Origin of the sequence: Collinsella sp. CLA-AA-H167 (assembly GCF_040095305.1) — a bacterium.
Taxonomy (GTDB): domain Bacteria; phylum Actinomycetota; class Coriobacteriia; order Coriobacteriales; family Coriobacteriaceae; genus Collinsella.
In genome coordinates this window covers 57,007-114,677 of the sequence record NZ_JBBNGA010000006.1, presented here as the reverse complement: position 1 = coordinate 114,677, position 57,671 = coordinate 57,007, and the positions used below count along the sequence as shown (strand labels likewise).

50 protein-coding genes (2 of these 50 only partly in view) are annotated in these 57,671 nt (G+C 60.1%); 23 read left to right on the top strand and 27 right to left on the bottom strand.

Features of this window, described 5'->3' with window-relative positions; all coding sequences use genetic code 11:
• The 3 genes from AAAT03_RS05605 to AAAT03_RS05595 all read right to left on the bottom strand — a co-directional run.
• Positions 1–301: the beginning of a 2-keto-3-deoxygluconate permease gene (locus AAAT03_RS05605; protein WP_349102807.1), read on the bottom strand. It extends 722 nt beyond the left edge of the window; the window shows 301 of its 1,023 coding nt (coding positions 1–301); its start codon is at positions 299–301; its stop codon lies beyond the left edge, outside the window.
• Positions 302–451: 150 nt separating this feature from the next.
• Positions 452–775 carry an AzlD domain-containing protein gene (locus AAAT03_RS05600; protein WP_349102806.1) on the bottom strand — a complete coding sequence of 108 codons (324 nt, stop codon included), beginning with the start codon at positions 773–775 and terminating at the stop codon, positions 452–454.
• Positions 765–1,421 (bottom strand): AzlC family ABC transporter permease, encoded by a 657-nt coding sequence (locus AAAT03_RS05595; RefSeq protein WP_349102818.1) that lies wholly within the window; start codon positions 1,419–1,421, stop codon positions 765–767. Before AAAT03_RS05595 ends, AAAT03_RS05600 begins: the two co-directional genes overlap by 11 nt.
• A 162-nt stretch (positions 1,422–1,583) precedes the next feature.
• Between AAAT03_RS05595 and AAAT03_RS05590 the strand changes: the two genes are divergently transcribed.
• Positions 1,584–2,396 carry an HD domain-containing protein gene (locus tag AAAT03_RS05590; protein ID WP_349102805.1) on the top strand — a complete coding sequence of 271 codons (813 nt, stop codon included), beginning with the start codon at positions 1,584–1,586 and terminating at the stop codon, positions 2,394–2,396.
• On the opposite strand, the gene AAAT03_RS05585 is transcribed toward AAAT03_RS05590, so the two are convergent.
• Genes AAAT03_RS05585 through AAAT03_RS05575 form a run of 3 tightly spaced genes read right to left on the bottom strand, consistent with a single transcriptional unit; the run spans position 2,393 to position 6,018 of the window.
• Positions 2,393–3,598, bottom strand: coding sequence for an electron transfer flavoprotein subunit alpha (locus AAAT03_RS05585; protein ID WP_117640553.1), 1,206 nt, complete (start codon positions 3,596–3,598; stop codon positions 2,393–2,395). The genes AAAT03_RS05590 and AAAT03_RS05585 overlap by 4 nt on opposite strands.
• Positions 3,599–4,414 (bottom strand): electron transfer flavoprotein subunit beta/FixA family protein, encoded by an 816-nt coding sequence (locus AAAT03_RS05580; protein ID WP_117848252.1) that lies wholly within the window; start codon positions 4,412–4,414, stop codon positions 3,599–3,601.
• A 2-nt stretch (positions 4,415–4,416) separates the two neighbouring features.
• Complete coding sequence (locus AAAT03_RS05575) at positions 4,417–6,018, bottom strand: FAD-binding oxidoreductase (RefSeq protein WP_117640552.1); 1,602 nt, start codon at positions 6,016–6,018, stop codon at positions 4,417–4,419.
• A gap of 344 nt (positions 6,019–6,362) precedes the next feature.
• On the opposite strand from AAAT03_RS05575, the gene AAAT03_RS05570 reads away from it, so the two are divergent.
• From AAAT03_RS05570 to AAAT03_RS05530, 9 genes are all read left to right on the top strand, one after another.
• A complete protein-coding gene (locus AAAT03_RS05570; protein WP_089573322.1) occupies positions 6,363–6,659 on the top strand; it encodes a hypothetical protein in 297 nt (98 codons plus the stop codon).
• Positions 6,656–7,165 (top strand): hypothetical protein, encoded by a 510-nt coding sequence (locus AAAT03_RS05565; protein ID WP_117582898.1) that lies wholly within the window; start codon positions 6,656–6,658, stop codon positions 7,163–7,165. Before AAAT03_RS05570 ends, AAAT03_RS05565 begins: the two co-directional genes overlap by 4 nt.
• A gap of 90 nt (positions 7,166–7,255) precedes the next feature.
• Positions 7,256–7,855, top strand: a complete 600-nt coding sequence (locus AAAT03_RS05560) for a hypothetical protein (RefSeq protein WP_118448725.1) — start codon at positions 7,256–7,258, stop codon at positions 7,853–7,855.
• A gap of 49 nt (positions 7,856–7,904) precedes the next feature.
• On the top strand, positions 7,905–8,120 hold the full coding sequence (locus tag AAAT03_RS05555; RefSeq protein ID WP_143759223.1) for a hypothetical protein: 216 nt from the start codon (positions 7,905–7,907) through the stop codon (positions 8,118–8,120).
• Between the two features lie 18 nt (positions 8,121–8,138).
• Positions 8,139–9,569, top strand: a complete 1,431-nt coding sequence (locus AAAT03_RS05550; RefSeq protein WP_349102804.1) for a hypothetical protein — start codon at positions 8,139–8,141, stop codon at positions 9,567–9,569.
• Between the two features lie 61 nt (positions 9,570–9,630).
• Entirely contained in the window at positions 9,631–10,404 is a 774-nt protein-coding gene (locus AAAT03_RS05545; RefSeq protein WP_349102803.1) for a DUF554 domain-containing protein, read from the top strand.
• 88 nt (positions 10,405–10,492) lie between these two features.
• Positions 10,493–12,253, top strand: a complete 1,761-nt coding sequence (locus tag AAAT03_RS05540; protein WP_349102802.1) for a TerB N-terminal domain-containing protein — start codon at positions 10,493–10,495, stop codon at positions 12,251–12,253.
• Complete coding sequence (locus tag AAAT03_RS05535) at positions 12,246–13,550, top strand: ATP-binding protein (RefSeq protein ID WP_349102801.1); 1,305 nt, start codon at positions 12,246–12,248, stop codon at positions 13,548–13,550. Before AAAT03_RS05540 ends, AAAT03_RS05535 begins: the two co-directional genes overlap by 8 nt.
• A gap of 116 nt (positions 13,551–13,666) precedes the next feature.
• Positions 13,667–16,111, top strand: coding sequence for a DEAD/DEAH box helicase (locus AAAT03_RS05530; protein ID WP_349102800.1), 2,445 nt, complete (start codon positions 13,667–13,669; stop codon positions 16,109–16,111).
• A gap of 100 nt (positions 16,112–16,211) precedes the next feature.
• On the opposite strand, the gene AAAT03_RS05525 is transcribed toward AAAT03_RS05530, so the two are convergent.
• The 4 genes from AAAT03_RS05525 to AAAT03_RS05510 form a co-directional block, all read right to left on the bottom strand.
• A complete protein-coding gene (locus AAAT03_RS05525; protein WP_349102799.1) occupies positions 16,212–17,087 on the bottom strand; it encodes a fused MFS/spermidine synthase in 876 nt (291 codons plus the stop codon).
• Positions 17,088–18,992: a tRNA uridine(34) 5-carboxymethylaminomethyl modification radical SAM/GNAT enzyme Elp3 gene (locus AAAT03_RS05520; RefSeq protein ID WP_349102798.1), complete on the bottom strand. Its 1,905-nt coding sequence runs from the start codon at positions 18,990–18,992 to the stop codon at positions 17,088–17,090.
• Positions 18,993–19,095: 103 nt separating this feature from the next.
• Positions 19,096–19,992, bottom strand: coding sequence for a DUF4097 family beta strand repeat-containing protein (locus AAAT03_RS05515; RefSeq protein ID WP_349102797.1), 897 nt, complete (start codon positions 19,990–19,992; stop codon positions 19,096–19,098).
• Complete coding sequence (locus AAAT03_RS05510; RefSeq protein ID WP_118094218.1) at positions 19,992–20,714, bottom strand: helix-turn-helix transcriptional regulator; 723 nt, start codon at positions 20,712–20,714, stop codon at positions 19,992–19,994. Before AAAT03_RS05510 ends, AAAT03_RS05515 begins: the two co-directional genes overlap by 1 nt.
• A 267-nt stretch (positions 20,715–20,981) precedes the next feature.
• On the opposite strand from AAAT03_RS05510, the gene AAAT03_RS05505 reads away from it, so the two are divergent.
• The 3 genes from AAAT03_RS05505 to AAAT03_RS05495 all read left to right on the top strand — a co-directional run bounded on the left by AAAT03_RS05505 (position 20,982) and on the right by AAAT03_RS05495 (position 25,803).
• Positions 20,982–21,854, top strand: coding sequence for a hypothetical protein (locus AAAT03_RS05505; RefSeq protein WP_147351007.1), 873 nt, complete (start codon positions 20,982–20,984; stop codon positions 21,852–21,854).
• Between the two features lie 118 nt (positions 21,855–21,972).
• Positions 21,973–22,812, top strand: coding sequence for a methyltransferase domain-containing protein (locus AAAT03_RS05500; RefSeq protein ID WP_349102796.1), 840 nt, complete (start codon positions 21,973–21,975; stop codon positions 22,810–22,812).
• A 309-nt stretch (positions 22,813–23,121) separates the two neighbouring features.
• Positions 23,122–25,803, top strand: coding sequence for a DUF3516 domain-containing protein (locus AAAT03_RS05495; RefSeq protein WP_349102795.1), 2,682 nt, complete (start codon positions 23,122–23,124; stop codon positions 25,801–25,803).
• Between the two features lie 80 nt (positions 25,804–25,883).
• Here the strand turns inward: AAAT03_RS05495 and AAAT03_RS05490 are convergent, their stop codons facing one another.
• The 7 genes from AAAT03_RS05490 to AAAT03_RS05460 all read right to left on the bottom strand — a co-directional run bounded on the left by AAAT03_RS05490 (position 25,884) and on the right by AAAT03_RS05460 (position 32,778).
• Entirely contained in the window at positions 25,884–27,641 is a 1,758-nt protein-coding gene (locus AAAT03_RS05490; protein ID WP_349102794.1) for a DUF2130 domain-containing protein, read from the bottom strand.
• 139 nt (positions 27,642–27,780) lie between these two features.
• Positions 27,781–28,545, bottom strand: coding sequence for a ChbG/HpnK family deacetylase (locus AAAT03_RS05485; protein WP_349102793.1), 765 nt, complete (start codon positions 28,543–28,545; stop codon positions 27,781–27,783).
• A 64-nt stretch (positions 28,546–28,609) separates the two neighbouring features.
• Entirely contained in the window at positions 28,610–29,170 is a 561-nt protein-coding gene (locus AAAT03_RS05480; RefSeq protein ID WP_349102792.1) for a metallophosphoesterase, read from the bottom strand.
• Between the two features lie 51 nt (positions 29,171–29,221).
• Positions 29,222–29,401: a hypothetical protein gene (locus AAAT03_RS05475; protein ID WP_349099764.1), complete on the bottom strand. Its 180-nt coding sequence runs from the start codon at positions 29,399–29,401 to the stop codon at positions 29,222–29,224.
• Positions 29,402–29,419: 18 nt separating this feature from the next.
• Positions 29,420–29,746, bottom strand: coding sequence for an HIRAN domain-containing protein (locus AAAT03_RS05470; RefSeq protein ID WP_349102791.1), 327 nt, complete (start codon positions 29,744–29,746; stop codon positions 29,420–29,422).
• Between the two features lie 423 nt (positions 29,747–30,169).
• Positions 30,170–31,549, bottom strand: coding sequence for an aldehyde dehydrogenase (locus AAAT03_RS05465; protein WP_349102790.1), 1,380 nt, complete (start codon positions 31,547–31,549; stop codon positions 30,170–30,172).
• Positions 31,550–31,557: 8 nt separating this feature from the next.
• On the bottom strand, positions 31,558–32,778 hold the full coding sequence (locus AAAT03_RS05460; RefSeq protein ID WP_349102789.1) for an iron-containing alcohol dehydrogenase: 1,221 nt from the start codon (positions 32,776–32,778) through the stop codon (positions 31,558–31,560).
• A gap of 253 nt (positions 32,779–33,031) precedes the next feature.
• On the opposite strand from AAAT03_RS05460, the gene AAAT03_RS05455 reads away from it, so the two are divergent.
• Positions 33,032–33,595 carry a ferritin family protein gene (locus AAAT03_RS05455; protein WP_070097113.1) on the top strand — a complete coding sequence of 188 codons (564 nt, stop codon included), beginning with the start codon at positions 33,032–33,034 and terminating at the stop codon, positions 33,593–33,595.
• Between the two features lie 242 nt (positions 33,596–33,837).
• On the opposite strand, the gene AAAT03_RS05450 is transcribed toward AAAT03_RS05455, so the two are convergent.
• Positions 33,838–34,695 (bottom strand): hypothetical protein, encoded by an 858-nt coding sequence (locus tag AAAT03_RS05450; protein WP_124786405.1) that lies wholly within the window; start codon positions 34,693–34,695, stop codon positions 33,838–33,840.
• A gap of 569 nt (positions 34,696–35,264) precedes the next feature.
• Positions 35,265–36,698 carry a PLP-dependent aminotransferase family protein gene (locus AAAT03_RS05445; protein ID WP_349102788.1) on the bottom strand — a complete coding sequence of 478 codons (1,434 nt, stop codon included), beginning with the start codon at positions 36,696–36,698 and terminating at the stop codon, positions 35,265–35,267.
• A 145-nt stretch (positions 36,699–36,843) separates the two neighbouring features.
• Between AAAT03_RS05445 and pdxS the strand changes: the two genes are divergently transcribed.
• Positions 36,844–37,734, top strand: a complete 891-nt coding sequence (gene pdxS / locus AAAT03_RS05440; RefSeq protein WP_346971700.1) for a pyridoxal 5'-phosphate synthase lyase subunit PdxS — start codon at positions 36,844–36,846, stop codon at positions 37,732–37,734.
• A 20-nt stretch (positions 37,735–37,754) separates the two neighbouring features.
• Positions 37,755–38,342 carry a pyridoxal 5'-phosphate synthase glutaminase subunit PdxT gene (pdxT, locus tag AAAT03_RS05435; protein WP_346971701.1) on the top strand — a complete coding sequence of 196 codons (588 nt, stop codon included), beginning with the start codon at positions 37,755–37,757 and terminating at the stop codon, positions 38,340–38,342.
• Positions 38,343–38,765: 423 nt separating this feature from the next.
• On the opposite strand, the gene AAAT03_RS05430 is transcribed toward pdxT, so the two are convergent.
• A complete protein-coding gene (locus AAAT03_RS05430; protein ID WP_349102787.1) occupies positions 38,766–39,674 on the bottom strand; it encodes a hypothetical protein in 909 nt (302 codons plus the stop codon).
• 152 nt (positions 39,675–39,826) lie between these two features.
• Positions 39,827–41,242 carry an MFS transporter gene (locus tag AAAT03_RS05425; RefSeq protein WP_117840575.1) on the bottom strand — a complete coding sequence of 472 codons (1,416 nt, stop codon included), beginning with the start codon at positions 41,240–41,242 and terminating at the stop codon, positions 39,827–39,829.
• A 204-nt stretch (positions 41,243–41,446) separates the two neighbouring features.
• Between AAAT03_RS05425 and AAAT03_RS05420 the strand changes: the two genes are divergently transcribed.
• Entirely contained in the window at positions 41,447–41,857 is a 411-nt protein-coding gene (locus AAAT03_RS05420) for a peptide deformylase (protein WP_117840577.1), read from the top strand.
• A gap of 183 nt (positions 41,858–42,040) precedes the next feature.
• On the opposite strand, the gene AAAT03_RS05415 is transcribed toward AAAT03_RS05420, so the two are convergent.
• Together AAAT03_RS05415 and AAAT03_RS05410 are read right to left on the bottom strand one after the other, a co-directional pair.
• Positions 42,041–43,522: an aminotransferase class I/II-fold pyridoxal phosphate-dependent enzyme gene (locus AAAT03_RS05415; protein ID WP_082435486.1), complete on the bottom strand. Its 1,482-nt coding sequence runs from the start codon at positions 43,520–43,522 to the stop codon at positions 42,041–42,043.
• Between the two features lie 201 nt (positions 43,523–43,723).
• Positions 43,724–44,581 carry a LysR family transcriptional regulator gene (locus tag AAAT03_RS05410; protein WP_349102786.1) on the bottom strand — a complete coding sequence of 286 codons (858 nt, stop codon included), beginning with the start codon at positions 44,579–44,581 and terminating at the stop codon, positions 43,724–43,726.
• A gap of 118 nt (positions 44,582–44,699) precedes the next feature.
• On the opposite strand from AAAT03_RS05410, the gene AAAT03_RS05405 reads away from it, so the two are divergent.
• Both AAAT03_RS05405 and AAAT03_RS05400 read left to right on the top strand, forming a co-directional pair.
• On the top strand, positions 44,700–45,611 hold the full coding sequence (locus tag AAAT03_RS05405) for a DMT family transporter (protein ID WP_349102785.1): 912 nt from the start codon (positions 44,700–44,702) through the stop codon (positions 45,609–45,611).
• Between the two features lie 210 nt (positions 45,612–45,821).
• Entirely contained in the window at positions 45,822–48,068 is a 2,247-nt protein-coding gene (locus AAAT03_RS05400; protein WP_349102784.1) for a KUP/HAK/KT family potassium transporter, read from the top strand.
• 81 nt (positions 48,069–48,149) lie between these two features.
• Here AAAT03_RS05400 and bsh read toward each other — a convergent pair whose 3' ends face one another.
• Together bsh and AAAT03_RS05390 are read right to left on the bottom strand one after the other, a co-directional pair.
• Entirely contained in the window at positions 48,150–49,115 is a 966-nt protein-coding gene (gene bsh / locus AAAT03_RS05395) for a choloylglycine hydrolase (RefSeq protein ID WP_089573355.1), read from the bottom strand.
• 131 nt (positions 49,116–49,246) lie between these two features.
• Positions 49,247–49,666: a peptide deformylase gene (locus tag AAAT03_RS05390; protein WP_260699036.1), complete on the bottom strand. Its 420-nt coding sequence runs from the start codon at positions 49,664–49,666 to the stop codon at positions 49,247–49,249.
• Between the two features lie 193 nt (positions 49,667–49,859).
• Here AAAT03_RS05390 and AAAT03_RS05385 point away from each other — a divergent pair, with 193 nt between their 5' ends.
• The 4 genes from AAAT03_RS05385 to AAAT03_RS05370 all read left to right on the top strand — a co-directional run bounded on the left by AAAT03_RS05385 (position 49,860) and on the right by AAAT03_RS05370 (position 56,080).
• The gene (locus tag AAAT03_RS05385) at positions 49,860–51,173 is read left to right on the top strand and encodes an NCS2 family permease (protein ID WP_349102783.1); all 1,314 of its coding nucleotides are present in this window, start codon (positions 49,860–49,862) and stop codon (positions 51,171–51,173) included.
• Between the two features lie 207 nt (positions 51,174–51,380).
• Positions 51,381–53,153 (top strand): hypothetical protein, encoded by a 1,773-nt coding sequence (locus AAAT03_RS05380; protein ID WP_349102782.1) that lies wholly within the window; start codon positions 51,381–51,383, stop codon positions 53,151–53,153.
• A gap of 272 nt (positions 53,154–53,425) precedes the next feature.
• Positions 53,426–55,207: a hypothetical protein gene (locus AAAT03_RS05375; protein ID WP_349102781.1), complete on the top strand. Its 1,782-nt coding sequence runs from the start codon at positions 53,426–53,428 to the stop codon at positions 55,205–55,207.
• Positions 55,208–55,414: 207 nt separating this feature from the next.
• A complete protein-coding gene (locus AAAT03_RS05370) occupies positions 55,415–56,080 on the top strand; it encodes an alpha/beta hydrolase-fold protein (RefSeq protein WP_117716506.1) in 666 nt (221 codons plus the stop codon).
• Positions 56,081–56,141: 61 nt separating this feature from the next.
• On the opposite strand, the gene AAAT03_RS05365 is transcribed toward AAAT03_RS05370, so the two are convergent.
• Entirely contained in the window at positions 56,142–57,476 is a 1,335-nt protein-coding gene (locus tag AAAT03_RS05365; protein ID WP_349102780.1) for a uracil-xanthine permease family protein, read from the bottom strand.
• A gap of 122 nt (positions 57,477–57,598) precedes the next feature.
• Positions 57,599–57,671 carry the final stretch of a 5-methyltetrahydropteroyltriglutamate--homocysteine S-methyltransferase gene (locus AAAT03_RS05360; protein WP_349102779.1) on the bottom strand. 1,061 nt of this gene lie beyond the right edge of the window, so only the last 73 of its 1,134 coding nucleotides appear in the window; its start codon lies off the right edge, out of view; the stop codon is at positions 57,599–57,601.

The following is a 57,671-nucleotide window of genomic DNA, read 5'->3' as shown; positions in this document are numbered from 1 at the left end:
CCACGCCCAGGCCGAGAGCCGCTGCGACGACCAGCTTGGGGATCAGCACGACGATACCGGTCTTGATGGCACCCGGCGTGGACTTAAAGCTGATGCCGGCGCCCACAAACAGCAGGATCGCGGCGACGATGGTATTGGAGCCACCGCGGCAGGCAGCCGTAAAGAAGCCGCCGATCTCAAAAACCTGCGGGCAGAAGGTGTTGAGCAAAAGACCGACGATCATCGGATAGATCATGATGTCGCCCGGGATGCGCGGGACCTTGAATTTCTTTTGCTCGTTGGCGGTTGCTTCCTGTGCCATGAAACCCCCATTTCCGCTGACGGGGTACAAAAGCCCACGTCACGCTTTGCTACAGTAAAGTTTTACCATGGTACCAGAAGAAATAGACCAGCTCGGTGAAAAATCCGACGAGTTGGGATGGAACGAGATTCGGCGCCCGCGACGCCACCCCTATATAAGGCTCAAGACAATATAGAGTACGATGCCCGAGACGCAGCACCACAGCATCGATTTTGTCTTGACCGCCACGACCACGACGCCGGCGGCCGCAATCCAGGGAACCAAGGCAGGCCAGAGTCCCGCGTCGAACGCGCCGGGGCTCACCAAGTCGTTGGCGACCAGCGCGGCAAAGGCGGCGGGCGGGATATAGCCCAGGGCCTCGGTAATGCGGGGCGACAGGGTCCGCCCGCGCAAGGCGAACGCCGGCGCGATGCGAAAGAACGCGATAGCAGCCCACGACGACAGCCACAGAACCAAGAACTCGTTAACGGACATCGCGGGCACCTCTTCCGTCAAATACAGCATCGCACGCCAACGCAATGGCCATGCCGGCCACGACGCTTGCCGGCACGGCAATATTCGTGAGGCCCAAGAACTTGCATACGGCGACGGACACCGCGCCCGAAACCGCCGCGACAACGTTGCCGCGCGACAGCCGCTGCGAAAAGAGCAGGCAGATAAAGAGCGAGGTGCAGACAAAGGCTGCAATGGCGGTGGGAACATCGACAACGGCGCCGACGATGGCGCCCATCGTACACGAAACGCCCCATGTTGCGATGAGAATCACGTTGAGCACAAAGGACTCGCGCGGGCCCCAATCCTCCCCTTCAACCAACTTGGCAAGCGAGATGCCATATGCCTCCTCGGTAAGTGTCGCGGCAACAGCCAGCGTCTGACGCTTCGAGGCACCCGTCAGATGCGGCGCGATCGATGCCGAGTAAAGCGCAAAGCGCGAGGAGATGGCAGCAACGCTCGCGACGATCGATGCTGCAGGCACGCCCGCCAGCCACAGGTTGCAGATCATAAACTGGCCGCTGCCCGTCACAAACGTGCTGCTCAGGGCAAAGACCATCCAGGGTTCCATTCCCGTCTGCCCCATGATCATTCCGCACGGCGCGCCTATTGCAACATAGGTAAGCATCACCGGCCAGACGGTTTTAAAGATCCTAAGGACCATGCCACTCCCATTCTGGTAAGTCGTCTGCAGCGCACCTCGCAACGCAGCAGAAATATCAACCGGTGGCAATAAAGTTCGCCTACAATTGCCACCGGATCGAAAGACACATCTTTTTAGGAAGTCATTATGACAGCTATCGATCGAGACCGGGCGCGCGCAGCCTTCAAAAGCTACACCGATGCCTACGACGCCACCAACCCACGCATCGCGCTCAAAATCGAGCATACGTACCACGTGGCCGAGGCATGCGATGCCGTAGCGCGCGAGCAGGGCTGGTCGTCAGATGATATTGACTTGGCATGGCTTTGCGGCCTGCTGCACGATATAGGCCGCTTTGAGCAGCTGCGACGCTGGGACACCTTTAAGGACGCCGAGAGCATGGGCCATGCAGCGCTGGGCATCGAGGTCCTCTTTGGCGAGAATCCCGCCGATGCACCCGCCGTGACGAGCGTCCGCGACTTTATCGATGACCCGGCAGAAGATGAGCTCATCCGAGCGAGCATTGCCTATCACAGCGATTTCCGTCTACCCGCGCAGCTCGACGAGCGCACGCGGCGCTTCTGCGATATCGTGCGCGATGGCGACAAGATCGACATTATGCGCACCATCGCCGACAGCACCGTCGACACCATCCTCAAGGTGGATGAGGACACGTTTCTCGCCAGCCACTTCTCGACACCGGCGCTTACCGCCTTTGACGAGCATCGCTGCGTCGCGCGTGACGAGCGCAACGAGCCGGCGGACTACCTGGTGGGGCTCATCTGCTTTATGTTTGAGCTCGTCCATCCGGCAAGCCGTGCACTGGCGCGCGAGCAAGGCGATATCTATCGCCTGCTCGACGCGCCCTTTGGCATTACGCGACCCTTTACCGACCCCGCCGCGCAGGCAACCTGGAGCCGCCTTAAGGACGAGCTGCGCCGCTGGCTGACGCGCGCTTAGCGCTCAAGCTGAGCCAGCAGCTCCTCAACGATCTCAACGGCATCGCCGACGACCTTGTACTGGGCGGCACCAAAGATGGGGGCATCCGGGTCCTCATTGATGGCGACAATGCACTCCGCCCCACCGATGCCGGCGAGATGCTGGATAGCGCCCGAGACACCGATGCTCACGAGGAGCTTGGGCGAGACCGATACACCCGTCTGGCCAATTTGGTGGCGATACTCCAACCAGCCTGCCTCCACAATGGGACGCGTGCAACCAAGCTCGGCACCCAGGGCATCGGCGAGCTTTCGCATCAGGGGCAGATTCTTCTTGGAGCCGATGCCGCGGCCCACCACGACCAGACGCTCGGCATCGGCAATTGAGGCCTGCTGTCCCCACTCCTCGGCGGGAATCGAGATCTCGACGCGGGCCTTAACGTCATCCGCAAGCACTACCTGGGCAATCGTGCCGGAGCGGCTATAGTCAAACTCGGGCGCCTTAAAGATGCCGGGGCGCACCGTTGCCATCTGAGGACGGTGGTTGGGGCAGATAATGGTGGCCATCAGGTTGCCGCCAAACGCCGGGCGCGTCTGCTGCAGCAGACCCGTCTCCGTATCCATCGAAAGCACCGTGCAATCGGCCGTAAGGCCCGTCTGCAAGCGCACGGCCACACCAGGCGCCAGCTCGCGACCAAAGGCGGTCGCACCGTACAGAATGGCCTCGGGCTTGCGCTCGGCTACCAAATCGCAGATCAAGCGGGCGTAGACCTCTGCGTCGTTCTGACGCAGGCGCTCGTCACGACAGACCAGAACTTCGTCCGCACCGGCGCAAATCAGATGCTCCAGGTCCCCGAGTGAGCCCTCGGGGCTCATGCCGACCAGTGCCACCAGACGGCAGCCGCGGGCATCGGCAAGCTCGCGCCCCTTGCCCATGAGCTCGAAGGCCACGGATGCAACGGCATCGTGCTCGTCAGTCTGCACGAAGATCCAGATGTCTCGATATGCGTCAAGGTCTGCCGCGCCGGCGGCCTCGTCGCGCTCAATCGAGATGGCGTTGACGGGGCAGGCGTCGACGCACCCACCGCACAGGATACAGCCGTCGGTTACGCGGGCACAGCGATTGGGGCGCTCACCCTCCACCACAATGCCGCCCGAGGCGCAGGCGCGAACGCAGCGACCGCAGCCGATACAGGCTTCGCTATCGATAATCAGCCCGCTCATCTATGCCATCCCCTCAATAATCTTGGCAAGTTTTACCGCCTGCTCGGACGCCGTTCCCTCAACGGCCTCGCACGTTTGGTCACGGTCGGGCACAAACGAGCGCACGACCTGCGTCGGTGATCCGGCAAGACCGCAACGCGCGGGGTCGGCGTTCACGTCGGCGGCACTGACCACGCGCACGTCCGCCTCCTCCGCCGCGCGAATACCGGCAATACTCGGCATACGCAACTGGCCAATCTCCTTGGCAGTCGTCATCGCGCACGGCATCTCAAGACACACCGTCTCCTCGCCGGCATCGCATCCGTGAACGAGCGCCAGCGAGCCACACGTCGTAAAGCCCGCGCTTTGCACGCAACTCACGTCGGTCACGCAGGGAATCTCAAAGGCACCGGCAAGCTCGGGACCAATCTGGGCCGTATCGCCATCCACCGCCATCTTGCCGCAGATGAGCAGGTCGAAGTCCTCGTCGAGTGCCTCGATGCCGCATTTGAGAGCATAGGTGGTCGCCAGGGTATCGGCACCTGCAAAGGCGCGATCGGTCAGCAGCAGCGCGTCGTCGGCGCCTCGAGCGATGCAGTCGCGCAGCAGCGACTCGGTCGCGGGGATGCCCATCGACACCACCGTCACGCGCACATCCATGCCAAAGCCGATAAAGTCGTCCTTCAGCGCCAGCGCGCATTCCAAAGCGCTCGCATCAAAGGGATTAATGACCGCCTGCTTGCCATCGCGCACGATGGTATTGGTCTTGGGGTCCATCTTGACCTCGGTGCTGCCCGGCACGGCCTTGACGCACACCACCATATGGAAATCGCTCATCTTCACGCGCCCCCTTTCTGGACGAGCTCATCCAAGAGCTTCTCCGAAAACAGGTTGCCGCGACCCAGCTGCCCGTCGGGATCGAGCTGGAGCTTGAGCCGCGCCGACTCGACCATGGCCTCGTGACCGTACATCGTCTCTAAGAAGCCCGCCTTGATCTTGCCGACGCCGTGCTCGGCAGAAACGGCACCGCCCATAGCCGTTACCTCCGCAGCCCACTGGGCAAACAGCTCGCCACCGCGACGGTAGTCTTGCGCATCGCGCGGCAGGATGTTCACATGCAGATGGTTATTCCCGATGTGTCCCCAGGCAGCAGACTCAAGCCCGCTTTCGGCCAGCGTGCGGCGATAGAGGGCCATGACATCGGCAAGGCGTGCATTGGGCACCGACATATCCGATCCCAGCTTGGTAATGGTGGGGTCGATGCGGCGACGCTCGTCAATGAGCATATTGACGCTCTCGGGGACCGCGTGGCGGAAGAACCGCTGGCACTCGCGATCGACTTCGGTGCGGGCGACCCATGTCGCATCGTCGCGGCCGCCCGCAAGCTCCAGCACCCATCCCAGGTGGCACAGCCCCTCGGTCGCCTGCGCCTCGTCATCGCAGTCGAGCTCCACGTAGACACAGACCTTTGCCTCGTCGTCGAGCGCCGGCAGCGAGGCAAACGCTGTCGACTGCTCGCGCTGGCGACGCAGGATATCCAGGGCGCCAGCATCGAAATACTCAATAGCGGCGGCATGGGACAGCACGGGACGCACGGAATCGGTAAAGGACACGGCCTTGTCTTCGCTATCGAAAAAGCAACTCACACCCCATACGACCGAAGGTGCCGCCTGCAGGGCGATCTCGAGCTCGGTAATGACGCCGAGCGTGCCGCACGCACCGATAAAAAGATCGATGGCGTCCATATCGTCCGCAACGAAATAGCCTGAGGCATTTTTTGTCTCGGGCATGGTATAGCTGGGAAGATCGAGCTCGAGCGTACGGCCCTCTGCCGTCACGAGCGACAGGTGGCGGCCCTGGGCAAAAGCCTCGCCGCGCTGAAGCTCAAGCAAATCGCCATCAGCCAGCGCGACGTGGAGTCCCGTGATATGCGGGCGCATGGGACCGTAAGCGTAGCTGCGGGCGCCGGAGGCATTGCATGCCGCCATGCCGCCCAGACAGGCAGATGCCTCGGTGGGATCGGTGGGAAAGAACTGCTCGGGGGACTCTTGGAACTCCTCGTAGGCCTCAAGCGATGCCTGGTCCCAACCAGCGGTCGGCAGTACCTTCTTGCTCAGCTGCTTACGCAGCTCCGAGAGCACAACGCCCGGCTCCACGCGCAGCAGAAATTGGCCTTGTTCATCGCGGCGAAGGCCCAAGTAGCGATTCATACGGGAAGTATTGAGGATATGCCCACCGTGGGGCACGGCACCGGCGGCAAGGCCGGTTCGGGCGCCCTGAACCGTTACCGGGACACGCTCGGCATGGAGCGTTTCCAAAATGGCACGGACCTCGTCTTCCGTTGTCGGAAACGAGATGCTCGATGCTTCGCCCGATGCGCGAGATTCATCGCGGCCATACTCCTCGAACTCGTCGGTGAAGGGTTTAATGGTTGCAGACACGCGAACTCCCCCTTTAGCTAACTACAGTGTTTGCAGGGAGATGTTACCGCATCGTTTCGTCGACGTGTTCGAGACCGTCTCCATAATTGGCGTTTTTACGTTCGTGCAATTCGGCGAACGGCAAGGCTTCCTCGGCAGACGATGCTTTTGACACATATCGCCCCGCCGTCGCCGACCGCTCGATTGTCGCTCGAAAAAAGTTGAAGTAATTTTTTCCACCTTTTACCTGCGGAGATGTCAATCCGTCAAGCATTTGGTCAGAAATTGGTCAAGTAGCGGCTGATACGGTCGGCATCGACAGCCAAAACCGATAGAAGTTTGGCCCCAGAAGCAGGGAGGTTCCCATGGCATATTACTGGCCCCAGTACGGCGTCGCCATCGAGGTCGACGACGATCCCTATCTCCTGCCTTTCGACGAAGAGGCGTTCCCCGATACGGCGGTCTACCACGTCACCACCGATGTTATCTGCGACCCCGAGTCGTTCTCGGCGCTCGCCCACCACATCGCGCGTATCCACGACATCGAGCTCCCTCACGACTTTGACGAGCTCATCTACTCGCGCCGCCTGATGCTTCACATGCTCTTTGGAGCGGACCCGTCCACGTTCGCACGTGTCTACACCACCAAGGACGCCGCATGAGTGCGAAGAAGCCGCCCCGCCTCGCAGGACTGGGGCGTCGCAAGAAACTCGTCGTTGTCTGTCTGGCTATCGTCTGCGCCCTCATCGCCGTAGGGCTATACGCCTGGCAGTCGCAGCCCGTGCCCGAAGCGGGTGCCTCAGTCACGACGGCAGAGGGTAAATCGCGACAAGAAATCCAAGATGAGCTCGATGCCATCGTCCGCGACAACATGATGACGATTTCGGTCGCGCCGGTCGCTCAGCTACAGGAGGACGGCAAGCTGCGCGTCAACGTGCAAAACGTCCAAGACAATAAATTTCCCCAGCGATTCCGCGTCATCCAAAACGACGAGACCATGTACGAATCCGGTGTGGTCGAGACCGGCAAGACAATCGAGACGTGCCCCGCCGGCGACATCAAGGAAGGCGAGGCGTACATCGAGATCCAGGCACTCGATGCCAAGACCCTCGACAGCCACGGCAATCCGACACGTGTCAAGGTGCGGGTTGAGCAAACCGAGAACTAGCTTTTCCGGCCGACGCGGCACCGCACGCAATTCACCAGCATTCGTCCAATCATCGCGGGGACGGCCCGCGGCGAATAGAAAGGAACGACCATGGACATCACCAGGAACATGAGCGGAGCCAGAGCGCTCGTCGTGGGCGCAGGGCTCGCGCTCGCGCTCGCAATGGGCGCCGCCCCGACGCCAGCTATGGCAGCCGGGCGCGTTGGAACCACGAAGGTAATGGTCAGGACCGAGATCGACAACGTTGAGTTCAAAGTTCCGACGGTTATTCCCTTCGTCGCCAAGGCCGACGGCACGCTTCAGGGCCCCTCAGAAGACGCGACCACCATCGACAATCATTCGGCCTACGGCATCCATGTCACCAACATGAAGATCGACGCCATGAACACCTGGACCATTGCTGCCGACGCCAAGGCCGGAACCGCACAGAACTCCATCGACTTTAAGGTCGGCCCCGACGGCGCACTCCAGAACGCCAGCGCCGCAATGCAGGAGACGGGCCTCGATCTTTCCAAGAACGCAGCCTTCGACATGGGCTACCAGGGCATTGCCGGCGGCACGGACAAAATTAAGCTCAAGACAAGCGGAAACGTCGCCCGCGTCACGCGCGACATCTTCCGCGTAACCGGCGAAGGCGATCAGGTCGCAACGATCACCTGGACGGTCGAGCCCGGTGCGCACACGGCATAAGGCTATCGCCCTGGCCGCCACCGTCAGCATCCTAGCGTTTGGGCCAGCCATGGCCTTTGCCCAGCAAGAACAGGCACAGGCCGCCACGCAAGTGACGGTCGATCTCTCGGAGCTCGACCGCGGCGACCGCGAGGAACCGTTGGCGCAGACAGGCGACAGACGATGGCTCTTGGCAGTAGGTGCCACAGCAGCAGGCGCGGGGACCGCCGGCCTCGGTCTGCACATCAAACACAGCCAGAAACAAAACACGGATAGGCCGCACTAAATTAGCTAAGGAGACCCCATGGCATCGAAGAACCTTTTGCCCGTCGTCGCACTCTGCGGCGCGCTCGCAACCGGAACGCCTGTCGCCGCTTGGGCGACTCCCGTCATGGCGGACTCCTTACCAGCAGCCCTAAGTTCCGCCCCAAATCCGTCGAGCGCCATTGCGTGCAAGCGTTTTTCGATCGCGCAGGCCGCGATCTCAACCTCGGGATGCCTTCGTCGTAATACGGATGGCTCGATAGTCGTGGATATCAAGCGTTCGAACAAGGCAAACGGCTCCCAGGCGGGGTGCGCCGTCTGCACGTGGCGCTCGGTTGTGCTCGATGCAGATGGCGATCCATGCAATTTAGAGCTGCGCATCGACATCGCTTCGGTCGATGACTCGGCGAACGGAGCGAAGGTCGTCTTCGACGGTGCGTTTTTCGAGAAAGGAGGCAGTATATGTCTGGGCTGCGCCGCCGCGAATGCAGACGACACGCAGCCCACCCTCTCATTCACGGCATCGTTGCAGCTGACCAAAGCCGGCACCGATGCCGTCGCGGCGGGAGAAGCGTCCCTGCTGTTCTACGCCGTCAGCACCAAAGACACAGACGCTCATTTCGAGAAGCCAGCCGGATCACTCAGCCTTACACGAGGGATAGAGGCAGGCCCTATTGAAATCGATGCCCACGCGCAAAGCAGGCAACGTATTCTTGCCGACCCGGCGCTTCTCGAAGTGGAGTGGAACGGATCCGGAGCCATCGGAATTCTCCCCTCCACGCTTGACGCCAAGACGCTCCCCTCAAACGACGAACCCATCAACGCAACCACACAAGAAGAGAGCGCGGACAAAGAAGCAGGTGCGGGCGACACGCCGTCGCCGACAAACAGCGTCCCAGCTTCTTTCGAAGCACCGAATGAGCCCGCTACCGATCCAAACGATCCCGAGCTCGCGGACAGTCTGGGGCTTGCTGATCCTCAAGAGATCGATGAAGGTAACTGCTGCGTGCTTGCCGCGCTCGACCACGCGGAGGTCATCGACGCTGCGAACATCGAAGTTGCCGCCGCCAATCAGCCCGTCCGCAAGTCGGCCATCATCGCATTTCCCGAATCCATCGAAGTCGTCTTTTTGCCATCGGGCGAGGTCGTGGCCCCAACACTGCTCACCCTGTTGGGCGCCAAGAATACTCGAAACGAAATTAAAAAGGTCACGGTTGTCGACCCTGCAACCACCGCTAAACTGCGTCTATACGCCGTTGCCCCAGACGGAGGCAAAACCTTGGAATTCGATGGTGACACACTCCTAGCCTGGCGACGTCTGGACATTATGCAAGACGTCTCGTATCAAATCGAACTCGAAGGGTTTGATCGTGCCCGCGATGCCAATATCATCGCCGCGGCTATTGAATCCCCACAGCGGCTTATGACACTGCGCTTTGACTACTATCCCTATGTCCCGACAACCACCTGAGGCTTAAATGCTGCGCATCATTCCTAACACCACTTATATAACGTATTAGATGAGTCGCGATGTGCCTCGCATTTCGTTCTGCTACGATTGCCACGTTGGCATCAATACAGGAGGGCTCATGCCGGGCTTGGGAACAGTCATCAACGTTGTGCTTTTAGTTGCGGGCGGTCTTTTGGGATTAGCGGGCGGCCGCTTCATTACACCGTGCATCCAAGACACGCTCATGAAAGCATCGGGGCTGTGCGTCCTGTTTATCGGCTTGGGCGGCACCATGCAAAAGATGCTCGTCATCGATGGAAAGGCGCTGTCGACCACCGGTACCACCATGCTCATCGTCTCATTTGCGCTCGGTTCGCTCATCGGCGAGGCCATCAACTTGGAGGCCGCCATCGAGAACCTTGGCGAATGGCTCAAGCGCAAGACTGGCAGTGAGGGCGATAACGAGTTCACCAACGCTTTTGTCTCGACTTCACTCACCGTGTGCATCGGCGCCATGGCCATTGTGGGATCGATCCAGGACGGCCTGCTCGGCGACTGGTCAACGCTTGCCCTCAAGGGCGCACTGGACTGCATCATCGTCTGCACCATGACGGCCTCGCTTGGCCGCGGCTGCATCTTCTCCGCCCTGCCCGTCGCCGTGTTCCAGGGGACGATCACGCTGTTTGCCGGCGCACTCTCCCCCATCATGACCACGGCAGCCCTCGACAGCCTTTCGCTCGTAGGCTCCATGCTCATCTTCTGCGTCGGCGTCAACCTCATCCGTCCTCAGACCTTCCGCACGGCCAATATGCTCCCCTCCGTCGTCATCGCCGTCATCTACGCCCTCCTGTTCTAAATCTATCAACGCAGCGGTATCTCGAACACCTGTTTGATGCTGTGCTATGATATGAGGTCACCGAAGCTGCGTTAGGAGAGGAGAAGCGGTGGCCGACCAGGACATCAAGATGCTCATCGAGCGCATTATGGCCGAGGCCCGGACCCATCAGTCCGCCCGCTTCTCAAACGAAATCTACGCAGACGAGCCGATTCTCAAAACCGGCCGACAGATGCAGAATTTCCTCCCCGACCAGTACCGCAAAATGCGCGAGATATCGCGCTGGCAGGATGACCCCAAGGGCGGCGCGGGTCGTTGGCTTTCGGAAGCCGAGCTTTTCTACCGCCAAGGCCTGCTGATGGCCGACTTTGAGGACGACTGCCCCTACAACGGCACCTTTAAGTCGTACTTTCCCACCTACAACGCCATGAGCGACCGGCAACTGCGCGGCTACTTTACCTGGCGTGCCCAAGTGCGTCGCGGAACCGTCGAGGAAACGTCTACGTCCTTTGCCTTTCTGTATCTCTATGAGCTGATTTGCGGCATTGGCGTAGATAATCCGCTCGATGGTTTTAACAAGATCAAGGCCTTTTGGGATGTCTATCGCGCCTTCGAGCCCGGCATCGACCGGTTTGCGCGCGTGTGGCTGCAAGATTACGCCGTGTTCCACGGGCTCGACCCCAAGCAGCTTCGCGACTCTAAAACCGTCATGTTCGATAACGCCCTTATCGAGCTGCGGCGCGCGGCACGAGACCTTGTACCAGCACCGGCACCGTCCGGCCAGACCCCTAAGCGTCGCAAAATCTCCGAGCCCACGCTCCCCCTTCCGCCCGATGAAGCGCGCGAGGAGCGACTCATGGCCGCCATCAACGCCCTCTCCACGTACAACCTAAGTAGCTCGCGGCTCGACCGCAGCCACCACCGCGATCTGCGCCACGTGGCGTGCGCCGTGTATGTCCGCATGGCGCGCTACTATGACACGCACCGAAAGACCGGCATCGTGGCAAGTTTATTTGGGGAGGAGACGGCAATGCCCTACACCATGTTTGCCTCGGCCGTATTCTTTGCGCCCGAGCGCCACGAGGACTGCGAATACCGTCTGGACCCCATCCATATCTACCGTTGCCAAAACGGTTTTTGGGAATGCATGCGGATTCACGGCAGCAGACAAAAGAGCAGCAAACTTGGCGAGATGATGCGCGCCTGCGACCAACGCCTGCGCCTGGCCCTGGACCCTGCCCATCCCCTGAAGGAAGAAAAGGTCCCCAAATATCTGGCCAAGATTATCGATGACGAGATTGTGGCATGGCTTTCGTGGGACGCCGCACACCAGCCCGTCAAGATCGATATCGATTTGAGCCAGCTGGGGCACATTCGGAGCGCTGCCGCACAAACGCGCGAAGCGCTTTTGATCGACGAGGAACGCGAGGACGGCGCGTCCGCAGAAGCCGAGGCAGCGGACTCAGGGCAACCGGAAGCCGAGCCCGTAGCCGACGCGATGGTCGAGGCGGTCGCGGCGGCTGCAGGGCGGGACGAGTCCGACGGGCCGACCATATCCACCGAACAGTTTGGTGTCGTGGCACCGCTTCTCGCGCCGACGCCCGCGTTCGCAGCTGCTGCGCCCGCTGATGCCGCGAACGAACTCGCGCCCGCCGCAGACGCCTATCTCCGCGCGCTGCTCGAGCACAACGCAGTACAGGCGGAATCGGCGGTAGTGCAATCGGAGCAGAGCGAGGACATGCTCGTCGATACCATCAACGAGGCGCTCTTTGACCTGGTGGGCGACACCGTAATTGAATTTAGCGCGGCAGGGCCGCAGATTATCGAGGACTACGAAGCAGACGTGAGAGGATACCTAGACCATGAGTGATACCGCATCCGCAGCACCTCGCGTGCCCAAGCGCGTCGCTGCCGTCATTCTCAACTCGCTCAAGGGCGGTGTGGTCCCGCGCATCGGCCTTCCTTACATCACCGTAGGGCGCGAGGTCGAGATCCGCGCCCTGCTCACCGATCTGAGTCTCATCGCCGACGGTGGCGCGAGCTTCCGCTTTCTGGTCGGTCGTTACGGCGCCGGCAAGAGCTTTTTGCTCCAGACTATCCGCACGCACGCCATGGGCGAGGGATTCGTCGTCGCTGATGCCGACCTGTCGCCCGAGCGCCGCCTGCAGGGCGGTCAGGGACAGGGCCTTGCCACCTACCGCGAGCTCATCCGCAATATATCGACCAAGACGCGCCCCGAGGGCGGTGCGCTCAACCTTATTCTGGATCGCTGGGTCGTCTCGTGTGCCGACGTCGACGAGTCTGCCGTCAATGCCCAACTGGCCCCGCTCGAGGAGATGGTCCACGGCTTTGACTTTGTCCGCATGCTCCGCCGTTATCGCACGGCCGTATCCGAGGGCGACGAAGAGGCCATGAGCCGCGTGACCAAATGGATTCGCGGCGAGTACCGCACCAAAAGTGAGGCACGCGCCGAGCTGGGCTCCTCGACCATCATCAGCGATGACGACTGGTACGACTACGTTAAGCTCATCGCGCGCTTTTTGGTCTGCAGCGGCTACAAGGGCATGCTGGTGCTCATCGACGAGCTCGTGAATCTGTACAAGATTCCCAACGCGATCACGCGACAGTACAACTACGAGAAAATCTTAACGATGTACAACGACACGCTCCAGGGCAAAGCGCAGTACCTGGGCGTGATCATGGGCGGCACGCCGACCTCTATCGAGGACCGCCGCCGCGGCGTCTTTTCCTACGAGGCCCTTCGGAGCCGTCTCGCTCAGGGCCGTTTTGCGCGCGATGATCTCAAAGACATGCTCGCGCCTATCATCCGCCTGCAGCCGCTCACCTACGAGGAGCTGCTGGTGCTCATCGAAAAGCTCATGCAAATTCACGCCGGCTACTTTGGCTGGACGCCCACGCTTACTGAGAACGACTTGGTGGACTTCCTCAAGATTGAGTTTGGCCGCGTGGGGGCCGACACGCATCTGACGCCCCGCGAGGTCATCCGCGACTTTATCGAGCTGCTCGACATCCTATGTCAAAACCCCGATGCCAACGTGGCCGAGTTGCTGCAAAGCGTCGGCGGCGACGCGCTGGCGCCGACAGCAGCAACAGGCGACACCGGCACCGCAGGCGGCGACCGCAACTTCGCCGAGTTCACCATCTAACCTACCAAAAAGGGACAGGTTTATTTTGACAGGTTTTATCTGGGCAAACGTTGAAGCAGTCATACAGCAAGCCACTGCCCACCGCGTTGAGAGATTCGTTGTTGAAAGGAGGACCCGTGAACGCCTTTGACCGCTACGCCCCGTTTATCCAAGACTTCATCTACTCCCACGATTGGGAGAGCTTGCGCTCTATCCAGGTTGCGGCAGCAGATGCCATCTTTAACACGCAGGACAATGTGCTCCTGACGGCATCAACGGCTTCTGGCAAAACCGAAGCGGCCTTCTTTCCCATCCTGACCGAGTTTTGGGAGAACCCGCCCGCAAGCGTGGGTGCCCTCTACATCGGCCCCCTCAAGGCACTCATCAATGACCAGTTCGTTCGTCTCAATGACCTGTGCGAAGAGGCCGATATCCCCGTCTGGCACTGGCATGGTGATGTCTCGCAGTCGCACAAAGCCAAGCTCATCAAAAAGCCGAGCGGTATTTTGCAGATTACGCCCGAGTCCCTCGAGGCGCTCCTGATCCATAAGCACACGGCGATCCCGCGCATGTTTTGCGACCTGCGCTATGTGGTCATCGACGAAGTCCATTCGCTCATGCGCGGCGACCGCGGCGGGCAGACGCTCTGTCTTATCGAGCGCCTCTCGCGCATGGCAGGCGTGCAGCCCCGCCGCATTGGCCTTTCGGCCACCATCGGCGACCCCGAGCGCACGGGCGCCTTTCTCTCGCAGGGAACGGGGCGCGACTGCGTTATCCCCCGCTTTGAGGAACCGCGCCGCGTGTGGCGCATCTCCATGGAGCACTTCTACAACTCGGGCCCCCAGGCTCAGCAACGAGGATTCGTAGGCACAGGTCCACAAGAAGCCGAGGTGCTTGCTTGCGAGCGTATTGAGACGGCGGCGCCCACGGCGCTGCCCGCATCCGGACAAGACATGTGCCACAGCGGACAGCTTACACAGGAAGAACACCGTCAACGTCGTGAGCAGGCGCGGGGCAAGGCCGCTCCCAAAGACCGTCGCACTTCCTCGGCCCCCGAGGGCGAAGTCGACATCCCACGAGCGACCGAACAGGCACTTCTCAACCCCACCGACACGGCGCCCGACAACGCCGACCCCGGCATGGGCTATATCTTTGAGCATACGCGCGGCCGCAAATGTCTGGTCTTTGCCAACTCGCGCGAGGAGGCAGAGGCCGTGTGCTCCATGCTGCGCAGCTACTGCGAGAGCCGGCACGAGCCCGACCGTTTTCTCATCCATCACGGCAATCTTTCGGCATCGCTACGCGAGACGGCCGAGGAGCTCATGCGCGACGAGGAGCAGACGCAGACAACCGTCACCACCTCTACGTTGGAGCTCGGTATCGATATCGGCCGCCTGGAGCGCGCCTTCCAGATTGACGCGCCGTTTACCGTTAGCTCCTTTTTGCAGCGCATGGGGCGCACAGGCCGTCGCGATCTTCCGCCCGAGATGTGGTTTGTCATGCGCGAGGAAGAGCCCGAGCCGCGCACGATGATGCCCGAAACCATTCCCTGGAAGCTCCTGCAGGGTATCGCGCTCGTACAACTCTATCGCGAGGAAAAGTGGGTCGAGCCACCCGAGCTCGATCGTCTCCCCTACAGCCTGCTCTATCACCAGACTATGTCGACCCTCGCCAGCACCGGCGAGCTCACGCCGGCCGAACTTGCCCAGCGCGTGCTCACGCTCAGCTATTTCCACCGTGTCTCGGCAGACGATTACCGTGTGCTGCTACGTCACCTCATTAAGATCGACCATATCCAGGTCACCGAAGGTGGCGGGCTCATCGTGGGTCTCGCGGGCGAGCGCATCATCAACAACTTTAAGTTCTACGCCGTGTTCCAGGAAAACGAGGAGTTTACCGTCCGGAGCGAATCGGCCGAGCTGGGCACGATCGTTAATCCGCCCCCGCCCGGTGAGCGCATCGCCATCGCCGGACACTGCTGGATTGTCGAGGAAGTGGACTGGAAGCGCCACACTGTCTTTGCCACGCAGGTCAAGGGCCGGGTGCCGGCCTACTTTGGCGACTGCCCCGGCGACATTAACACGCATGTGCTCGAGCGCATGCGCCAAGCGCTCACTGAGCACGCGGCATATCCGTACCTCATGGGCAACGCACGGGCACGCCTTGCACAGGCTCGTCATACCGCCGAGATTTCGGGCGCGGGAACTAAACCGCTCATTAACCTGGGCGGCGACACCTGGGTGCTCTTCCCCTGGTTGGGAAGCTACGCCTTTTTGGCGCTCGAGCGCATGCTCAAGATTAAATGCGCCGCGGAGCTGGGCCTTCGCGGGCTCGATCCGTCGCGTCCATACTTTATGCAGTTTAAGATGAAGGCCGATGAGGAGACGTTCTTTGAGGTGCTCGCCGCCGAGGCTGAGAAGGACTTCGACCCCATCGAGCTCGTCTATCCCGGCGAGGTGCCTTATTTTGATCGCTACGACGAGTACGTTCCCGAGGAGCTTGTGCGCAAAGGCTTCGCCGAAGGCGTGCTCGACATCGAGGGTATGAAGCAGCGCGTCCTCAGCTGGCGCGACCACGCATAAGACCAGTCTTTTTGGGACGGGGCTTGTTGAGCTACTTTGGCATAACCAAGAAGTAGCTAAAGAAGCCCCTTCATAAACAGATTGGTCGCAGGGAGACGCGCTAGTCGTGGAGAGCGGTGCCGAGGAAGTCGGCATTGAAAGGCACGGCTTCGGCAAAGGCGTAGTCGCCGTCGCTGGCGATGAGCAGGTAATTCTCTTCGCCGCCGAACTCCGCATCGCCACATGGGACCACCCAGGCGTGGGCGAATACCTCGAGTGCCGTGGCAGCGCAGTCGCGCAGGAACGTCACATCGCTCCCCTCGTTCGCGCTCACGATATTGGCCACGTAGATACCCCCGGGGTTCAGGCTGCCCCGCACTAAACGCAACGCCCCAATCGTCGCCAGCTCACGTACGGGCTCGGCACCGCCAAAGCAATCGCTCACGACCACGTCGTAGCGACGATGGCCCACGCTCGTCACGCCCAGATACGAGCGAGCCTCAGCGGTAATCACTCGCAGGCGATCGCCCACCGTGCGCTCCAGCTCGTCCAAGTAGAACCAACGGCGCGCCAGGCGCGTAATCTCGGCATCGTACTCAATGACGTCCATGCGCAAGCTCTCGTGCGACATCAGCGCAAACTTGGGATAGGCAAACCCGCCGCCGCCCAGCATGAGCATGCGGTCGATACCGTGACCATAGGCGTCATGCATTGCGCGCTCGGGCTCAAACACGTCGTCAAACGCACGATAGTACGCAAAGACGGGCTCTGCCCAACGCTCGCCAACGTAGCTTGCGCTTTGGTAGACTCCGCCTTGCACCAACACGCGAATCTCATCGCCGCCCTCATCGTGCACGCGTTTCACACGCGCCAACCCATTGCGGGTTCGCGCAACCTGCAGACAGGCAGCACGAACAGCGACAGCGGCCGCACCAAGCGCCGCGGCTCCCAGAGCAACGCCGGCAACGACGCCGGCAGAAACACTCGGCTTGTTCATCTAGAGCTCCTTTTGCAGATAAAGGCCATGGTCATAAAATCCAAGATGGCGATAGTACTCGCGTGTGCCAATCGCGCTAATCACGTTGATGCGCGCATAACCCGCATCCCGGGCAATCTCGCATGCACGCTCTACGAGCAAACGCCCCAACCCGTGATGCTGCGCCGCCTGTCCCTGGTCGCCCACACGTGCCGCCATACCATAAACGTGCACCTCGCGAATCATCGCCTCCTCCGGCCCCGTCGGCAGCTCGTCCGCGTGCGCGGCAACAAACGAACGGTCGGGCAGCGACAGGCGCAAAAAGCCGGCGATCTTGCCTTCGGGCGTCACCCACTGCAAAAAGCGTTCACGCGTCACCGGCGTCTCGTAAGCGACTTCATCAAGAAACAGTTCATCCAGGTCGGCACCCGCCGTGCTGATCTCGCGATAGCGAATCTCAAGCACCGTCACACCGTCACCCCGAGCAGCCAGGCGGTTCTCAACGAGCTGACGCAGGTTGGGCTTCTTGTTGCCCACCATGATGTCGTCGGAACTAAAGTCGCGAATCATGCGGCTGATACGGCAGAACGATGGCGTCACCACGATGTCATCGGCCAGCACGTCGAGCAGCTCCTCCTCGGTATAGGGGCGCCACTTGCCACGCTCGTAACAGCCCACCAAACGCGAGCCCTCGATGAGCGCGCACGGGTAGACCTTGACCTCGTCGGGCATAAAAGCGCCCTCGGTCATAAAGCGCTCGTAGTCGCGTTTGTCCCCCTCGGGCGTGGCGCCCAGCAAGTTGAGCATAAAATGCGCATGGATCTTAAAGCCAAACAGGCGTGCAAGCGAAAACGCCCGCTCGATCTGTGCCACCGAAATACGGCGTTCGTTGATGTCGAGCAGGTGCTGGTCGAGACTCTGGATGCCCATCTGAATCTTGGTGCAGCCCAGGCGGCGAACGAGCGTAAGCGCTTGCGGCGTCACGGCATCGGGGCGCGTCTCGATAACGAGTCCCACCACGCGATGCTTCGCCGTCTCGTTGATGCGCTGTTGCCGCTCAAGCTCCTCCATCGTCGCCGTCTGCCACTCGGCAACCTCGCCCCACGGCGTACCGGGGCCGTACAGACGACGCACCGCGCGGTTGTAGCCGCCCACGGCGGCATCCACACGCTCCTGCTCGTCGGCAACGCCGGCAGCAAGCTCGGCCTCGTCTGTCGCAATGCCGGCGGCCCGATAGCGCTCGCGACGCTCCGCCACTACCGACGGAAGAGCATCGGCGGGAGCGTCGTCGAGCAGGCGCCCCGCCTCGGCACGACTGATACCCGGACGCGCCAGCATGGGATTGGCCGCCACGCCGGCCACGGCATCGTCATTGAGCGCACGGAAAAGCTCCGACATAAACCATGTCTGATAGCCTTCCGGATAGTCGCTCCAGGTGCCACCGAGCACGATGAGCTCGATCTTATCGGTCGCATGCCCCATCTGCGAAAGTGCGGTCAGACGAGCACTCACCTGCAGATACGGGTCGAAGCAGTTTTGCTCCGCACGGGCGCACGCCGGCTCGTCGTGCAGATAGCTTTTGGGCATGCGCAGATCGCTGGGGCAAAACAGGCAATCGCCCGAGCACGGCCACGGCTTGGTGATGACGGTAATGGTCGCCACGCCCGAAGCCGTGCGACGCGGCTTCATCCTCAGCACTCGCAGCAACTGGCGTTCCAGATCGGCATCGACATTCCACGCAGCCCAACGAGCCGGCTCCTCGCGCTTCACCCACTGGTAAAACGGCAGCAGACGGCGCTTGGCCAGATCACGCTTGTCGGCACCCTCACGGCGCGCCTCGGCATGTATCAGTTTGACGAGTGCCTTGTCGTCCACGGTCTCACCGCGACGCAGGGCATCGAGTATGTTCAAAATAATCTGTTCCATGACCCCATTGTAAAGGCAAAGGCGCCGGAGTCCGTCACGGCTCCGGCGCCTGCATCAAACAGCGCGTATAAGCATCTATGTTTGCGGACTTAGCCCGCCGTCGTCATTCCGGATTGAACGACATGTCGCCCGAACCAACCGTAAAGCGATAGGTGGCGGACTTATCACCATTCTCGAACTCGAGGCTCGAAATCGCCTCATCGTCGTAGCTATCCGGAAGGAAATCGCTCTCGAAGTCACCGCTACCCAGAGTAAGGCTCGCCGTAAAGCCCGTAGAGTTCGGAACCGTTACCTCCACATCGCCCGAGTCCACGCTTACGTTCATCGACTTCGCGGGGGCCTGGTAGAGCTCGAACGTCACATCGCCCGAACCGACCTCTGCACTGAGCGCATCAGTCACGCTGCCCGTAAACTCAACGTCTCCCGAATTCAACGTTATATCCAGATCATGGCACGCAATGTCCGCGACCGCCAGGTCGCCCGACCCTACACTCGCCGTAATGCTCACCAGGTTATCCGCAACATCTCGCGGCAGCTCAATGGTAATTGTGCGGTCAATCGCGCGCTTATCATCGTAGTCGAACTGACTAATCTTGAGCGTAGAGCCCTTGACCTCAGCAAGGTTCCGGGTAGCCGCATCAGAGGCAGACGTCCCCTTCGCAACGCGGCCGCTTTCGATAACGCGCACCGGGCCGCCGGAGACGTGTTTGACCTCGACCGTCCCCGACGTCACATCCAAGTCGAGCGATTGGAACGCGTCTTCGTCAAAAGTCGTGCTCGAAAGCTGCTGAGGCCGAGCGGAATAGTTACCGCCATCCAAAAGATCGTCCTCGTCAAACATATCGTCCATACCAGACAAGCCAGGTACAACATCGTCGAGATCCCACGGACCATCAAAATGAATCAAAGTCCGCGAAATACCAAAGACAAGTCCGATGATGAGCACGAACGCTCCGATGCCAATGCCCAAGCGCCTCTTAGACTCATGCGAGAGCTTCATCATTCATCGCCCTCTTTGGTAATCGGCTCAGCGGTGGTCGCGGTAGCCATGTCAGCGCCAACCGCTGTGGAAACGTCCTCCCCCTTAGTCCTAGCGACCGCCGGTGCCGAACCAACCTGAATATCCCCGCGCGCCCAATCACCATCGAGTGCACGCGCCACCCAGTGATAGATGGGAATCGTGAAGAAGATCAGCGCGGCAAAGGGGCCGGCACCAAACAGGAACATCAGCAAAAAGAACAGTAGCCAACACACGGCCCAATACGGGAACGACTGGAACGGGCCCTTCACCGGAGTCGAGCCAACCGCACCGCCACTCGTCGCCTGCGCCGTAGCGGCATTGGCGGCCTGCGCACTCCAGCTTGCCGCTTGCGCCGCCTTGGCCGCAGCATCACTCGCCTGCGTTGCCGCCTCGGTAGCGCGCGCCGCCGCCTCATGGGTGCGAGCACGCTCTGCCGCCTCGGCCTCGCGCTGACGGGCGCGGTCCTCGTTCTCAAACTCGATATCGTCCTCAATCTCGTCGCTCGGATTGAGCAGCTCGTCCAGGCTCACACCATAGAGCTTGGCGAGCGAGATCAGGTTCTCGGTATCAGGCGAGCTCTCCGCACGCTCCCATTTACTGACCGCCTGGCGCGACAGCCCCAGCTTTCGCGCCAGCCCTTCTTGGCTAAAGCCTTTGCTGCGGCGAAGGTCGGCAAGCCGCTGTGCAGTTTCTACATTCATGGTTCCTCCTATGTGATGCCAGCCGTGCCGCCGGACCGTTTTTGTTCTTAAGGCGCCTTGCACAGTTAAAAATCTATCCGCCACCGCCAAAAGCATGCCACCTATTCTAGTGAGATTTTTGACAACCGGCGGTTGCGGGCACATATGAGCTGCGGAAATGTGTCCAAACAAAGCAATGACCCGCGGCTCAGTTGTCCCCGTTGCGGCGTTAACGGTAGTATGGTCGTACTGTTTATTCCGCACCGCCATCGGAGGGAGTTCCGCGCCGTGAACCGCGATTTCGCATCATCGCTCATCCAGCTCAACAATACGTTCTATCGCGAGCACTCCGCTTCCTTTTCCGATACGCGCCAAGCCCCGTGGCCCGGCTGGGTGCGCACCATGGACATCGCGCTTGAGCAGCTCGATGTGGCCACGATCGAGCATCCCGTCCGCGTCTTCGATCTCGCCTGCGGCAATATGCGATTCGAGAACTTTGCCGCCGGCGGGGCACTTGCCGCCAAGGGCGTCGACGGCGCAAACCCCTCGGCAGATGCCAGCTGCCCGTTTGAGTTCTATGGTGTCGACTCGTGCCAAGATCTGGCAATAGACGCCCACGGCCACGCCCTGCGCATTCCCAACCTGCACTTCCAGGAACTCGATGTGCTCGACGCCCTCATGAAGCTCAACCCCGCCGAGACGCCCGATGTGCTTTTCGATGCCCCGCTCGCCGACATCTCGGTCTGCTTTGGCTTTATGCACCACGTGCCGTCGTGCGAGTACCGCGTACGCGTGCTCGACGCCCTGGTACGCCAGACGTGCCCGGGCGGCATCATCGCCATCAGCTTTTGGGAGTTTATGAACGACGAGCGCATGGCGCGCAAGGCCGTTCGAGCCGAAGCCCGCGCCGAGCTCACCCCGCCGTTTGAGGGTTACGATTCCGCGCAGTTTGAAGCCGGCGACCACCTCATTGGCTGGCAAAACGACCGCCACGCCTACCGCTATTGTCATCACTTTGACGATCAGCAAATCACCGACCTGGTGCGCGGCGTCCGTACGTTCTACAAGAGCGGCGAGGTCCCCGTGCGCGAGCTTGAGCGTTTCCATGCCGACGGTCGCAGCGGCGAGCTCAACCGCTATGTGATTCTCAAGCGCCTGTAGGTATCGGCGACTCGCCGCCGAGCCGCACCGCATCTTTCGGGCAAACCATGCCCACCTTCTTCCAACGCATCGCCGAAACGCGCAGCCATGCGTTTCGCATTTATGACCAAGGAGCCTCATGGGAGCCGTCCACGTTCGCACGCCTAAGAACTTTGTACTCGAGGAGCGCCTGGAGCGTTACGCCGATGCGATTGAGACGAACCCCGAGGCCTATGTCGGAGATTGGCGCAAGGCCTGTGCGCCCGCAGGCAGCAAGCCTTTCGAACACCTTCACCTGGATCTTGGTTGTGGCAAGGGAACGTACCTTGTAGAGCGCGCGGCCCACGAGCCAAACACGCTCTTTATCGGCATGGACCAGGAGCCCATCTGCATCGCCTATGCCGCACAGAAAATCCGCGAGCAGGAGCTATCCAACGCGCTCGTCCTGCCCCGAGGTGCCGCATCGCTGCCACAGCTGTTCGCCGCAGGCGAGCTCGATGCCATCACCATCAACTTTCCCACGCCGCAGCCCAAGGCCAAGTACGCCAAAAAACGACTCGTCCATGTCGACCATCTGATGCTCTACCGCCCGCTCCTTACGGCTGGCGCCACCGTCACGCTGCGCACCGATAGCAAGCCACTGCGCGACTACGCCCTGGGGCAGTTTGCCGCGGCAGGCTACGACACGCTTTGGGTAAGTGACGACGTCCGCCGCGACCATCCCGAGCATCCCGAGACCGAATACGAGCGCCGCACACGCGAGATGGGCGCCGCCGTCTATGGCATTTGCGCCACACCCGGCGCGCAGCCCAGCGATGAACAGCTCGCGGCGGGCCGCGCGCAGGAGCAAAGCCTTGCCTGCTACCTGCCCGAAAACCTTGATGAGCTCACCTATGTACCTCTGGGCATGGAAGAGGCCGTCGAGAACTTTAGAAACCGCGCCCGCAAAGGCAAGAAGCGCCTGCCGCAAGAGTCCTAGGGGCTTCTGATGGTCGCGGCGTCGGCAAACAAGCGCAAATTGGCGCCAGCGAACGGCCCTCAAACCTAAGTGAGTAGACTTTTTTGCAATAGCCAGGCACAGCCCGCATAGCGAAACATAAAACCGCAGGTAGAACCCTTGCGCAAAAGTCATGTGCTCGCAATATCGCAAAAAGTCTACTCACTTGGCTAGCGACTACACTAAACGGCTGGGCAGAACGCCCATTTCCTGCATTTTCTTGCCTGCGAACGCATCGATGCGACGCTACGCCATAATAGTTGGCGGACAATCGCGAGAGAAAGCAAACACATGGCACAGACCACGACAGATACCGCCGCCAGCACCGTCTCCGGCGCCGGCGCTGCCAGCTCATTCTCGGGCGGCACGGGAACCGAGGCAGAGTTCGGCTCGCTCGGCGCGCTCTCCCCCACTTGGTGGGAGCCCGAGGACGGCAGTGAGCCCGAACCATGGCTCACGCCCGATCAGGCCTTCGAGCGCTTCTTTGAATGGACGAGCGACCGCGGCATTGAGCTGTGGGACCACCAAGAAGAGGCCCTCATGGACCTGGCTGCCGGCGATCACGTCATTTTGGGAACACCGACCGGATCGGGCAAGTCGCTTGTCGCGCTGGGCATGCTCTTTATGGGCATGGCGCAGGGCAAGCGCTGCTATTACACGGCCCCCATCAAGGCTCTGGTCAGCGAAAAGTTCTTCGACTTAGTACAGGTACTCGGCCGCGATAACGTCGGTATGATCACCGGCGACACGCATATCAATACCAAGGCGCCCGTCATCTGCTGCACGGCCGAGATTCTTGCCAACGATGCACTGCGCGAGGGCGAGGACGCCGACGTGGGCTGCGTGGCCATGGACGAGTTCCATTACTTTGCCGACCCCGACCGCGGCTGGGCCTGGCAGGTGCCGCTGCTCACCCTGCCCCACACGCAATTCATGCTCATGAGCGCCACGCTCGGCGATGTCACCGCGATTGCCGCCTCGCTCGAGGAACACACCGGCGCTACCTGCGACTTGGTTGTCGACGCCCCGCGTCCTGTTCCGTTGAGCTACGACTATGTGACGACCTCCCTCGAGGGCACGGTCGAGCTCGCCATGCGCCGCGGCGAGGCCCCGCTCTATATCGTGCACTTTAGCCAGGATGCCGCCCTTGCAACGGCACAGTCGCTCGCCAATTTTGGCATTGCCAGCAAGGAGCAGCGCGAGGCTATTAAGGAAGCCGCCAAAGGCACGAGCTTCTCGACGGCCTTTGGTAAGATTCTCAAGCGCTTGCTCGGATGCGGCGTCGGCGTGCACCACGCCGGCATGCTGCCGCGCTATCGCCTACTGGTCGAGCGCCTGGCGCAGCAGGGCCTGTTGCCCGTCATCTGCGGCACCGATACGCTCGGCGTCGGCATCAACGTACCCATCCACACCGTGGTACTCACCGCGCTCACCAAGTTCGACGGCTACAAGATGCGTCGTCTGCGCGCCCGCGAGTTCCATCAGATTGCCGGTCGCGCCGGCCGCTCGGGCTTCGATACCGAGGGCATGGTGATTGCCGAGGCACCTGAGCACGAGATCGAGAATGCCAAGCTTATGGCCAAGGCGGGCGACGACCCCAAAAAACTCCGCAAGATTAAAAAGAAGAAGGCCCCCGAGGGCTTTGTCACCTGGAACAAACAGACCTTTGAGCGCCTGATCGAGACGCAGCCCGAGACGCTCAAGCCGCGCCTGCGCATCACACACTCCATGGTGATTAGCGTGGTCGAGCAGGGCGGCGACGCTCGCGCCCGCGTGCACGACCTCATCGAGACAAGCCTGCAAACGCCCGAGGAAAAGGCAAAGCTCGAGGTTCGTGCCGACGAGATCTTCGCCACGCTCATCGACTCCGGCGTCGTCGTGCGCACCGAGGTGCCGCCCGCACCCGACGCTCCGGCTGACGCCTCGCCGGACATCGACTACGCGCTGACGGTCGACCTGCCCGAGGACTTCGCGCTCGATCAGCCGCTCTCGCCGTTCTTGCTTGCCGCGCTGGAGCTGCTCGACCCCGAGAGTGAGACCTATACCATGGACCTCATCTCGATGGTCGAGGCTACGCTCGAGGACCCCAAGCAGGTATTGCGCGCACAGGAGCGCGCCGCACGCGACCGCGCGATGGCCGAAATGAAGGCTGACGGCGTCGAATATGAGGAACGCCTGGAGCGCATCCAGGATGTCACCTACGAAAAGCCGCTCGAGGACTTGCTCGATGCCGCCTTCGACAAGTACTGCCAGGAAGTGCCCTGGGCCAACGACTACCAGCTCTCGCCCAAGAGCGTCCTGCGCGACATGCTGGAGAGCGCGAGCGATTTTAAGGGCTATATCCAAAAGCTCGGCATCGCTCGCTCCGAGGGCATTCTGCTGCGCTACCTCGCCGAGGCCTACCGTTCCCTCGATCGCACCGTACCGATCGAGAAGCGCGATGAGCGCTTGCGTGACATCATTTCGTGGCTCGGCTTTGTGGTGCGCTCGGTCGACTCGAGCCTGGTGGACGAGTGGGAGAACGCTGGCAACCCGGCAGCACTCGACGCCGCACCGCCGCAGGGCATCGACGAAGTCGTGGCAGACCGCCGTGGCTGCACCCTGCTGGTGCGCAACGCGCTCTTCCGCCGCGTGACCCTTGCAGCCCGCGGACACGTGCGCGATCTGGGCGAGCTCGACGAGGACTGGGGCATGAGCGAGGTCCGCTGGCAAAAGGCGCTCGACGCCTATCACGAGCAACACGAGGAAATTCTCACCGACGGAGATGCCCACAGCTCCGCGATGTTTTCCATCGACGAGAGCGACGAGAAGACGCAGCACGTGTGGCATGTGCACCAGATTTTTGCCGACGAGGATGGCGACCACGACTTTGGCATCATGGGCGATGTCGACCTGGACGCCACGCAAGACGGCGGCGAGGTCATCTTCAAGAACTACCGTGTCGGCTTTATCGAGGACCTGCTCGAGGACTAGCCGGGCGCAATGGAACGAAACGAAGCGGGGCCGCTGGCGATGTTGCCAGCGGCCCCGCTTTTTGCGCGATACGTTATACCTTACTCGGCATCCTCGACCTCATACGAATCCGCCTCGGCGGGCTCATCGCTTGTCTCTGGTGCGGCCTCGCGCGCTTCGTCAAATGCCGCTTTCATGGTCTTGTTGCCCCACGTGAGCTTGCGAATGGTAAGATCGTCGGCTTTCTTGTTGGCTAGGCGCAGATTGTTCTCGGAGGACAGCAACGCTTCCTTGGTTTTCTGCAGATGGCTAATCGTCTTGTCGATCTCATCGATCGCCGTTTGGAACTTGCGGCTCGCGATCTCGCAGTTGCGACCGAAATCGTTCTTGAACTTCTCCATCTTGGCTTCGAAGTTCGTGACGTCGATGTTCTGCTGCTTGTACTCCGCCAGCTCCTGCTTATAGCGCAGCGAACCCATGGCGGCGTTGCGCAGCAGCGTGATCATGGGAATGAAGAACTGCGGGCGGATCACGTACATCTTCTCATAGCGGTAACTCACGTCGACGATACCCGCGTTATAGAGCTCGCTCTCGGGCTCCAGCAGGGTGCAGAGCACCGCATACTCGCAGCCTTTCTGGCGACGATCGTGATCGAGCTTCTTAAAGAAATCCTCGTTTTTATGCTTGGTCGCGGTTTCGTCGTTCTCATTTTTCATCTCGAACATAATCGAAATGACCTCGTTGCCGCTCGCGTCGCACTCGCGGAAGATGAAGTCGCCCTTGGTGCCCTCGGACGCATCGTTATCCTTCTCGAAGTACGCGTTGGGAAACGCCGTCATGCGCAGACGGTTAAACTCAGTCTCGCAATGCTGCTCGAGCGACTCGCCCACCATCTTGGTGGACAGGCGGACCTTCATGTCCTTAAGGCGCTCAATCTCTTCGTCCTTGTAGCGGATTAACTCGTCGCTCACGCGCTTGGCCTGCGCGAGCTCAAGCTCGTGGGCTGCCTTGGCCTGTTCCTCACGCGAATCGCGCACCGCCAGCTCACTCGTGAGTTTTGCGCGGGCCTCATCGCGCTCACGCTCCGCCGCGGCGACCGCCTCCGATAGGTTCATTTTGGCCGTCAGCTCCTGCTCGCGCAGCTGGGCGCGTAAGCCTTCTACTTCCTGCTCAGACTGAGCCTTTGCGGCGGAAAACTTCTCCTGTACCTTCACTCGATAGTCGGCAAGCGTGCGTTCGACCTCGCTGCGAGCGGCATCGAGCTCGCGCTTCGACTCGGCCGCAGCAGCGGCAAGCGCCATCTCCTGGGCCTTGTCCGCCGCGGCAAGCCTGGCCTGCAGCTCGGCAATCTGGGCATCACGTGCAGCTAAATCGTTTTGAGCAGCATTGCGCGCCGAAGCCTCGGCAAGCTTGGCTTCGTCATCCTTGCGTCCCAACTGCGCACGCAAATTGTCGATTTCTCGCTGAAGCTCAGCGTTTTCCTTTTGAGCATCGGCGCGGGCTTCAACAGCCGCACGCTGGCTTGCGCTCTCGCGCTCTGTGGCAGCGCCCTCGAGCTTGGCGCGCAGCTCGGCAAGCTCGGCATCGCGCCTGGCAACCTCTTGCGCCAACTCCTGCGCCGCAGCGTTCTTCTGCTCGACAAGCTGAGCATTGCGCTGAGACTCTGCCTCCTGCAAAGCAGCTGTCGAACGCGAGCGCTCAAGCTCCAGCGCCTGCTCGCCCTCGCGCTGGACCGCCCTCACACGCTCATTCAGATCGCGCGAAAACTCGGCATCGCGTACTTGCTTGACGATATCCGCATAGCCAGACGCATCGACCTTAAAAACTTCGCCGCAATGCGGGCACCTGATCTCGTTCATAGCAGCTCCTCGATGGACGCAAATTTCAACCGACTACACTCTACCGCGCCGCACGGACAAAAAAGGCGCCGCCGCCATAATGGCAACGGCGCCAGAACCACGACAAAGGTGCCTGTCCCCTTTGTGGTGGTTTGGGTCCTTACAGATCGCGGTAGTCGATAAGGCGAAGATCGGGCTGAGACTCAAGCCAAGTGCGAAGTTCGGGGTCGATCAGCGCATCGACTTCCTTGGTGCGGTCGGTCGTGAGCGAGCTGCTTTCGAGGATAAAACGATCGAGATAGCCTGGATGGCACACAAAGACGACCGTCTCGCCGTCCTCCATCTCGCGAACCGTCTGCATAATCGAGTCTTTGGGTTCGTAGCCTGGCTCCATCGAATGCATCACCATGCGCAGGTCGGTGGCACCGCAACGCACAACCGCCGTGGGGTCGAAGCTTGCCTTTTGCTCCTTAAGGCCCAGTTCCCGGGCAACCGCCGAGATCGCTCGGTTAAGGTTTTTGCTCATGACGGCATGGGCCTCAAAGTAATCGGGTTCGCGGCCCACGATCTCGACAAAACGGTCATGCTGCGCGCGAATCTCGATGCAGGCCTCGTCGAAGTCTATCAACTCCTCGCCGCGCTTAAAATGCTCGCGGAAGGTACGGCTGCTATGGAACTCACCGTTCTCGCTGAGCATGCTCGGAATGAGCTCCGGGGCGGCGCACGGCTTGCCCAGACACACGTTGGTATGCTGGCCCACCGCAATGCCGGCATCCGCCACGAGCGACCAGCCGCGCTCAGCCTCGGGCATATTGGGCATCAAGCCCGCCGAGCGCACCAGACCCTCATTGATGCTGCGGGCAATCCCCAGGTTAACGGCATACGAATAACCGATATCGTCGGCACGAATGAGCAATTGCTTCATAGCGACTCCAATCTATGCAAGGACCACCACAAAGGTGCCTGTCCCCTTTGTGGTGGTCTGAGGGCTACAGTCCAAAGAAGCCGAGAATCTGGTCGCGGCTAACGGGCTTGTAGTTGTTGGCATCGAGTCCAACGTCGTAGCGAAAGATAGGGCGCTCGCGATCGCGATTACGCGCATTGGTGCGGTCTCCCCTGCTGTGAATGTGCCCGTGCAGCATGATGGCGCCGCGCGCCTTGCCATTCCAGCTGAGCATGGGGTAATGGCTCATCACCAGGCGATGACCCTTGGCATAGCCGGGAGCAATCTCCAGGTAATCGCGCACGTCTTCCCAAATCTGCGGTACGTCGGGATCTTCCCAGTCACCGTCATGGTTACCACGGATGAGCGTCACGTTCTGGCATTCGATACGCTCGCGCAGGCGCACCGCCTCCGCCAGGGGCAAACGATAGGTAAAGTCACCCAGAATATAGAGGCGGTCATCCGCAGCCACGCACTCATTGATGGCATCGATGACCTTGCGATTCATCTCCTCGACCGAGCCAAACGGCCGGTCCATGTCGTGCAAGATATTCGTATCGCCCAGGTGCAGGTCGGCGGTAAACCACATCATCGTCTCTGTCCTCATTTCGCAACGCGTTCAACTCGTGCTAAGTATACAGACGCAGCGATGCGGCGGTTATCCAAAGAACCCGCCGAACAGTCCGCGGCGGCTCTTGTCTTGCTTTTTCGAAGCGCCACCCTGGGTGTTCTTGTCCTGCCGCTTCTTACGATCCCGCTCCAACTCATCATCATCGAGTAGCATATCCCACTCAAACGGATCGTCTGTCAGATCGAACTGGTCGTCGTCATCAAACATGGCAGTCTCCCTTACCGATTAGCGAGCATCCACCACGTAGAGTCCAACACGCACCTGATGCCACGGGCTGTGCTCTGGGGCAACTTGTTGCACGCGCGCCTCAAATACACCCTCATGTCCGTAATACATCATCAAGGACAACGGGCCGACCTCGTTTCCCGGAACATAACCGAGCTTGGTCTTGTCGTAATAGATCGCAACCGCCTCGGGATCATGGGGGTTATCGCGCTCGGCACACAGCGTCAGCTTATCGCCCGCTTTAAGATCGCCCAGGACCAAGGCACCGTCGGCATACTGAAATCCCGCAATATGAAACGACAGAAGAACACGCGAAGGCTCGTGCATAGCAACTCCTCTAACGGCCGGATAAACCGACGCTTAACCTTACTGAGAAGTCTACGAACTCGTGCGGACACAAATTCATCCTGCCCGCGTCTTTCAATCGCTCGCCGCAACGCTTGCGAGACAGAGCGCTTGCAGATAAGATAGAGGCACGGATGGCACCCGTGGCAGCGGGTCTTGCCAACTCCGATACACGTTTTCATCGTGAGAAGTGGCCGTCTTCGCTTACGCGGGGACGGCTATTTCATTCGGCCGATAAACAGGCCGAGTTCGATAGCCGCGATCAACAACGCCAATAACGAAATAACATCGCTTACGTTCATACCAATTCCCTTCTAAAGGGAGTTGGCCCATCCGTACCCCATAGCAGTAGTCTAACGTAAATGGCAGGTAATAGGAACACTTGTTCGTATTACCTGCCATTTCCTAATGCACAAACATGCGCACGAATTTGTGCTTCCAGCTTGCGTAGGGCGCATACCGAAACGGCACGTCGAGCCAGGTTGCCTTGTTCACGATGCTCTTCTTGTGGCTAAACGTATCGAAGCTCTCCCGGCCATGGTACTGCCCCATACCGCTCGCGCCCATGCCGCCAAAGCCCATATGGCTCGTAGCCAGATGCATGATGGTGTCGTTGACGCAGCCGCCGCCAAAGGGCACGTAGCGCACAAAGCGCTGCTGAACCGCGCGATCCTGGCTAAAGATATACAGGGCCAGCGGCGTCGGACGATCCGTAATAAACGTCTCGGCCTCGTCTAAGCTCTCATACGTCAGCACCGGCAAGATGGGACCGAAGATTTCTTCCTGCATCACGGCGTCCTCAGGCGCCACGCCGTCTAGGATCGTCGGCTCAATCTTGAGCGACGACTCGCGCGCCGTGCCTCCCAGCACAACCTTGTCGGGGTCGATCAGCCCGCGTACGCGCGCGAAATGCTTGGCATTGACAATATGACCGTAGTCCTCGTTGTCGAGCGGGTGCTCGCCAAACATGCGACGGACCTCCTCCTTGATAAGGCCCAGCAGCTCGTCGTGCACGCGCGTATCGACCAGCAGATAGTCGGGCGCCACACAGGTCTGTCCCACGTTGAGCCATTTACCAAAGGCGATACGCCGCGCCGCGACCTTCAAGTTTGCCGTCGCATCCACGATGCAGGGACTCTTGCCGCCCAGCTCAAGCGTCACGGGCGTAAGGTTTTTACTTGCGCGCTCCATGACGAGCTTACCGACCGGAACGCTACCGGTAAAGAAGATCTTGTCCCAGCACTCGTCGAGCAGCGCTTCGTTCTCAGCGCGCCCGCCCTCGACAACCGTCACCAGGCGCGGATCAAATGCCTCTTCGCAGATTTGCCTGAGCACCGCACTCGATGCCGGAGCATAGGCGCTCGGCTTGATGACCACAGTATTGCCCGCGGCAAGGGCGCCGGCGAGCGGCTCGAGTGTTAGCAAAAACGGGTAGTTCCACGGAGCCATGATGAGCGTGACGCCATAGGGCACGGCTTGCGTTTTGCAAACGCTCACGGCATTGGCGAGATCACACGGATGCAGGCGAGGACGACTCCATCGAGCCGCATGCGCGATCTGATGACGAATCTCGGAAAGCGACGTGCCGATCTCGCACATATACGCCTCATCATGGGACTTTCCCAAATCGGTCTTGAGCGCATGGGCAATATCGGCCTCGTGGGCCCGTACCGCATCGCGCAAACTCACGAGCGCGCGACGTCGAACATCGACATCAAACGTGGCGTGCGTCTTAAAGTAGGCACGCTGGTCGCCGACGATGCGCGCAATTTCCTCGGTGTTCATGGACCCTCCTAGTTCTCGCCCTCAAACATACCACCCGCGACGACCTCGTACATACGCTCGAGTTCCAACCGATCCATCAAAAGTGGAACGGGGTATAGCGGATTGGCCTCGGCATCGGCATGGGCCGCCATTTGCGGAATATCGGAGCGGCGAATGCCCGTCACATATTTTGGAATGCCCAAGGCGGCATTTATGCGGTCGACCCAATCGATAAAGGCCTCGGCCGCAAGACTGTCCTGCGCGTTAGCCGGCGCGAGACCGGCCATGCGAGCAAGATCGGCAAGCTTGGGGGCGGCGGCGTCACCATAAGCGCGAAGCATGTGCGGCAGGATGATCGCGTTGGCCAAACCGTGCGGAATTCCGTATCGGCCGCCCAGACTGTGCGCGATGGCATGCACATATCCGACATAGGAGCGGGTAAATGCAACACCCGCTTTATACGCCGCCGAAAGCATATTGCGACGAGCGCGCATGTCGTCGCCATGCTCATAGGCCTCGGGCAAATTGTCGTGGATGAGCTGGACCGCCTGACGCGCCATCTTGCGCGTGTAGGGCGTGGTGCTACGGCCGATAAAGGCCTCGACGGCATGTGTCAGGGCGTCCATGCCCGTTTGCCCCGTAATGGAGGCGGGCAGGCCGCGCGTAAACTCGGGGTCGTGCACCGCAAAGCGCGGGATCAGCACAAAGTCGTTAATGGGATACTTGTAGTGCGTCTCGTCGTCGGTAATTACCGCTGCAAGCGTGACCTCGCTTCCCGTGCCCGCCGTGGTGGGAACGGCGATGAGCAGCGGCAGGCGACGATGGATACGCAACAGGCCGCGCATCTTGTTGATGGGCTTCTTTGGCTGCGCGATGCGCGCGCCCACGCCCTTGGCGCAGTCCATGGCCGAACCGCCGCCAAAGCCGATAATGGCCTGGCAGGCGCTCTCTCGATACAGAGATGCCGCTTCCTCCACGTTTGAGACCGTGGGGTTCGCACATGTTTCGGCATAGACCGCAGCGCTAATTCCCTTGGACGCGAGCGCTGTCTCGAGCGGTGCCGTGAGCCCCAGACGGGCAATGCCGGGATCTGTCACGATAAGAACATGGTGTATTGAACGCTTTTGAAGCACTGCGGGCACTTCCTCAGCGTGCTCTAAAATGCGTGGCTCGGTATAGGGCAGCACCGGCAATGCGATGCGAAAAACCGTTTGATACGTTCGGCACCAGGCGCGGCGGGCTAGATGCATAAAGGAAGCTCCTTCATTTGTTGATTGGTCAACATTTGCTCGACCGATTGTACTCATCGGAGGTCGCACGAGGTCTAGCAATCGTTAATCAATCAACATCTACACATGCTTAAATTGTTTTATTAAAAATCATTCCTAATAGGCTTCACATTCGGTCTCATTTATGGATAATAGAACTCGTCAAGACGCACGTCCGGAGAGGGCCCTTACGGGACCGGACGAGCGCACCATCGCCATCGATCGAAAGGATCGAATCATGAAGTTTGTTTGCCCCGTTTGCGGTTATGTGGAAGAGTTCGACGGCGACCAGCTGCCCGAGGATTTCAAGTGCCCCCAGTGCGGCGTTCCCGGCTCTCGCTTCCTGAAGCAGGAGGAGGGCCAGCTCGAGTGGGCTGCCGAGCACGTCGTGGGCGTCGCCAAGATGGAGGGCGTCTCCGAGGACATCGTTGCCGATCTGCGCGCCAACTTTGAGGGCGAGTGCTCCGAGGTCGGTATGTACCTGGCCATGGCTCGCGTTGCTCATCGCGAGGGTTATCCCGAGATCGGCCTGTACTGGGAGAAGGCTGCCCACGAGGAGGCCGAGCATGCCGCCAAGTTCGCCGAGCTCCTGGGCGAGGTCGTGACCGATTCCACCAAGAAGAACCTCGAGATGCGCGTTGAGGCCGAGAATGGCGCCACCGCCGGCAAGACCGATCTTGCCAAGCGCGCCAAGGCCGCTGGCCTCGATGCCATCCACGACACCGTGCACGAGATGGCTCGCGACGAGGCCCGCCACGGCAAGGCTTTCGCTGGCCTGCTCAAGCGCTACTTTGGCTAAGCCAACTGCCTGAGACATAACCTCTAGCTCGAAGAAGGCCCGGACCGTATTGGTTCGGGCCTTTTTGTGTCTCGAGGACTCGTTAACGCCCTGAAATAGAGCTATCTTCGGCATCGGTCTCTCGTCAAAAACTAAGTGAGTAGACTTTTCGAAACTTGCCGAGCAGACCATCCGTATTGCTTTATAAAGTCGCAGGTAAATGACTTGTTTCAAAACGGCCTGGTCGCCAAAGTGCCAAAAGCCTACTCACTTAGAACCGCAGCCGTCCACGATCGAGCTGTTTTGCGTCTAACGGGCATCTTTCCGTCGATTACTCCCAATTTTGTCCAGTCAACGAATAGTTCAGACCGGAGTAATGTCTCAGCCCTTTGCTCATCTGAGCTTTTATCACGATATTCAGCATCGAGCATCCTGCATATGGCCTTAACGATCGCGCGGAATCTATCCTCATCGGATATCTGTCTGTGTGTCAGGAGAAGTACATCGTAGCCCATGGCCTGAAGGGCCGTCATGCGGTCAGCGTCACGCAAGCCATCCCCTGCGCGTCCGTGCGAGGCCTTTCCCTGACATTCAATGGCCACCTGTCGCCTGCCGTCCGGCGAAGAAAGAAGTAGGTCGATATATACACGGGACTTTCCCACAATCGCTCGAGCACTTGTGCTTAGCATCACTTCAACATTAAGCTCTATGCCGCAAAAACCTTCGCCTCCCAGGGATCGCGGCAGTGCAAGTAGCAAATACGCCTCGACCTCAAAAGGCGACGCGGCGCCCAATGGAACGAGTTGCGATACCGCTATAAATCTATTGCCGTAACGCATCCCGCAAACATCTGAACAAAAACGGTCAAGGTCTCCGCCCAAAACCAAAGCGTCTCGACGCCATAAATTTGAGGCGGTGCCGTCCTCGGACGGGCAGCGCACCCAACCGAACGTTGTCGAAATCGCGCCCGAATCAATTGCACGCGAAAGCTCCGCCTCAAGTGCCGCCGGCAGGGCACACACCGCAAACAAGCCACACATCTCCGCCAATACCAAAAGAAGCTGAAGATCCGTCAGATGCCGCAACATGATGAATGCCGTCAGTAGAGGAGACGTAATCAAAACCCCATGCTCCGTTCCCAGCACGGATTCCCTGGGAAGCTCACCAAGAAACAGCCGCTGCCTAATGCTGGCAGGACAAGTCCGTTTGTTTCTCGACCGAACCAATGTATACAACGGAAAACCGAGCGCGACCGCAGCCGTCGGGTTGCGGGCGAGATCATATCGCTGCCGGTCTTCTTCCGGTCGTGGAAGCGGCGGACACAAAGCGCGGACTTGAGGAGGCAAACGCCAGTACCTAAAAGCTGATATGTCACAAAGTAGATCCTTCATAGGCACAGGAAAACACGAATTTCAACCCAGTCAGTCACGCATTGGCGCGAACGCACCAAAAATGGCGCCGAACGGACTGCCAAGTTTTCAACAGCCCTCCCCAACTGGCCAAAAGCTTGCCGAGAGCTGGACGAAGCCCTGTTGAAAACCCCATTTTTTCTCATGCAGGAGCTTTGCGCGGCAAGTGAGTAGACTTTTTTGAACATCCCGAGCAGGCCGGTCATCCTGCTTTTCAAAACCGCAGGTAGATAGCTTGTTACAAAACTGCCTGGTCGCCATAGTGCTAAAAGTCTACTCACTTAGGTTGCAGAGTGCCCCCCCATTAGCTGCAATTCCAAGGTAGTTAGTACTTTTGGACTCAGATCGTCATACTGAACAAGAATTTGAGTTGAGTTTTCAGGGACAGATGCGCCATCGGCACACCAAAAACAGTCACCGATATCGATAAAAGGGATGCTCGAGCGCGTGAGGGCCCGTGCAAAAGAGCTTCCGCCCGCGTCACACTCCACGGCCACGACGCAGTAAAGGCCGGCGTCCGCGTACTCGATCGAGACTTCCCCTGCCGGAAACGTTTTCCGTACAAGCGCCGCCAGGCCATCACGCGCCCCACGAGCACGAACGCGCACGCGGTTCACATGTCGCTCGTAATCACCCGATTCCAGCAAACGCGCCAAGGCAACCTGATCAACAGAACTTACCGACGAGGCGTAGAAACCAAGGTTGCGTTTAAACCTCTCCATTAGTTCATCGGGCAGCACCATGTACGCCAAACGTAACGCCGATGAAAGGCTCTTCGAAAACGTGTTGGTGTAGATAACCGACTGGGCGGCATCGATCGACGCGAGCGCGGGAATCGGCTTGCCGGCAAGGCGAAACTCACAATCAAAGTCGTCTTCGATGAGATACCGACCTGGCCGCTCGGCGGCCCAGCTCAGCAACGCATAGCGACGTGCAATGCTCGTCACAAGACCGGTCGGATACTGATGAGACGGCATCAGGTGAAGGACATCGGTCCCGGTTTTCTGCAGCGCGCTCAAGTCCACGCCCTCAGCATCCAACGGGACATGCCGCACTTCGCAACCCATGGCCTGATAGATGCGCGTCAAGCGCAAATAGCCTGGATCCTCGACGGCATACACCTTGTCCGCGCCAAGCAACTGAACCAACATGGTATCGAGCAGCTGGGCGCCCGCACCGATAACGATATTGTCGGGATTGACATTCATGCCCCTTGTCCCGCGCAGATGGCGCGCAATCGCACGTCGCAGTCGAGCGGTGCCCTGCGCCGGTGCGGGCGAAAAGATTTCACGTTCGTCTTCGGACGTCAGCGTCGCCCGTAGCGCACTTTGCCAAAGCCGCGCCGCCTCCAAAGCGGAAGGAGAAAGTGCGTCGAATCGCTCTGCCTGCCCCATGGCATCATGCGCGCTGGGACCAACAGGGACAGCATCTCGGTCGATATCCCCCGCAGCCAAAGCCAAAACCGGCGCATCCGGGAGCTCGCACGCGTAGTAGCCACGACGCGGCATTGAGCAAATATAGCCCTCGGCAAGCAACTGGCTATATGCATTCTCGATGGTAATAACACTGATTCCCAGATGACTGGCAAAGGCGCGCTTGGACGGCAGATGCTCCCCCGCCGTAATGCGTCCAGCTACGATATCATCTCGGATTTGCTGGTAAACATACTCATAGAGCGATGCTTCGCCGCGTTTTTCCAAATTGTAGTCAAGCATGAGTTTGTCACCTGACCTTATCGAGCTGTTCAATCTGATATTAAGCTGACCTTATTATTATCTCGAAAACTGAGTATTTTGCCATGCCCAGCTCCCCGATAGGATGTTCCGTCAAGCAATGCACATGCCAACCAAGGGAGCAACCATGGCAGAACAGACCAGCAAGGCAGATCGCGTCAAACTCAATCGCGAGCTCGCGCAGATGCTCAAGGGCGGCGTCATCATGGACGTCACCACGCCCGAGCAGGCACGTATCGCCGAGGAGGCAGGCGCCTGCGCCGTCATGGCTCTCGAGCGCATCCCGGCCGACATCCGCGCCGCCGGCGGCGTGTCGCGCATGAGTGACCCCAAGATGATCAAGGGCATTCAAGAGGCCGTCTCCATCCCCGTCATGGCCAAGTGCCGCATCGGTCACATCGTCGAGGCGCAGGTCCTTCAGGCCATCGAGATCGACTACATCGATGAGTCCGAGGTTCTCTCCCCCGCCGACGATGTCTACCACATCGATAAGACCCAGTTTGACGTCCCGTTTGTCTGCGGTGCCCGCGATCTGGGCGAAGCGTTGCGCCGTGTCGCCGAGGGCGCCACAATGATTCGCACCAAGGGCGAGCCGGGCACGGGCGACGTCGTCCAAGCCGTGCGCCACATGCGCAAGATTCAAAAGCAAATCCGCGACGTTGCTGCTCTGCGCGATGACGAGCTCTTTGAGGCAGCTAAGCAACTGCAAGTTCCAGTCGAGCTTGTGCGCGAGGTCCATGCCACGGGCAAGCTTCCCGTGGTGAACTTTGCCGCCGGCGGTGTAGCAACCCCCGCGGACGCCGCGCTGATGATGCAGCTGGGTGCCGAGGGCGTCTTTGTCGGCTCGGGCATCTTTAAGAGCGGCGACCCCGCCAAACGCGCCGCCGCCATCGTTAAGGCTGTGGCAAACTTAACCGACGCCAAGCTCATTGCCGAGCTTTCTGAGGACCTGGGCGAGGCCATGGTCGGTATCAACGCTGACGAGATCGAGATCATCATGGAGGAGCGCGGACGCTAGTCCAGCAGAAAGGATCGCACATGAGCGATTATGCAGGCCAGACGGTCGCCGTGCTGGCGGTCCAAGGCGCTTTTGCCGAGCACGAGACAAGACTATCCGAGCTGGGCGCACGTTGTATTGAGCTGAGGCAGGCGGCTGATTTGATGCAGGACTTTGACCGTCTGGTACTTCCCGGCGGCGAGTCCACCGTTCAAGGGAAGCTGCTTGATGAGCTGGGCATGCTCGAGGAGCTTCGCGCCCGTATCGCTGAAGGCATGCCCGTCCTGGGCACCTGCGCCGGCTTGATTCTACTGGCTCACGACCTTGCCGCCCATGACGATAAGGGCACGCCGCGTTTGGCAACCATGGATGTACTTGTCGAGCGCAATGCCTACGGCAGGCAGCTCGGCAGCTTTCGAACCAAGGGGCAAGTAGCCGGCATCGACGGTGAAGCGCCGCTGACGTTTATCCGCGCGCCCCGCATCGTCGAGGTCCACGGCGACGCCAAGGCCCTGGCCGAAGTCGATGGCCGCATCGTCGCTGCCCGCCAGGGCAACCAGCTCGGCGTAACCTTCCACCCCGAACTCGACGAAGACGCCCGCATCCACGAGCTGTTCCTGCAAATGTAGGCAGAATTTAAACGAGCGTGGATTTTCGGACATACAACAAATGAGAGTGGATAATCTCCCACTTTGAGCTTGAATGCAGGCTCAAACCGGGAGATTATCCACTCTCATGCTATGTAGTCATTGGGGTCGCTCTTAACCGACCACTCAAACAAGAACGTTCCCAACGACTACATTGCGATAGACAACCACGTTTGCTCAGATAAAACCGACCAAAATAAACCTGCCCCTTTTTGGCAGGTTTGGATCAAGGCAACGCCGATGCTTTGGTACCGACAGCGAAAACCCGCCAGAGCGAGCAAGGTGCCTTGAAACAAGGCGGCATTGACCTTCTGGTCATGCCGCCGAAGTTGAAAGGCAGATTGCCGCCCTGGCGGGTTTGCAGCGTCAACTAGTTACGCGATTTGGTAAAACCGCGTAACCCAACTAGAAACGGTTGCCGCGGAAGCCGCCACCGTTGCGGCCGCCACGGTCGCCACCGCGACCGCCGCGGTCGTTACCACGGTTGCCGCCGAAGCCGCCACGGTTGCCACCGCGATCGCCATAGCCACCACGGTTGCCGCCAAAGCCGCCGCGACCGCCACGGTCGCCGCCACGGTCACCAAAGCCGCCACGGCCACCGCGATCGCCACCGCGGCCGCCGCGGTCACCGCCACGGCCACCGCGATCGCCAAAGCCGCCGCGACCGCCACGGTCGCCGCCACGGCCACCGCGCTCGTCACGGCCGCCACGAGGACCGCGGTCCTCGTCCAGGCCCATGGCGACGAGCGGAGCGATAACCTTATCGAGAGCGGCCATCAGCTCGGTGGCCTCCTCGTAAGAAAGCTCGGGCAGGAGCTTCTCCTTCTTGTTGGCAAGCTCGGTCAGGCCCTCAGCGGCATCCTCGGCAGCGAAGACAACGATCTTGCGCATATCGCCCTCGGCGTCGTCGATGCGGCCGACCAGATCGGCAGCCTCGGCCTCGGCCATCAGGCCATCGAGCTCACGAAGGCGCATGCCCAGCAGGTCGGACATTTCCTTCTGCTCCATCTTGGGCTTGAGGTCAAGAAGCTTGATGGCGCGCTCGATGTTCGCCATGCGCTCGGCCTTGGCCTCCTCCTCCTTGGAAATAGCAAAGCGACGGCTGCGCAGCAGGCGGGCGGCCTTCTGCATCTTGCCCATCAGCTCTTCGTCATCGTAATCAGCGGCGGCCTCGACAACCTCGGCCTCCTCGGCGGAAACCTCGTCAGCAGCCTCAACCTCAGCAGCTTCGGTCTCCACGGTCTCGACTGCCTCGACCTCGGCAGCCATGGTCTCGTTCTCGGTCTCGTTCATGATCTCTTTGTTCTCAGACATGAGACTCCTTCTTGGCCCTCTCGGGCATCATCGCCCCATTCGCGGGGCCCGTCGCGCACTCTTTGCGCTTTATACATTCATGCCTCTCGGCAAAACGTCCATTAGTTTATGGTGTCACCATCCAATCTAGCTGCAGAATCTATGTGCACACATTAATGCGACATGTGCGACTCGCGGCGAGCGTACACCAGCGACACCGCGAACCCGACAACGGCAATCACGGCCGCCACGCGCACGGCGGCTGCAAATCCTATCGCCTGGGCAACGTCCGACGCAACGCCTGCGGCGCCAGCAGCCACCGCAGAACTCGAAAGCAGGCCGATAAACAGCGACGGACCAAACGACGCGGCAATCATGTTCCACGTGTTGAGCAATGCCGTTCCGTGAGGATGTTCAGCGGCAGGCAGCGTCTCCAAGCCGGCCGTTTGCGAGGGGCTCAACACCAAACCGACTCCGGCATACACCACAACGGTCAGCGCCACGACGACGCCGATGTTCATGCTTGCCGCCGTCATCGAGATGGCAGTCTGTCCCACGGCAATCAGGGCAAAGCCGACCGGCAGCAGCGGCCATGCGCCACGGGCGTCCATCACGCGTCCGCCCACAATCGAGGTCACAGCGTTGCAGGCAATTGCCGGCAAAATGAGCAGGCCCGCAACAAGCGCGGTCATGCCGTATGCGCCCTCAAAATAGAGCGGCAACAAAACGCTCATCGAGAACGTCGTCATCATCGACACCACCACAAGCAAGCACGCAGGCCAAAAACGAACGCTCGCCATGGGACGCACGTTAAGCACCGGATGCTCGAGCTTGAGCTGACGAACCGCAAACAGGCCGAGCAGCACAACGGCGGCAAAAAGCGTCACGATGCCGGCAATCAGATTGGTCGAGAACTCGCCTACGGAATACACAAATGCCGTAATGCCGGCAGCGAGCAAAACAACCGACAGAATATCAAGCGTGGCGTTCGAGCGCTCTCCGACATTCTGAACAAGCTTTACGCCCGCCGCAGCGACCACAATGCCGCCCACCAGCGGCACTACGAACACCGCCCTCCAGCCAAACAACGTGCACATAAGACCGCTGATCACAGGTCCAAACGCCGGCCCCAGCGTAATGCAGGCACCGCCCAGGCTCAGATACAGACCGAGCTTCTCGCGCGGCGCGCAAGACAACACCACGTTCATCATGAGCGGGAACAAGATGCCCGATCCCGCAGCCTGCAAAATACGACTTGGCAGCAAGACGGTAAACGTTGGGGCGACCAGGCACAGGACTTCTCCGGCGACCAGGCATCCACATGCGAAAAACAGCAGCTTGCGCGTCGAGAAGCGACCGGAAAGAAAGGCCATGATGGCCGTAAAGATCGACGTCACGATCATGTAGCCCGAAACAAGCCACTGCGCCGTGATGGCACTCACCGAAAAGGCCGCCATGATGTCGTGCAACGCCACGTTAATGATGTTCTCGTTAAACGCGGCAACAAAGGCCGCGATATACATTACGGCGAGAAACGCCGAAGTGGCCGATGGCGCTACTTGAACTTGTTGCTGAGATTTGCTCCCCATGCATTTCCTTCCTCTTGGAACGACAGTCGTATCGCCCCAGAGGAACAGTCCAGGGCGAGGATGAGCCCTAGACTTACGCCAGACGCCGCACGCGACGAGTCTGGCAACATGGTCCAACGTCGAAAGATTGTAACGCGAACGCGCAGCTTTCCTTCCGCGCTATTATTAAAAGTCCACGAAAGCATGAGACATGAGGAGCCCGCCATGATTAAGCCCATCATGAAATCCGAGTTCTTTTTGCGCCTGCCTTCCGAAGACGCGGGCCCCGATGACGCCGTGACCGGGCAGGACCTCCTGGATACGCTCCATGAGCATGAGCACGAGTGCGTGGGCCTCGCCGCCAACATGATTGGCGTGCGCAAACGCATCATCTGCGTAAAGGACGGCAACAGGACACTCCTGATGTACAACCCTCAAATTCTTGAGCAGGTCAATGCCTATCAGACGAGCGAAGAATGTCTCTCGCTGATCGGCGAGCGCCCCTGTACTCGCTATCGCCGCATTAAGGTTGAGTATTTGGACGAGAATTTCGTCCACCGCATCAAAAACTTCTCGGGCTACACCGCCGAGATCATCCAACACGAAATCGACCACTGCAACGGGATTGTTATTTAGACAGCCAGGGTAACGATGCAGGTTGAGCACACGACAGCAAGCGAGCCGCATTTGCGCCAAGGTGACGTGAAATGAGAGGGCGCTGACCTTCTGGTCGCGCCCTCGAAATTGAACGTCAGATTGGCGTGAATGCGGCTCGCGCAGCGTCAAGTGGTCCGCCGTTCGGTAGAACGGCGGAACTAATTAGCTCTGACGGTAATGGTCGAAGAAGTCGGCGAGGTCTTCGAGGGACTCTTTGAGTACTTCCATGCGCGGCAGGTACACGATACGGAAGTGGTCGGGCTCAGCCCAGTTGAAGCCGCCGCCGCGCGTGATCAGGATCTTCTTCTCGTGCAGCAGGTCAAGGGCGAACTGCTCGTCATCGGTAATGTTGAACTTCTTCACATCCATCTTGGGGAAGATGTAGAACGCCGCACGCGGCTTAACCACCGAGATGCCGTCAATCTTGTTGAGCGCCTCATACACAAAGTTGCGCTGCTCGTAGACACGACCGCCCGGGCGGATATAGTCGTTGACCGACTGATGGCCGCCGAGCGCCGTCTGGACGATCGACTGAGCCGGCACGTTGGAGCACAGACGCATGTTGGAGAGCATGTTGATGCCCATGATGAAGTCGCTCATGCAGCGCTGGTTGCCCGAAAGCACCATCCAGCCAATACGATAGCCCGCGATCATGTGCGACTTGGACAGACCGCTAAAGGTGACGCAGGGCAGATCGGGAGCGAGCGAGGCAATCGAGACGTGCTCGTAGCCGTCCATGCACAGGCGGTCGTAGATCTCATCGGCAAAGATCATCAGCTGATGTCTGCGTGCAACCTCGACGATGCCCTCGAGCACCTCGCGCGGATAGACAGAGCCCGTGGGGTTGTTGGGGTTGATGATGACGAGGGCCTTGGTCGCGCTCGTGATCTTGGACTCCATATCCTCCAGGTCGGGATACCAATCCGCCTGCTCATCGCATAGATAGTGCACGGGATGTCCACCGGCAAGGGTTGCGCACGCCGTCCACAGCGGGTAGTCGGGGCTGGGGATCAGAATCTCGTCGCCGTTGTCGAGCAGCGCGTTCATCGAAAGCTGAATGAGCTCGGACACGCCGTTGCCCGTGTAGATGTGCTCCATCTGAACATTGGGCAGGCCCTTAATCTGCGAATACTGCATGATCGCCTTGCGCGCGGAGAACAGGCCACGCGAGTTGGAATAGCCTTCGCAGTCGGGCAGCTGCTGGCGCATGTCCTTGATGACCTCATCGGGTGTGCGGAAACCGAAGGGCGCCGGGTTGCCGATATTGAGCTTGAGGATGCGCTCGCCCTCATCCTCCATACGGGCAGCCTCGTCGACGACGGGACCGCGCACGTCATACAGGACGTTATCGAGTTTGGTGGATTTAGAAAAAGTACGCATGGTGGCGCTCCTTGGAATTTGAGCCGTGGGGCTAGGTTCGGATTTGGCAACGTTATGGGACGAGGACGTCTCGCCTTGATCGGCGCCACCGGCAAGCAGCCAGGTAACATCGACCTCCAAAATGCGGGCGAGCAGCTCTGCCACATCGCGCCGCGGGATCGTCTTGCCGCTCACATATTGGCTCATCTGACTCTTGCCGAGTTTTTTGCCGAGCATCTCCGATGCGCGGATTACGTCCGACTGGCGAACGTCGCGATCGGACATAGCCTGTCGCAGGCGATCGCTAAACGTCTCTTGGGCCACTAGAACCTCCTTGCTGGCAAAGTTCAATTTATAGAACACGAATTGAACCAAGGTTCAATTTAGCAAGCAGTATAGCGCGGCGCATTATCCGGAAGTTCAATTTCACAAGAAAATGTACCGAGCCCCGAGAATTGTCCAAAAGTGGACAACAGGTACGCGCTTTTAGAGGTATTCAAGGAATCGAGCGGCGGCAAGCGAAACGTCAGCCGTGCGATATATCGCGTTGATCTGCCGATGGGGATGCCCCTCGAGCGGGCGCACGGCAACATCGAACTGGCAGCGCCGCAAGATGAGCGCCGGAAGAATGCTCACGCCCAGACCGTCCTCGACCATGGCCATAATCGCATAATCATCCCAGGTCGACAGCTTAGAGCGCACCGCCAGGCCCGCGCGGCGAAACAGCGGCGTAATCTCGTCGTCGCTACCGCGTTCCAGCAGAATAAACTGCTCGTTGGCCAAATCGGCAAGGGAAACGACCTCCGCGGTGGCAAGCGAGGAGTCCGCTGGCACCACGGCCATCAGCTCGTCTTGCACCAACGGCCGCGACGCCATGCCGGCGCCGCATGGCTCGCGTGGAATAAAGCCCAGGTCGCAGCGGCCTTCCGCCACCCATTGCTCAATCTCGGAGTAATCACCCATCAGAAGCTCGTAATCGACATCCGGGTGATCAGCGCGAAACCGCGCGATCACCGGCGGCAGTACATGGGTTGCCACACTCGAAAACGTACCGATGCAGATCTTGCCGCGCATGAGCCCCCGCATCTCGTCCACATGTCGCTGCAGGCGGCCAAACTCCTCGCAGAGTGCCTCAACCGCCGGCATGATCTGCCGCCCATCGGCAGAAAGCACCACGCCCTCGCGGCTGCGGTCGAGCACCTTAAAACCCCAATCGGTCTCAAGGTCGCCTACCATGCGACTCACGCCCGACTGCGAATAGCTCAGCCGCTCTGCAGCGCGCGTAAAGCTGCCAGCACGCACCGTCTCGAGCAGCACTCGCATCTTTTGAATATTCGTTTCCACGACACCCCTCCACCTTTACATGAGTTTTTGTCATGTTATCCATGCATTATATTCGCTTTTCTTCTAAAGCCACCTCACCCATAGTGAACATGCTCGGATATAGAGGGGATGTCAGCACATGAACAACGGACTGTTTACGTACTTAGCAGCATTGCTATTGTTTGGCTCCAACGGCATCATCGCCGCTGCCATCGCGCTGCCGAGCTCCGATATCGTACTGTTGCGCACGTTTTTGGGCGCTCTCACCCTTGCCGCCATCCTCTTCATAACCAAGCGCCATAACCTGCAGGCTCCGTCTCGCCCCCGCGAGGCCGCAGCGCTCATCGTCTCGGGCGCCGCGCTGGGCGCCAGCTGGATTTTCCTGTTCCGCGCCTATCAGACGATCGGCGTTGGCATCTCCTCGCTGTTGTATTACTGCGGCCCCATCATCGTTATGGCCCTCTCCCCGCTCATTTTTGGCGAAAAGCTGACCGGCGGCAAAATCGCCGGGTTTATCGCCGTTGCCTGCGGCGCCTTTCTCATTGCGGCACAAGGTCTAGGCGGCAATATGCCCATCGCAGGCATCGTGTGCGGCATCGCCTCCGCATTTTGCTATGCGCTGATGGTCATCGCTAGCAAGGGCGCGCCGCACATCGAAGGCCTCGAGAACTCCACGCTCCAGGTGAGTGCCGCCTTTGTAACCGCGTTGATCCTCACGCTCTTCACGCAAGGTGCCCCCTCGCTCCTCTCCCCAAGCATTGCCGCCGGCATCGATTGGCGCGCCGTCGCCATGCTCGGCGTCGTCAACACCGGCATCGGTTGCCTGCTCTACTTTAGTGCCGTCGCCAAGCTGCCCGTCCAGACCGTCGCGGTCGTCGGCTACCTTGAGCCGCTTTCGGCCGTCGTGTTCTCCGTTGCCCTTTTGGGCGAGACCATAACGCCCATCCGCCTCATGGGCGCCGCGTTGATCATCGGCGGCGCGATCTTTTGCGAAGTCGCCGGCAAACGCGCAGACACCAAAGCAAGCATCGCCCAAGCGGCACGCGCCTAAAAGCCCCTCTTCAGCTCAAAGCAGGGACGCATCCGCGGTTATCACATTGCAGCAAACCACACAGCCGGAAGTGACCCTGCTTTGAAATGCTACCTGCGTACGTGAATAATCCCCAGATGGGGATTATTGTCTAAAACACCCCGATGTGCCAAACTGCTCTTATATGTATAAAGATGGCATAAAGGTTATCTGCCCTAGACAGATAACCGGATGTCTAAGGGAGTCCACGTGGCACACAACAAACTGGAGGCAAACCTCCAAGACCAGCATGGACAGGGCGGGCATGGAGCCATTCCCCTCTCCGCTGGCATGCTGCTCGTAACGCTCGGCGTCGTCTACGGCGACATCGGCACGAGCCCCATGTACACCATGAAATCAATCGTCGCCAACAACGGCGGCATCGGTACCGTCAGCGAGGACATGATCCTGGGCGCGCTTTCGCTCGTCATCTGGACCATGACGCTCGTAACCACGGTCAAGTACGTGCTAATCGCCATGAGGGCCGACAACCACAACGAGGGCGGTATCTTCGCCCTGTTCAGTCTCGTGCGCAAAGTGGCGCCGTGGCTGATCCTTCCCGCCATGATCGGCGGTGCGGCGCTGCTTGCCGACGGCATCCTCACCCCCGCCGTCACGGTCACCACAGCCATCGAGGGTCTGCGCACCATCGAGTGGGGCCACGCGCTATTGGGCGACGGCCAGACCAACGTCATCATTATTACCATCATCATTATCTGCGGCCTATTTGCCATGCAGCGCGCCGGCACCTCGTCAATCGGCAAGCTCTTCGGCCCGCTCATGACGCTGTGGTTCCTGTTCCTGGCAGGCGCCGGTCTGTTCAACATGCTCGGCAACCTATCCATCTTGCGCGCGCTCAACCCCATCCGCGGCATTATGTTCCTGTTCTCGCCCATCAACCATTCGGGCATTATGGTGCTCGGCTTTGTCTTCTTGTCGACAACCGGTGCCGAGGCACTCTACTCGGACATGGGCCACGTGGGCAAGGCAAACATCTATGCATCCTGGCCATTTGTTAAGGCGGCCCTTATCCTCAACTATCTGGGTCAGGGAGCTTGGCTACTCGCCAATAACTCCAACCCCCAGATGCTCGCGATGGATATCGTCAACCCGGTCTATATGATGCTCCCCGAGCCCCTACGCCCCTTTGCCATCGTGCTTTCGGCCGTGGCGGCCATCATCGCCTCACAGGCGCTCATCACCGGCTCGTTCTCGCTGGTATCCGAGGCAACGCGCCTCAACCTTATGCCGCACCTGCGCATCCACTACCCCAGCGACACCAAGGGCCAGCTCTATATTCCGCTCGTCAATAACATCATGTGGGTCGGCTGCATCTTCATCGTGCTGCTGTTCCAAAACTCCGAGCGCATGGAGAGTGCCTACGGCCTCGCCATTACCGTGACCATGCTTATGACCACCACGCTTTTGACGAGCTATATCGCCGGCATTCTCAAGCACAAGCTGGGCGCCTGCGTCTTCGCCCTGCTCTTCGGCGCCATTGAGCTGTGCTTTTTCGCCTCGTGCCTCACCATGTTCTTTGACGGCGGCTATGTGATGATCTTCTTGACCGCACTGCTGTTTGGCCTTATGTATGTGTGGCGTCGCGGCACCGCCATCGAGCGCACGCAGACGATTCTGCTGCCCGTCTCCAAGTACATCGACCAGCTCAATCGCCTGCGCAATGACGAGACCTATCCCGTGCTCGCCGACAATCTGGTATTTCTCACCAACAGCCCCGACCCGCTCACACTCGACCGCGACGTGCTCTATTCCATCCTGGACAAGCACCCCAAGCGCGCCAAGGCATATTGGTTCATCAACGTGCACGTTACCGACGAACCCTATACGCACGAGTATTCCGTCGAGACCTTTGGCACGGACTTTTTGTTCCGCGTGCGCCTGGACCTGGGCTTTAAGGTCAACCAGCGCGTCAACGCCTATCTGCGTCAGATCGTCGGCGACTTGATGGCATCGGGCGAGCTGCCGCCGCAACATCACACCTACTCCATCTACGAGACGCGCGGCAACGTAGGTGACTTCCGCTTTTGCATGCTGCGCAAGATGCTTGCCCCCGAAACGGACATCAACCGCAATGACCACCGCGTGATGGCCATCAAGTACGCCGTCCGCCGCGCCTGCGGAAGCCCGGCACGCTGGTACGGTCTCGAGAACTCGGCCATCATCATTGAGTACGTACCGCTCTTTGCCCGCATGCGCCCGGCCGTCAAACTTGTGCGCACCCAGGTGCCGCTCGAGGTTCAGATCGAAGAGGCCGAGGAAATGGAGGTCGACATCTTCTCGGACGACTTGGTCAACGGCAACGAGGCCGGCAAGAGCATGAACGTCGATCCCACCGAGCTGCTCGAGAGCGTCGCCGATACGCCCGAACAGCAACTCGACGGACTCGAGAGCACCCAGTTCAACGACGCCAACTTCTAACACGCCACCAGCCATTGACGACAACGGCCTCGCATCTCATAAGAGGTGCGAGGCCGTTTTATGTCGCAACGGACCAGTGAGCTACGAACGGCGCGGCTCGGGAACCACGAGCCTATCGGGGCTCGCGCCCTCGGCATCCATCAGGCTCACGTAGCGAATCGACGGATCCCCATACATCGCGTAGTAATAATTGCCCGTGCGCGCGCTAAAGCATCCGGTGTAGATAGTCTTCTCGAACTTGCCATCGCCCATCCTGGACGCACCCTCGATCATCACCACGCCCTCGAGTGAACGGAACATGCGGACGACGTTTTCGGTCTCGCTCTCCTTTTGCGGGTAATTGGCATTGAGGTACGCCGCCTTTACAAAACGGCTCGGCGAATAGCAATCGCCCGGAATGCCGCGCATGCCGGCACCGGCTCCATAGGGCTTAAGCTCGGCGCCACGCCATGTCGCCGTCTGCGGAAAATCGCTTGTGGCGGTGATATAGGTGCGCAGGTTTTCCATGTGCCACGGGAAGGTCGGCTGGTTGGCAAGGGTGTCGACCGGATCGTCGTATACATGCAGGCCGTCAGCCATCATCTCGACCACGATGCTGCGCTGGCTGTCGCCGATAATCCAATGGAGCAGCGACACGCCCAGCCCCTCTCCGGCAGATTTGGCGACAATCACCGTGTCGCGCAGCGCGGCTTCGACCTCATCGACCGTCGAGAACGTCGCTGCCACCCACAGGGGAAACTCATAGGCCGCGATATTGGTCTTGCCGTCGACAGGGCCCTCGGCATACTCGGCATAGCCGGGAAAGTTGAGCCCCGCCACAGCCAGACCCGCATCGTTACCACAGTCGAAAAACATGGGATAGTTCTTGTAATCGATGCACATGCCGATTACCGCGTGTGCCGCCGACGCATCGTCGATAAACGAATACGGAATGTGGAACCCGCGCGGCATCACGCGAACCTGTTGGCCGTAGTCAAAGCTCCAGTCGAGGTTGCGGCCCAGATACATGTGGCCAGAATTATCGGTAAATCGAATGCTCGTGCACATAGCGCCTCCTAGCTTTACGGTCCTGCTAAGGTTATTGTCACCAAACAAAAAGGCGCTAAACACAAAAGCCCGGACATGACAACAATGTCACGCCCGGACCAAAAGAGACGAAGTGCGGTGCTTTGGTCCCCTTAGACCAACTTTCCAAGACAGTGGTCGATCATATGCTGGACCATCTGCGCCTCGAAGCCCACAAAGTCCTGCTTGCGCTCGCGCATCTTGCCATCGACGATCTGGTCAAAGGCAACCTTGCACTTGATATAGCGCGTGGACTTGGTGACCTCCTCGTGCGTCAGGCAGCTCTCCTCCATCTTGCTGGCGCCCAGGCCAAACACCAGACGGGGGTTGTAGAGCACGTGGGGCTCGCCGGCATCGTCCAGGTAGACGCAGACCTTCTTGGTAACGCCAATCTGATTGGCGGCCAAGCAGCCGGCATCATCGAGCGACTTGATGGTATCAATCAGATCCTGAGCGACCGATTCGTCCTCGACAGTCGCAACCTCGCAACGCTGAGACAGGATAGCCTCGTCGCGGCAGAGCTCTTTAATCATACGTTCCTCCATAGGGGTCGTTGTAACCGCTTAAGTATACGGTACCTACACAATTTCATGCGATAAATACCGTCCGTCTGTTACAAAGCGCCGAACATCAACATGCGAGGAACAGCAAGGTTGTAAAGACGATATAGTAAGTGAGTTCGTGTCAATCGGCCTAAACTCGGGGCTGAACAAGGAAAGGGTATGCATGGACGAACTTTTTCACGTCAGTGAGCGCAAGTCCACAATCGGGACCGAACTTCGCGCTGGACTGACAACATTCCTGGCGATGGCCTACATCATCGCCGTCAACCCCGCAGTGCTCTCGGGCGCTGGCATTGATGCGGGAGCGCTCGCCTGCGCCACCTGCCTGGGCGCCGGCATCATGACCATCTGCATGGGCATCTTCGCCAACCGCCCGCTCGCCTGCGCGTCGGGTCTGGGCATCAACGCCATGATCGCGGGCATCGCCACCACCATGTGCGGCGGCGACTGGCACGTGGCCATGAGCGTTATCTTCCTCGAGGGTATCGTCATCTTGCTGCTCGTCCTGTGCGGCCTGCGCGAGGCCATCATGGACGCCATCCCCGTGGTCCTGCGCCACGCCATCTCGGTGGGTCTGGGCCTGTTTATCGCCATGATCGGCCTGTGCGACGCCGGCATCATCACCGCTGGCGCCGGTACGCTCGTCGGCCTGGGCGACATCGCCTCCCCCACCTTTATCGTCGGCATCATCTCCATCGTCGTGACGGTTGCCCTGGCTTCCCGCAACGTGCCGGGCTCGCTGCTCATCGGCATCATCGTCGCCGTTATCGCCGGAATCCCGCTGGGCGTCACCCATGCGCCCGAGGGCCTCATCGCACCGCTCGACTTCTCGACCTTCGGCGCCCCGTTTGCCAGCACTGCCGACGGCAACCTTGCCATCGTGAAGGTCCTGACCGACCCGATGCTGCTCGTCGTTGCCTTCTCGCTGCTCATGAGCGACTTCTTCGACACCATGGGCACCGCGATGGCCGTCGCCAAGCAGGGCGAGTTCTTGACCGAGGGCGGCAATGTCGAGGACATCCGTCCCATCCTGGTCGTCGACTCCGTGGCCGCTGCTGCCGGTGGCTTTATGGGCGTCTCCTCCATCACCACCTTCGTCGAGTCCACCTCTGGCGCTGCCGACGGTGGCCGCACGGGCCTCACCTCCGTCACCACCGGCGTGCTGTTCATTCTCGCCGCGTTCTTCTCCCCCATCGTCACCATCGTTTCCAGCGCCGCCACCTGCGGTGCTCTGGTCTACGTCGGCTACCTCATGATGAGCGAGGCCTCCGAGATCGACTGGTCCGACGTGTCGCAGGGCTTCCCGGCGTTCATGATTGTCGCCGGCGTGCCCTTCACCTACTCCATCTCTGCCGGCATTGGTCTGGGCTTTATCGCCTACGTGGTCGTCGCGCTCTTTAAGGGCGAGGCATCCAAGATCAAGCCGCTCATGTGGATCGCAGCCCTCGCCTTCCTCGTCTACTTCTTTGTAGCGTAGGCGCAAGATTCGCAATACCAAACAGCAAAGCGCGGAGTCGCATCGAGCGGCTCCGCGCTTTGCTTTTAAAACCAGGCACCACACGGACGCGCGATGTATTGCTTCGCAAGTTTTGGACGTTTTGCTCTCCAAACGGCACTACCGACGGCTACATCCTGCAGATATGCTGGATATAACCGCATAGGCCCTATGAGGATGGGAGTAACCATGGCCGCCTTGTTCACGACCCCCAAGCGCAATGACAAAACCTCTGGAGCCCATTTTGTCGAGCCCGACCTGCGCCGTCGCACGCTGCTCGCACACGGCAGCTGGCGCCGCGTGACGCGCCGCATCGTTGTAGGCGCCGTATGCGCGCTTACGGTAAGCTCGCTGCTCATGCCGAGCATCTCGCTCGCAGCCGAGTGGGTGGACGTTGGCAGCGTCCGCCACGAAGCGGCCGCGGGCCCCACGGGAGACGCCGCCGGTACCTGGTCATGGGATGGCGCCGATGACATGAAGCTCAACGGCTATAACGGCGGCGCGATCGAGGCAGCAGGCAAGCTCAACGTGAGCTACGAGGGCAACAACACCGTCACTAACGACGACGGCCGCGGCATCAAGGTTAAGGATGGCGCGAACGAGAACGCCGAGCTTAATATTCAGGGCGACGCGTCCAGCACGCTCAACGTGACATCTTCTCGTGACGCCATCACTTCCGTCGGCAACATCAACATCGACGGCGCTGGCACTGTCAACGCCACGAGCACCGAGCACGATGCCATCGATGCCGGGGGCGATGTCACCATCAAGGGCTCGGGAAACGTTAACGCCATGGGCGATTCGGATGGCATCAGGGCCGACGGCAACATCACGATCGACAACAGCGGAACCGTCACCGCCAAGGCCACCGAGGATCAGGGTATCGATGCTAACGAGAACCTCATCATAAAGGGCGACGGCAAGGTAGAGGCAAGCTCTATCGAGGACAATGCGATTTGGGCCGACGGCAGTATCGAGATCTCGGGTGGCAGCCAGGTCAAGGCAAGCTCCGAGGAAGACGCCGCCATCGACGGTAAAAACAGCCTCACGGTCACGAACGCTTCCCTCAACGCAAGTGGCGTTGGGTATGGCATCTATGTCTACAAGGGCATCACGCTCGATGGCGCGACCGTGACGGTCCGCGCAAGCTCAGATGGCGGGGAAGTCAGCGCACTCTTCACCGATGAGGACGACATCGTCATCAAGAACGGCTCGACTGTGGATGCGCTCGCAGAAGGCAGGTTCTCGGTTGCAATCTCCACCAGTAATTTCTACTCCGGCGAAGCGGGTGGCCATATCTACATCAGCGACTCCGTTGTCAAGGCCATAGCCCGCTATGCCGAGACCGGCGGCGACGGCCCCGACCACTACAGTGGAGACCAAAACGACGAAATCATCCCTGAGTCCGAGGGCCTGAACATCGGCATCTTCGCGCAGACCAGCGAGGGCATCACGCCCGCGACCATCTCGATCGTCCGCAGCAGGGTCACGGCCAAGGGAGACACGGCGGCAATCTTCGCCCTTGCCATGAGCGCGGACGGCAAGGCGATCGGCACCATCGAAATCGAAGGAGCCACCATCCAGACGCCTGAAGGCGGCAAGGTCATTGACTATCGCAACAAGGAAGAACTCAGCGACGGCATCGTCTACGAGGCGGGTCAAACCATCGGCACGGGCGACGCCGTGATCGACTCCCCCTACAACGAAGCAGTCGCCAAGCACACGCTCATCGCGCCTCCCGAGGAGACCAAACCCGAGGAAAAGCCCGGCGAGACCAAGCCGGGTTCCAAGTCCGAGGGCACGAAGACGACCAAGACCGTTGCAGTTGCAACCACGGGAGCCAAGACCACCGGCAAGCTCGCAGCAACCGGCGACGCCTCGAGCGCAGCCATCGTGGCAGCCGCCCTTGCGGGAACAGCCGCCATCGCCGCGGGCGCCGTGGTGAGCCGCAAGCGCTCGTAAACACTTTTTCGCACGGGACGGGTGGATCGCGGCCCTTGCCTTCCTCGTCTACTTCTTCGTAGCGTAAGGGCAAGGCTGCAAAAGCTGAACAATAAAGCGCGGAGTCGCCATGCGGCCCCGCGTTTTTCTTTTAGCGCCGGTCCCTGCGCCGGCGTGCGGCCTATTTCTCCCCCCATTTTGGCCATTTTGCCCTCCAAACGGCACTACCGCCGGCAACATCCAGCAGATACGCTGAATCTAGTCGTATAGGCCCTATGAGAACGGGAGCAACCATGGCAGCCTTGTTCACGACCCCCAAACGCAATGACACTACCGCCGGAACCCATGTTGCCGAACCCGACGTTCGCCGTCGCATAGGACTCGCGCACGGCAGCTGGCGCCGCGTGACGCGCCGCATCGTCGCGGGCGCCGTGTGCGCGCTCACGGTGAGCTCGCTGCTCATGCCGAGCGTCTCGCTCGCAGCGGAATGGGTCAAGGTCGGCGGCAACAAGTACAACACCGCGGCGAGCGACGAGGCCGGTACCTGGTCGTGGGACGGCGCCGACGACTTGAAGCTCAACAACTATAACGGCGGCGAGATCCAGGCCGCAGGCAAGCTCAACGTGAATTACTCGGGAACCAACATCGTCACTGCCGAATGGATCGAAAGCATCAACGTTTCTCATGGCACTAACGAGAATGCCGAGCTCAATATCCAAGGCAACGAGGGCGGCACGCTCAGCGTGACATCTACTGAGGACGCTATCCTCTCCACGGGTAATATCAACATCGACGGAGCCGGATCCGTCAACGCCACGAGCACTGGGTTTGATGCCATCAATGCCGGAGGTGATCTCGCTATCAAAGGTTCGGGCAACGTCAACGCCACGGGTGCATCGGATGGCATCAGGGCAAACGGCAATATCACGATTGACGACAGCGGAGCCGTCACCGCCAGGGCTACCAAGGACAAGGGTATTGGAGCCGACAAGAACCTCACCATCAAGGGTGACGGGACGGTCGAGGCAAGCTCAGCCGATGGTGAGGCCCTTTGGAGCGGCGGCAATATCAACATCTCGGACGGCAGCCAGGTCAAGGCAAACGCCGAGGGATATCTTGCCGTCGACACTGAGGGCAGTCTCGCGGTCACGAACGCCTCCCTTGACGCAAGCGGTGTTGAATATGGCGTCTATGCCCACAAGGGCGTTACGCTCGATCACGCGACCGTGACGGTCCGTACCAGCGCGAACGGCGGCCAGGCCATCGCCCTCATCACTGACGGGGGCGACATCGACATCAAGAACGGCTCCACCGTGGACGCGTTTGCGGAAGGCGAGGTTTCGGCTGCATTCTCCACCAGAAACGATCGACCCAACGAGAAGGGCGGCAACATCTACATCAGCGACTCCGTTGTCAAGGCCATAGCCCGCTATGTCGAGAACGGCGACGGCCCCACCCCCTACAGCGAAAACCAAGATGGCGAGACGAGCCCCGAGCCCCAAGGCGAGAACATCGGCATCATCGCCCAGACCAGCGAGGGCGTCACACCCGCAGTCATCTCGATCATCCGCAGCAAGGTAACGGCCGAAGGAAATACAGCGGCAATCTTTGCCCGTGCCATGAGCGCTGACGGCAAGACAATCGGCACCATCAAGATTGAGAACGCCGCCATCCAGACGCCCGAAGGCGGCAAGGTCATTGACTATCGCAAGCTCCGTGACGGCATCTACGAGGCAGGCCAAGCCATCGGCACGGGCGACGCCACGGTCGACTCCCTCTATATCAAAGCAGTCGCCAAAAGTACGACCATCGCACCTCCCGAGGTAGCCAAGCCGGAAGACCCCAAGCCCGACGAGACCAAGCCCGCAGAAAGCAAGCCCGCGGAGTCCAAGCAGAACCCCAAGCCTGAGGGCTCAAAGCCGACCAAGGCCGTTGCGGCTTCAACCACGAAAGCCAAGACTACCGGCGTGCTCGCGGCAACCGGCGACACCTCGGGTGCGGCCATCGTGGCAACCGTCCTTGCGGGAACAGCCGCTATCGCCGCAGGCACCATGGCGAGCCGTAAGCGTTCTTAGACGCCTCTGCGCACATGGCAGCTCCCGCGAAGGCCCCGAGCCCCAGCACCGTTTAACAACGCCACCGCCGAGCTCCCCTCCGGCGGTGGCGTTTTCCATATGCGTCCGCAGGGGATGCACGAGATTGTCTTTGGTCTAGCCCAACCGGCATACGCTGGCATGCGACAATTGGGGCTGCCGATATCACAACACTGAGAGAAGCCCGTCATGGAAGCGCATCAAAAGCAGATAACCGTTTATTCGAATCATACGGAAAGCGCGCCTGTCATCTACCTTCCTGTGGTCGTGGGCGACGGCAGCGAGGTTTATAAGTGTTGCCGAGAGCTCGACTGTCCGCCATTCGCCCTCGTCACCATTGGCGGGCTCGATTGGAATCGCGAGCTGAGCCCCTGGGCATGCGACGGGACCGTACGCGATGCCGAGCCTTTCGGCGGCCAAGCTGCCGATTTTCTTGATGAGCTGCTGAATCAGATAATCCCCCAGGTCGAGTCGTCGCTTCCTCAGCCGCCCACCTGGCGCGGCATTGCCGGTTACTCGCTCGCGGGCCTCTTCGCACTCTGGTCCCTCTGGCAAACCGACGCCTTTGACCGCGCCGCGAGCGCATCGGGGTCGCTATGGTTTCCCGACTTTGTCGACCGTGCCAGCACGGCCCCTTTTGCCGGCAGCCCGCAAGCCGTCTACCTGTCACTCGGCAAAAAGGAAACCAAGACGCCCAACCGCATGATGCGGCATGTACTCGACGACACACGCGCGATGGAAGCGTTGCTCGTCGAGCGCGGCATTCCAACAACGCTGGAGCTCAACCCCGGCAATCACTTTGCCCAAACCGACTTGCGCATGGCCCGCGGCATCCACTGGATACTGACGCATTAAAAATGGTGCCCACGCGCATATACGCATGGGCACCATATCTTGTTTTATCTGAACGCAGCTGCTACTTAGCAGCCTCCTCAAGATCGGAGACATCAAACTCAAAGTCGTTACCCGGCAGGATGGCGTTGAGCACGATGCCCACCAGCGAGCCCACGGCAAGGCCGGAAAGCGAAATCGTCACGCCGCCCAGCTCCAGCACGATGGCACCGGCGGTGCTGTACGCAATGCCGAGCGAAAGCACGAGCACCAGGGCTGCCACCAGCACGTTACGGTTGTTCTGGAAATCGACCTGGTTCTCGATGAGGTTGCGAACGCCCACGGCGCTGATCATGCCATAGAGCACGAGCGACACACCGCCGATTACACACGCCGGCATGGCGGCGATCACGGCAGCGAACTTGGGGCAGAACGAAAGCACGATGGCGCAGCACGCGGCAATGCGAATCACGCGCGGGTCGAACACGCGCGTCAGAGCGAGCACGCCGGTGTTCTCGCCATACGTGGTGTTGGCCGGAGCGCCAAAGAGCGAAGCCAGGATCGTGGCGAGACCATCGCCGAGCAGCGTGCGATGCAGGCCGGGATCGGCAATGTAGTTACGCTCGCAGGTGGAGCCAATAGCGGAGATATCACCGATATGCTCGATCATGGTTGCAAAGGCCAACGGCATGATGGTGATGATGGCCGTCGTGGCAAGACCGCTATCGAACTGCGGCCCAAAGAGTGCAAACACGGTGTTGTCCCACACGATGGGCAGACCGACCCACGAAGCGGCGGCAACGCCCGAGAAATCAACCTCGCCGAGCGCAGCCGCAACGGCATAGCTCACCACAACGCCCAGCAAGATCGGCACGATCTTAACCATGCCACGGCCCCAGATGTTGCAGATGACGATCACTGCCACGGCGACAACGGCAACAAGCCAGTTGGTCTGGCAGTTGGCAATAGCGGAGCTTGCCAGGATCAGACCGATCGAAATGACGATGGGGCCAGTCACCACCGGCGGGAAGAAGCGCATGACGCGCTTGGCGCCAAACGCGCGGAAGAGTGCCGCAAGCACCGGATAGAGCAGGCCGGCACAAGCTACGCCCAGGCAGGCGTAGGGCAAAAGCTCGGCCTCGCCGTTGGGTGCGATTGCGGCATAACCGGCAATAAAGGCAAACGATGAGCCCAAAAATGCCGGTACCTTACCGCGCGACAGGGAGTGGAACAGCAGCGTGCCCAAGCCGGCAAACAAAAGCGTTGCCGATACCGAGAGGCCGGTGAGCACGGGCACCAGTACCGTGGCGCCAAACATGGCAAACAGGTGCTGCAGGCCGAGCAGGAACATGCGCGGGCGGCCGAGCGACGATGCATCGTAGATGGCATCGGTGACGGCGGGCGTCGAGGATTGGGACATGGATGTCCTTTCGAATGGAAGGGCGATCGGGCATATCGGATAACCTGCCCGAACGATACGATCCGAAACATTGTACGCGATACGCCATGTCTCGCACGCGCCGTCACCTGCGAACGTTACCGCTATTTCCAAACGCGCTCGGCAATGCGCTTGACCAGCGCGATCTTTGCCCATTGCTCGTCCTCGGTCAGCTTG

Bases quoted from the DNA above. Each gene is read 5' to 3' on its own strand.
- AAAT03_RS05600 (WP_349102806.1), bottom strand. From the start codon at position 775: ATGTCCGTTAACGAGTTCTTGGTTCTGTGGCTGTCGTCGTGGGCTGCT.
- AAAT03_RS05595 (WP_349102818.1), bottom strand. From the start codon at position 1,421: ATGCTTACCTATGTTGCAATAGGCGCGCCGTGCGGAATGATCATGGGG.
- AAAT03_RS05590 (WP_349102805.1), top strand. From the start codon at position 1,584: ATGACAGCTATCGATCGAGACCGGGCGCGCGCAGCCTTCAAAAGCTAC.
- AAAT03_RS05585 (WP_117640553.1), bottom strand. From the start codon at position 3,598: ATGAGCGGGCTGATTATCGATAGCGAAGCCTGTATCGGCTGCGGTCGC.
- AAAT03_RS05580 (WP_117848252.1), bottom strand. From the start codon at position 4,414: ATGAGCGATTTCCATATGGTGGTGTGCGTCAAGGCCGTGCCGGGCAGC.
- AAAT03_RS05570 (WP_089573322.1), top strand. From the start codon at position 6,363: ATGGCATATTACTGGCCCCAGTACGGCGTCGCCATCGAGGTCGACGAC.
- AAAT03_RS05565 (WP_117582898.1), top strand. From the start codon at position 6,656: ATGAGTGCGAAGAAGCCGCCCCGCCTCGCAGGACTGGGGCGTCGCAAG.
- AAAT03_RS05560 (WP_118448725.1), top strand. From the start codon at position 7,256: ATGGACATCACCAGGAACATGAGCGGAGCCAGAGCGCTCGTCGTGGGC.
- AAAT03_RS05555 (WP_143759223.1), top strand. From the start codon at position 7,905: ATGGCCTTTGCCCAGCAAGAACAGGCACAGGCCGCCACGCAAGTGACG.
- AAAT03_RS05550 (WP_349102804.1), top strand. From the start codon at position 8,139: ATGGCATCGAAGAACCTTTTGCCCGTCGTCGCACTCTGCGGCGCGCTC.
- AAAT03_RS05535 (WP_349102801.1), top strand. From the start codon at position 12,246: ATGAGTGATACCGCATCCGCAGCACCTCGCGTGCCCAAGCGCGTCGCT.
- AAAT03_RS05525 (WP_349102799.1), bottom strand. From the start codon at position 17,087: ATGAACAAGCCGAGTGTTTCTGCCGGCGTCGTTGCCGGCGTTGCTCTG.
- AAAT03_RS05520 (WP_349102798.1), bottom strand. From the start codon at position 18,992: ATGGAACAGATTATTTTGAACATACTCGATGCCCTGCGTCGCGGTGAG.
- AAAT03_RS05515 (WP_349102797.1), bottom strand. From the start codon at position 19,992: ATGAAGCTCTCGCATGAGTCTAAGAGGCGCTTGGGCATTGGCATCGGA.
- AAAT03_RS05510 (WP_118094218.1), bottom strand. From the start codon at position 20,714: ATGAATGTAGAAACTGCACAGCGGCTTGCCGACCTTCGCCGCAGCAAA.
- AAAT03_RS05500 (WP_349102796.1), top strand. From the start codon at position 21,973: ATGGGAGCCGTCCACGTTCGCACGCCTAAGAACTTTGTACTCGAGGAG.
- AAAT03_RS05495 (WP_349102795.1), top strand. From the start codon at position 23,122: ATGGCACAGACCACGACAGATACCGCCGCCAGCACCGTCTCCGGCGCC.
- AAAT03_RS05490 (WP_349102794.1), bottom strand. From the start codon at position 27,641: ATGAACGAGATCAGGTGCCCGCATTGCGGCGAAGTTTTTAAGGTCGAT.
- AAAT03_RS05485 (WP_349102793.1), bottom strand. From the start codon at position 28,545: ATGAAGCAATTGCTCATTCGTGCCGACGATATCGGTTATTCGTATGCC.
- AAAT03_RS05480 (WP_349102792.1), bottom strand. From the start codon at position 29,170: ATGAGGACAGAGACGATGATGTGGTTTACCGCCGACCTGCACCTGGGC.
- AAAT03_RS05475 (WP_349099764.1), bottom strand. From the start codon at position 29,401: ATGTTTGATGACGACGACCAGTTCGATCTGACAGACGATCCGTTTGAG.
- AAAT03_RS05470 (WP_349102791.1), bottom strand. From the start codon at position 29,746: ATGCACGAGCCTTCGCGTGTTCTTCTGTCGTTTCATATTGCGGGATTT.
- AAAT03_RS05465 (WP_349102790.1), bottom strand. From the start codon at position 31,549: ATGAACACCGAGGAAATTGCGCGCATCGTCGGCGACCAGCGTGCCTAC.
- AAAT03_RS05460 (WP_349102789.1), bottom strand. From the start codon at position 32,778: ATGCATCTAGCCCGCCGCGCCTGGTGCCGAACGTATCAAACGGTTTTT.
- AAAT03_RS05445 (WP_349102788.1), bottom strand. From the start codon at position 36,698: ATGCTTGACTACAATTTGGAAAAACGCGGCGAAGCATCGCTCTATGAG.
- pdxS (WP_346971700.1), top strand. From the start codon at position 36,844: ATGGCAGAACAGACCAGCAAGGCAGATCGCGTCAAACTCAATCGCGAG.
- pdxT (WP_346971701.1), top strand. From the start codon at position 37,755: ATGAGCGATTATGCAGGCCAGACGGTCGCCGTGCTGGCGGTCCAAGGC.
- AAAT03_RS05430 (WP_349102787.1), bottom strand. From the start codon at position 39,674: ATGTCTGAGAACAAAGAGATCATGAACGAGACCGAGAACGAGACCATG.
- AAAT03_RS05425 (WP_117840575.1), bottom strand. From the start codon at position 41,242: ATGGGGAGCAAATCTCAGCAACAAGTTCAAGTAGCGCCATCGGCCACT.
- AAAT03_RS05420 (WP_117840577.1), top strand. From the start codon at position 41,447: ATGATTAAGCCCATCATGAAATCCGAGTTCTTTTTGCGCCTGCCTTCC.
- AAAT03_RS05415 (WP_082435486.1), bottom strand. From the start codon at position 43,522: ATGTCCGATCGCGACGTTCGCCAGTCGGACGTAATCCGCGCATCGGAG.
- AAAT03_RS05405 (WP_349102785.1), top strand. From the start codon at position 44,700: ATGAACAACGGACTGTTTACGTACTTAGCAGCATTGCTATTGTTTGGC.
- AAAT03_RS05400 (WP_349102784.1), top strand. From the start codon at position 45,822: ATGTCTAAGGGAGTCCACGTGGCACACAACAAACTGGAGGCAAACCTC.
- bsh (WP_089573355.1), bottom strand. From the start codon at position 49,115: ATGTGCACGAGCATTCGATTTACCGATAATTCTGGCCACATGTATCTG.
- AAAT03_RS05390 (WP_260699036.1), bottom strand. From the start codon at position 49,666: ATGATTAAAGAGCTCTGCCGCGACGAGGCTATCCTGTCTCAGCGTTGC.
- AAAT03_RS05385 (WP_349102783.1), top strand. From the start codon at position 49,860: ATGGACGAACTTTTTCACGTCAGTGAGCGCAAGTCCACAATCGGGACC.
- AAAT03_RS05380 (WP_349102782.1), top strand. From the start codon at position 51,381: ATGGCCGCCTTGTTCACGACCCCCAAGCGCAATGACAAAACCTCTGGA.
- AAAT03_RS05375 (WP_349102781.1), top strand. From the start codon at position 53,426: ATGGCAGCCTTGTTCACGACCCCCAAACGCAATGACACTACCGCCGGA.
- AAAT03_RS05370 (WP_117716506.1), top strand. From the start codon at position 55,415: ATGGAAGCGCATCAAAAGCAGATAACCGTTTATTCGAATCATACGGAA.
- AAAT03_RS05365 (WP_349102780.1), bottom strand. From the start codon at position 57,476: ATGTCCCAATCCTCGACGCCCGCCGTCACCGATGCCATCTACGATGCA.